This window comes from Pantoea sp. GL120224-02, from assembly GCF_900215395.1.
Taxonomy (GTDB): Bacteria; Pseudomonadota; Gammaproteobacteria; order Enterobacterales; family Enterobacteriaceae; genus Pantoea; species Pantoea communis.
In genome coordinates this window covers 173,015-229,207 of the sequence record NZ_OBEC01000009.1, presented here as the reverse complement: position 1 = coordinate 229,207, position 56,193 = coordinate 173,015, and the positions used below count along the sequence as shown (strand labels likewise).

Here is a 56,193-nt window from a genome sequence, read left to right as displayed (position 1 = left end):
ATCACGCGCATACTCCAGCGGCACCTGCACACCAGGCAGATTGATGTCGACTACCAAATGCGGCGTCAACTGGTTATCGAGCAGCCAGTCATAAAACGCACGCAGCAGATAGGGACGACGAGCCGTTAGTTGCGACATTTCCATACATTAGCCCCGGGCTTGCAGGCGCATTTCACGTTCCGCTTCCGTTAATGAAGCGAGGAAAGAGTCACGTTCAAATACGCGCGTCATGTAGCCTTTCAGCTCTTTAGAACCGGCACCCACCAGCTCAACGCCCATCTGCGGCAAACGCCACAGCAGCGGTGCCAGATAGCAGTCGACCAGGCTGAACTCTTCGCTCATGAAGAACGGCGTGCGCGAGAACAATGGCGCAATCGCCAGCAGCTCTTCACGCAGTTGTTTGCGCGCGGCATCAGCTTCAGCGTTGTTACCAGTTTCGATGGCGCGCATCAGGGTGTACCAGTCCTGCTCGATGCGATGCATCATCAGGCGGCTTTCACCACGGGCAACCGGGTAAACAGGCATCAGCGGTGGATGCGGGAAACGCTCATCCAGGTATTCCATGATGATGCGTGATTCATACAACGTCAGTTCACGGTCGACCAGCGTTGGTACAGTGCGATACGGGTTGAGGTCAATCAGATCCTGCGGCAGGTTATCCGTTTCAACCTGCTCGATCTCCACGCTGACGCCTTTTTCAGCCAGTACAATACGTACTTGATGGCTAAAAATGTCAGTCGGACCAGAAAACAGCGTCATTACCGAACGTTTGTTGGCAGCGACAGCCATGAAAACCTCCAAGTTTGTTCACAAAAAGATACTGCGAATAGCCAACCACGCGGCGACTCACCTGCTCATCAGATTCGCACACAGCCAACGTCAGTGGCGCTTTCCCGTCGTCCCGACAGAAATAACACGCACAACGCTCCGGCTTGCGGGCGCAAAGTGTCAGTGAGTTTACCAGATTTTAAGCAGCTTGTGGGGCAGGGATAATGATTTGCGGGCAAAATGCGGGTAAAGCTCGCGTTTTTAGCGTGAAAAATCGTGAATGGCGACAATAAAAAACCCGCCGAAGCGGGTTTTTTGAGCAAATTGTGTCTGCCGAAGCAGCAACAATTAACGCTTAGAGAACTGCGGACGACGACGTGCTTTACGCAGGCCGACTTTCTTACGTTCAACTTCACGTGCGTCACGGGTAACGAAGCCCGCTTTACGCAGTTCAGGACGCAGAGACTCGTCGTATTCCATCAGAGCGCGTGTGATACCGTGACGGATCGCACCAGCCTGACCAGAAATACCACCACCTTTAACGGTGATGTACAGGTCAAATTTACCAACCATATCAACCAGCTCCAGCGGCTGACGCACGACCATGCGTGCAGTCTCGCGACCGAAGTATTGCTCCAGTGAGCGCTGGTTAATGACGATGTTACCGCTACCCGGCTTGATGAAGACGCGAGCGGCAGAGCTTTTGCGGCGACCAGTGCCGTAGTTTTGAGTTTCAGCCATTGCCTATAATCCCGATTAAATGTCAAGAACTTGCGGTTGCTGCGCCGCGTGAGTGTGCTCGTTGCCTGCGTAAACTTTCAGTTTACGGTACATAGCACGACCCAGTGGGCCTTTCGGCAGCATGCCTTTAACCGCGATTTCAATCACACGCTCAGGACGGCGCTCGATCATCTCTGCAAAGGTCGCTTGCTTGATACCACCGATGTGGCCAGTGTGGTGATAGTAAATCTTGTCAGTACGCTTGTTGCCGGTTACAGCAACTTTCTCAGCGTTCAGAACGATGATGTAATCACCGGTATCAACGTGCGGAGTGTATTCCGCTTTGTGCTTACCACGCAGACGGCGCGCCAGTTCAGTCGCCAGGCGACCCAAGGTTTTGCCCGTTGCGTCAACAACATACCAGTCACGCTGTACGGTTTCTGGTTTAGCTGTAAAAGTTTTCATTGAAAAGCTTACCCAAATAAAAAGTTACACGTTGGTGAAATCCCAAACGCTAAGTAAACGATTGAGGCTCACACGACCATTTTGCCCAGCAAGCCACCCCTTCAAGTGAGTTACCGGATCACATCGAGTTCTTGGGAAAGAAAACCGATGCTGTAACGTGGGGTCGCAAGATTATAGAGAAGTCGAACTCAAAGATCGAACCTTTTTGCATCGAAATCCTGCGATTTTTGCCCACGCCATCAGGGCAGATGCGGCAGACGCAAATACTCTTCGCTTTGCATCTCCTGCAAACGCGACAAGCAGCGTTGATACTCAAACTTCAGGCGCGTGCCCTGATAAATTTCAAACAGTGAGGTTTCGGCCGCCACCACCAGTTTCACGTGGCGTTCGTAGAATTCATCGACCAGCGCCAGGAAGCGGCGTGCCTGATCTTCGGTCTTGTAAATCATCACCGGCACATCATACAGCAATACGCTGTGGAAGCGGCGTGATAGCTCGATGTAGTCATGCTGACTACGCCCTTCGCCACACAGCGCGAGGAAATCAATCGCCAGCACGCCTTCATTAACGCCCAGCGTTGGCATCTGACGGTGGTTAATTTCCAGTACCGGCGCCTCTTCACGCGGCTTGCCGGACAAGGCGCGGAACATGCGCTCCATTTCAGCATGCGTGGCATCGTTAAGCGGGAAATTCCACAGATGCGCGGATGTCAGTGTACGCAAGCGATAGTCGATACCCGCATCCACGTTCATCACATCACAATGACGTTTGATCTGCTCAATTGCGGGCAGAAAACGCGGGCGCTGCAGGCCATTGCGATAGAGATCGTCAGGCGGAATATTGGACGTCGCCACCAGCGCAATGCCGCGATCGAACAGTGCTTCCATCAGCGTGCCCAACAGCATGGCATCGGTAATATCAGACACAAAGAATTCGTCGAAGCAGAGAATATCGGTTTCTGCTTTAAAGCGGTCGGCCACAATCAGCAGCGGATCGCTATGGCCTTGTAACTGGGTCAGTTCTTCATGGACGCGCAGCATAAAACGATGAAAATGCAGGCGGAGTTTGCGATCGCCAGGAATAGACTGAAAAAATAAATCCATCACCCAGGTTTTACCGCGACCCACGCCGCCCCACATATACAGCCCGCGCACCGGCGCTTCGTTGCTGCTTTTCTCTTTGGACATCAGCTTCGACAGGCGGCCAAATAGCCCTTTAGGGGCGGGTTCAGGCGCGGGCTTACGGGCAATCAATCCTTGCTGGATCGCATCCAGGCGGGTAATGGCTTCGCGTTGTACATCATCTGGACGAAACTCGCCCTGTGATAGCGCCTGCTCATAGCGGGCAAGCGGAGATGAGGTTTGCATGGTTCTCTCAGAATCCCTGAAAAAGTCCGATTCACGGGTCGGTTGGCGAAAATTAGGCCGCACTACACTAAGCGATGCAGCCCGAGAGTTCCACTTCCATAAGATTATTGGGTATAGTGGCTGCTATTGAAGTGGAAACAGAAGCAATGCCCTACGAAGCAACGGAAATTACACGGGAGTCATTATGACCTGGGAATACGGGCTGATTGGTTTAGTGATTGGCATTATTGTCGGCGCAGTTGTCATGCGTTTTGGCAACAAGAAGCTGCGTGAGCAGCGTAGCATGCAGTACGAACTGGAAAAATCGAAGGCTGAGCTGGCAGATTATCGCGAAGAGCTCACCAACCACTTTGCGCGCAGCGCAGAATTGCTAGACAACATGGCACATGATTATCGCCAGCTGTATCAGCATATGGCAAAGGGTTCGAATGACCTGCTGCCAAATCTGCCGGGCGAAAAAAATCCGTTTGCTTATCAGCTGACGGAAGCCGAAGCGGATAACGATCAGGCACCGGTGCAGATGCCGCGTGATTACTCTGATGGCGCATCCGGTTTGCTGCGCGGCAGCGACCGTACACCGCGTAAATAATCCTTTTGGGGCACAGCTTAGCTGTGCCCTTTTTGTTTTTCGAACACTTACGCCAAACTACTGTCACACTTTCTATCCCCTTTCTTCTTTCGCAGCGAGAGCGTTGTAGCAATGAAAAAACAAGCACGGCTGTTAAGCGCATTAGCCTTGAGTATTGGGATGAGTCTGGCGGCAACGCCTGGCGCGATGGCGACGCTGCCCGCTCAGGTTCAGGGACAAGCACTGCCGAGTCTGGCACCCATGCTGGAAAAAGTTCTGCCCGCGGTCGTTAGCGTGCATGTTGAAGGCACCGACAGCGGCCAGCAGGCACAGGATATTCCTGAACCGCTGAAGCGCTTCTTTGGCCAGGCACCGGGACAATCCCAGCCACAGCCGTTTGAAGGCCTTGGTTCAGGCGTGATCATTGATGCGGCTAAAGGCTACATCCTCACCAACAACCACGTGGTGAACGGTGCCGATAAAATCAGCGTCCAGCTCAGCGATGGCAATGAATATGATGCCAAGCTGATTGGCCATGATGAGCAAACCGATATCGCGCTGATCCAGGTTGAAGGCGCTAAAAATCTGACGCAGGTGAAAATTGCCGACTCCGACTCCCTGAAAGTGGGCGATTTTGCTGTGGCTATCGGTAACCCCTTCGGTCTTGGCCAAACGGCCACCTCCGGCATTATTTCGGCGTTGGGCCGCAGCGGGTTGAACCTTGAAGGCCTGGAAAACTTCATCCAGACCGATGCGGCGATTAACCGGGGGAACTCCGGCGGTGCGCTGGTGAACCTGAATGGCGAGTTGATTGGTATCAACACCGCGATTCTTGCCTCCAGCGGCGGCAACATTGGTATCGGCTTCGCGATTCCCAGCAATATGGCGATGAACCTCGCGCAGCAGCTGATTCAGTCTGGTGAAGTGAAGCGTGGTCAGTTGGGCATTAAAGGCACCGAAATGACGCCTGACATCGCCAAAGCCTTTAACGTTGACGCTCAGCGTGGTGCCTTTGTTTCTGAAGTGCTGCCTAACTCGGCGGCGCAGAAAGCGGGCATTAAAGCGGGTGACATCATCACCTCCATCAATGACAAAGCGATCACCAGCTTTGCCGAGTTGCGCGTAAAAGTGGGCACCACCCCACCGGGTCAGCAGGTGAAAATTGGTCTGCTGCGTGAAGGCAAACCGGTGACGGTGACCGTGACGCTGGAACAGAGCGCGCAAACCACCGCCAGCGCCCAGCTGATGTCACCGGCGTTACAAGGTGCCACCTTGAGCGATGGTGCCTCTAAAGCCGGCGACAAAGGCGTGAAAGTGGATGCCATCGAAAAAGGCACGCCAGCTGAGCAGGCAGGTTTGCAGAAAGATGATGTGATTGTCGGTGTGAACCGCGATCGCGTGACCTCGCTGGCTGAAATGCGTAAAGCGCTGGAAAGTAAACCCGCGATCCTGGCACTGAACGTGGTGCGTGGCGACGAGAGCATTTACTTACTTATGCGATAATCCTCGCAACAGGCGGACAAGCAGGTGTTTGTCCGCCTTTCTCATGTTATTCTGCCCAGCGATCCCACCTTTCCTGAAATAACACCATGTTTCTTAAACTTTTGCGTTCTGTGGTGATGGGCCTGATCGTAGCGGGTTTGCTGCTGGTAGCGATCCCTGCGCTGCGTATGAGCAGCAACGTCACCTTTGATCATGACAACAGTGATGATGAATCCCCCGTGAGCTTCAATCAGGGGGTGCGCCGCGCTGTGCCTGCGGTGGTCAACGTCTACAACCGCAGTGCCCATGGCAACAATAATCGCGGTATCACCACGCTGGGTTCTGGCGTGATCATGAACGTGAAAGGCTACATTCTCACGAACAAGCATGTCATTAATAACGCCGACCAGATCATTGTGGCGTTGCAGGATGGTCGTTTCTTTGAAGCCACCTTAGTGGGTTCAGATGCGATGACCGATTTAGCGGTGCTGAAAATCAGCGCCACTAACCTGCCGGTGATTCCGATTAACGCTAACCGTATCGCACATATCGGCGATGTGGTGATGGCGATTGGTAACCCCTACAACCTCGGGCAGACCGTCACTCAGGGCATTATCAGTGCCACCGGGCGCGTGGGCTTGAGCTCATCGGGTCGTCAAAATTTCCTGCAGACCGATGCATCCATCAATCAGGGCAACTCAGGCGGTGCGCTGATTAACTCGCTCGGCGAACTAATGGGCATTAACACCCTGACATTTGATAAAAGCAATGATGGCGAAACGCCAGAAGGGATTGGCTTTGCGATTCCAACCGCGTTAGCAACCAAGATCATGGATAAATTGATTCGTGACGGTCGGGTCATTCGTGGCTACATTGGCATCACCGGCCGTGAGCTGCCGCCGCTACACGGTCAGGGCAGCAGTCTGGATCGTGCACAGGGTATTATCGTCAGTGAGGTTACGCCAGGCGGGCCAGCCGATCGGGCAGGCATTCAAGCCAATGATGTGCTTTTACAGGTGAACGGCAAACCGGCGCTGTCGGCGCAGGAAACCATGGATCAGGTCGCCGAGATTCGTCCAGGATCGGTGATTCAGGTGCAGGTTCTGCGTAACGAACAAAAGATGATGCTGCCAGTCACTATTCAGGAGTTCCCCGAAGCGCCAGCCGCACCCACCACGCAGCAGTAACCCTTGAATGAACAACGGCGCAATACATGCGCCGTTGTTGTCTGAGACATCCTGCCCGAGCATAAATGATCAGCTGCGGTCCACCGGGAAGGCAATCACGTCGCTTAATGCATTGGCTTTCAACGCCAGCATAATCAAACGATCCACACCCAACGCCACACCTGAACAAGCAGGCATGCCATGTGCCAGCGCATCCAGCAGGTTGGTATCAATCGGGTGCTGCGGTAAACCACGCGCTGCACGGCGACGATTATCCTGCTCAAAGCGCTGACGCTGTTCGCGGCTATCGGTCAATTCGCGGAAGCCGTTAGCCAACTCCACGCCTTTGTAATACACCTCGAAACGCTCCGCGACGCGATGATCCTCAGTGCTGATTTCGGCCAATGCCGCCTGACTGGCCGGGAAGTGATACACGAAGCACGGTTTCTCGTTACCAATCTTCGGCTCAACACCCAGCATAAACAGCAGCTGCAACAAGGTATCGCGGTCTTCTTCACGATTCGCCAGTTCACCCTCACCCAACTTCGTCGCGGCTTCACGCAGCTGCGTTTTATCTGCTGACAAAGGATCAAGTTCCAGATGGCGAATAAATGCCTGCTGATACGATAAAGATTCGGCGCTATCGCACTCCAGCACCTGCTGCATCAGATCGTCGACTTCATTCATCAGGCGATACATATCGTAGTGAGGACGATACCACTCCAGCATGGTGAACTCAGGATTATGGTGGCGCCCTGCTTCTTCGTTACGGAAGCAACGTCCCATCTGATAGATTGGGCCACTGCCCGCCGCCAGCAGACGCTTCATATGATATTCCGGGCTGGTCATCAGCCACAGATCGCGCCCTTCCGCTGCACCTGGACCCACAAAGCGCGTCTGGAACGGCACCAGATGGATATCCGTGATGGTCGCCTGGCTCATCGCCGGGGTATCGACCTCCAGCACGCCGCGATCGGCAAAGAAACGACGAATCTCCGCCAAAATAGCGGCGCGTTTCAACAAATTGGCAATGGGTGCGCTCGGCTGCCAGCTTGCCGTTTCGCTCATGTTGGTGACTCCTTATACAGATAAGGGGGAGAAGTCTACCCGTATTGGCTACGGCAAACAACGGCGTGACGGGATCGAAGGCGTTAGCGGTGCTTTTTCAGACAAAGAAAGAGGGAATCAGGGAATCCGGTACGAAATCGGGTTTCGCACCGGTTTGGATCACTGTGCGCTACGCTGAATCGCTTTGCCACCGGCCTGAACGTCCTCGCCAACACCACGGGTGGTGTTGCAGGCGGTCAACACAGAGGAAAGCACCAGAACAGAAAGAATCGCGACAATACTTTTCTTTAACATAGCCATATCCTTGTTGGTTGCAGTAAAAGTACAGCCATTCAAGCATAGACCTTATACACAATCTTGCTGGCTAAGCCGCTGAGAAAAGGCGGCGCCCTCGCAATTTATTTATCAGCTGCGCGTGAAATGGCACCGCCCAAATGGGAGACGTCTTCACCAAAGCCGTGGAAAGTGTTGCAGGCACTTAAAGCAGAAGAGACCAGCAACGCAAAAACAGCCAATTTCGCCATCTTTTTCATTATTCTGAACTCATAGAGAAAAAAGGCGCATCGAGTGATGCGCCTGATTTGGCAATTATTTTACGCGAGAAACGTATTCGCCAGAGCGGGTGTCAACTTTAACCACTTCGCCAATCTGGACGAACAGTGGAACTTTGATCACTGCGCCAGTAGACAGGGTCGCTGGCTTGCCGCCGGTACCGGCAGTATCACCTTTCAGACCTGGATCTGTTTCGATGACTTCTGCTTCGATGAAGTTCGGTGGCTGAACAGCGATCGCTTTATCGTTCCACAGGGTAACGATACAATCCGCATTGTCCTGCAACCATTTGGTCACGTCATCCAGCACTTTAGATTCGATCTGATACTGCTCGAAAGACTCAGGGTGCATGAAGTAGTAGAAGTCGCCGTCGTTGTAAGAGTACTGCAGCGTCATATCACGAACGTCTGCGCCTTCGGCAGAGTCGGTAGATTTGAAGGTCTTCTCAACGCGAGAACCGGTCAGCAGACGACGCATTTTAACGCGTGCAAATGCCTGGCCTTTACCCGGTTTAACGAACTCACTGGCTTCGATGGCATATGGCTCGCCTTCGAACATGATTTTAAGACCGGGACGGAAATCGTTGCTAAGATAAGTCGCCATAAAGGCCCTCTGTAAATATTGAACTGGTAATAGCCAAAAAAATGGCAAACATTGTAACCCTAAATCCCCCCATCAGAGAAGATTGGTTGCAGCAACTTGCTGATGTTGTCACCGATCCTACTGAATTACTGCGACTTTTATCTCTCGAACAGCATGCGGATTTGGCCGCAGGCAACGATGCGCGCAAGCTTTTTGCGCTGCGCGTGCCGCGTGCCTTCATTCAACGCATGACGCCGGGCAATGCGCACGACCCCCTTTTGCTGCAGGTATTAACCAGCCGTCAGGAATTTGTCGATGCGCCAGGTTACAGCACTGACCCGCTGGATGAGCAAAGTAGCGTGGTGCCCGGTTTACTGCATAAGTACAGAAACCGTGCATTGCTGCTGGTGAAGGGCGGCTGTGCGGTTAACTGCCGCTACTGCTTCCGTCGCCATTTCCCCTATCAGGATAATCAGGGCAATAAGCGTAACTGGCAGGCGGCGATCGATTACATCGCTGAGCATCCAGAGCTGGATGAGATTATCTTCTCGGGTGGCGATCCGCTGATGGCTAAAGACCATGAGCTGGCGTGGCTGGTGGGCGCACTGGAGAAAATCCCCCATCTGAGGCGTCTGCGCATTCATAGCCGCCTCCCGGTGGTAATCCCGGCACGCATTACCGAAGGGTTATGCCAGATTCTGGCCGAGACGCGCCTGCAAGTGCTGATGGTGAGCCACATCAACCACGCGCAAGAGATTGACGATGAGCTGCGCTACGGCATGCAGATGCTGAAACGCGCGGGTGTCACCTTGCTTAATCAGAGCGTGCTGCTGCGCGGTATCAATGATGATGCACAAGCGCTGGCCAACCTGAGCAACGCGCTGTTTGATGCCGGTATTCTGCCCTATTACCTGCACGTGCTGGATAAAGTACAGGGCGCGGCGCATTTCTTTGTGCCGGATGAAGAAGCCCGTGCGCTAGTACGCCAGTTGTTAACCATGGTATCGGGTTATATGGTGCCGAAGCTGGCGCGCGAGATTGGTGGTGAGCCAAGTAAAACGCCGCTGGATTTGCAGTTACGCCAGGAATAAAAAAAGCCGCATCAGCGGCTTTTTTTACATCTCTTTCATGCCATTACGGGCACTTATACACCTGACCAGACATTTTGCTGTCAAGCGGTGCGAAAGCTGAAAGCAGGTTCTGCGTTGGGCTGGTTGCACCGTAAATCACGTTGCCACCCATCTCTGCCGCGCGGTTACGCAGGTCATTGGCTGCGCCACGCAAAGAACTGCCTTCACCGCCTGAACCGCTCAACCAGTTGCTCTGTGAGCCGGTGACATTGCCCAGCAGCTGACATTGGCTTCCAGGCTGTTGGTCAACGAAAGTGACACGCTGTCCGCCGGAACTCAGTTGATTGGAGCTGCTGCAGCCCGCCAGCAGTAAAGTCCCTACCGCCAGTCCGAGCAAGAGGTTAATCCGCATTGTAATCCCCATTTATTATCATCAGTGTCGGGCGGCAGCGTAGCAGAAAAGCGCACTTTTTTTCTGAACATTCATTGCCCTAAACCCGCAAAGCCGAAGTATTGCGCTCTTACTTATACCTTGTTCGCCACCAAAAGAAAAACCCCCGACCGTTTCCGATCGAGGGTTTTTCACATGACTTAAGCAGTCAGGGGCAAATTACATCATGCCGCCCATTCCGCCCATGCCACCCATGCCGCCAGCGCCACCTAAATCAGGAGCATCGCCTTTAGGCAGGTCAGTTACCATCGCTTCGGTGGTGATCATCAGGCCCGCAACAGAAGACGCGTACTGCAGCGCAGAACGGGTCACTTTGGTTGGGTCCAGGATACCGAAGTCGATCATGTTGCCGTATTCTTCAGTCTGAGCGTTGTAGCCGTAGTTGCCGTCGCCTGCTTTCACGTTGTTAGCAACAACAGATGGCTCTTCACCGGCGTTAGAAACGATCTGACGCAGTGGAGCTTCCATTGCGCGCAGCGCAACTTTGATACCCACGTTCTGATCTTCGTTCTGACCTTTCAGGCCAGAAGCAGCGATCTTGGCTGCAACGCGAACCAGTGCAACACCACCACCAGCAACCACGCCTTCTTCTACCGCAGCACGGGTAGCGTGCAGGGCATCTTCAACGCGTGCTTTCTTCTCTTTCATTTCAACTTCAGTGGCTGCACCCACTTTCAGAACGGCCACGCCGCCTGCCAGTTTCGCTACGCGCTCCTGCAGTTTTTCTTTGTCGTAATCAGAAGTTGCTTCTTCGATCTGCTGACGGATCTGAGTCACACGGCCAGAGATTGCACCCTGATCGCCCACACCATCGATGATGGTAGAAGTATCTTTGTTGATCACAACACGCTTAGCCTGACCCAGATCTTCCAGGGTCGCTTTTTCCAGCTCCATACCGATCTCTTCAGAGATGACGGTACCGCCAGTCAGGATTGCGATATCCTGCAGCATTGCTTTACGACGGTCGCCGAAGCCTGGTGCTTTAACCGCAGCCACTTTCACGATACCGCGCATGGTGTTAACCACCAGAGTTGCCAGTGCTTCGCCTTCAACATCTTCAGCGATGATCAGCAGTGGTTTACCGGCTTTCGCAACCGCTTCCAGTACTGGCAGCAGTTCACGGATGTTAGAGATCTTCTTGTCAGCCAACAGGATAAACGGTGCATCCAGTTCGATTGCGCCAGTTTCTGGCTTGTTGATGAAGTAAGGAGACAGGTAGCCACGGTCGAACTGCATACCTTCAACCACGTCCAGCTCGTCTTGCAGGCCGGTGCCTTCTTCAACGGTGATAACACCTTCTTTGCCCACTTTATCCATCGCTTTCGCGATCAGGGTACCGACTGACTCATCAGAGTTAGCAGAGATGGTACCTACCTGAGCAATGGCTTTAGTATCCTGGCAAGGAACAGACAGCGCTTTCAGCTCTTCAACGGCAGCAGCAACGGCTTTATCGATACCGCGCTTCAGGTCCATTGGGTTCATGCCAGCCGCAACGGCTTTCAGGCCTTCGTTCACGATAGACTGAGCCAGAACGGTTGCAGTGGTGGTGCCGTCGCCCGCAGCGTCGTTCGCTTTAGAGGCCACTTCTTTCACCATCTGTGCACCCATGTTCTCGAACTTGTCTTCCAGCTCGATTTCACGTGCTACAGAAACGCCATCTTTGGTGATGGTCGGTGCACCAAAAGATTTATCCAGAACCACGTTACGGCCTTTCGGGCCCAGGGTAACTTTTACTGCATCTGCCAGTACGTTCACGCCACGCAGCATTTTTACGCGCGCGTCATTACCGAATTTTACGTCTTTAGCTGCCATTTCAAATATCCCTTAAATTCGTTTCGTTCAGTGAATTACGCGTAATTACGCTTCGACAATCGCCAGGATGTCGCTTTCAGAGATGATCAGAACTTCTTCGTTATCGATCTTCTCAGTTTTGGCACCGTAGCCTTCGCTGAAGATAACCAGATCGCCAACTTTCACGTCCAGCGGCTTAACATTACCGTTTTCCAGGATGCGGCCATTACCCACAGCCAGAACTTCACCACGGGTTGATTTGCCAGCTGCAGAGCCGGTCAGAACGATACCGCCAGCAGATTTAGCTTCAACTTCTTTACGCTTGACGATAACGCGATCGTGCAACGGACGAATTTTCATTTGGTAGCTCTCCTTTGAGAAGTCCAATCATTCAGTTTTTTGGGTTGAACCGGACTGCATGGCTTCCGGCCTCGTGGAGAGAGAGATAGGGTCACTAAAAAAGGCTTTCAAGGGGCAAAAAATAAAAAATTTTCGTTTTTGTAACCATTGACGAAAAAGACAGCAAAAAGGGCGACTCTCGCCGCCCTTCTCTTCTTATCGATCTTTATCGTGTCCGATTTGATCCTGATCTTTACGCTCGTATTCGCCATCCATGGTATAGCCACTGTCCGGCCCGGCGCCGGGTCCGCGCCACACACGCAGATGCGGCATTAATTTCAGCGTCAGATGTTTCTGCACCGGAGGCAACAGCAGCAACAAACCGAGGAAGTCAGTAAAGAAGCCCGGCAACAGCAGTAAGAAGCCCGAAATAATCAGTGAAACGCTTTTGGTCATCTCCGCCGCTGGGCTTTCATTGCGCGCCAGCTTCTCCTGCATCAGACGGAAGTTCTTCATACCCTGGTTTTTCACCAGCGACACACCGATGCACGAGGTGAAGATCACCAGTAGCATGGTAAGCAGCACGCCGAGGGCATGTGCAACCTGAATGAAAATTGAGATCTCAATCCAGGCCAGAACAAAAAAAATCACGAACGGTATCCAGCGCACCGATATCTCCTGTGAGTAGGGCTGCCTCGCTTCTTGCCAGGCAGCAGAAAGGGATGGTCTGTCTGACCGTATTGATAGAGATGGGCATCTCAACCCGCGATTTCAACCGATCCTGCCAAATTTTTCCCACTGACTTAAAATTGCGAACTACATCACATATCGTTATTACCGCTGGGCCAGTAAATGCCCGTAAAGTGATCTGTGCACAAACAATTCTGTAACAACAGAATATGATCGTGCCCGCCAGCCCGAAGATGGATAAAATGTCGGTGCTGGTAATCCACGACAATATAATTGCTTCACCTGCACAGTGATTGCCGCCCGACCATCCCGGTCGCCCGGCAGTGACACCGCAGAAATAATAAGAAGGTAATCATGGCGAACAACATTCGTATCGAAGAAGACCTGTTAGGCATGCGCGAAGTTCCGGCAGACGCTTACTACGGTGTTCATACTCTGCGTGCGATTGAGAACTTCTACATTAGTAACAACAAAATCAGTGACATACCGGAATTTGTCCGCGGTATGGTGATGGTCAAAAAAGCAGCCGCGCTCGCCAACAAAGAGCTGCAAACAATCCCTCGCAACATCGCAAACACCATTATTCAGGCCTGTGATGAAGTGCTGAATAACGGTAAATGCATGGATCAGTTCCCGGTTGACGTCTATCAGGGCGGCGCGGGCACCTCGGTCAACATGAACACCAACGAAGTGCTGGCAAACATCGGTCTGGAACTGATGGGCCACCAAAAAGGTGAATACCAGTACCTCAACCCTAACGATCACGTGAATAAGTGTCAGTCGACCAACGATGCTTATCCCACCGGATTCCGTATTGCGGTTTACGCTTCAATTCTGAAACTGCTGGACGGCATCAGCCAGCTCAGTGAAGGCTTCCAGCGTAAAGCGGTCGAGTTCGAAAATATCCTCAAGATGGGCCGTACCCAGCTGCAGGATGCCGTACCGATGACGCTGGGCCAGGAATTCCACGCGTTTAACGTGCTGCTGAATGAAGAAACCCGCAGCATCCTGCGCACCGCAGAACTGCTGCTGGAAGTAAACCTGGGCGCGACGGCCATCGGGACTCGCCTCAACACCCCGGATGGCTATCAGCAGCTGGCCGTTCAGCGTCTGGCGGAAGTCAGTAATCTGCCTGTCGTCCCGGCAGAAGACCTGATTGAAGCAACCTCTGACTGCGGTGCTTACGTGATGGTGCACTCTGCGCTGAAACGTCTGGCGGTGAAACTGTCGAAGATCTGTAACGACCTGCGCCTGCTCTCTTCCGGCCCACGTGCGGGTCTGAACGAAATCAACTTGCCAGAATTGCAGGCCGGTTCATCAATCATGCCAGCCAAAGTGAACCCGGTGGTGCCAGAAGTGGTGAACCAGGTGTGCTTCAAGGTTATCGGCAACGACATTACCGTGACCATGGCATCAGAAGCGGGTCAGCTGCAGCTGAACGTGATGGAACCGGTGATTGGCCAGGCGCTGTTTGAGTCGATCAGCATTCTGACCAACGCCTGCTTCAACCTGCTGGAAAAATGCGTCAACGGCATCACGGCTAACAAAGCGGTATGTGAAGCTTACGTGTTCAACTCCATCGGTATCGTCACTTATCTCAACCCGTATATCGGCCACCACAATGGCGATATCGTCGGCAAGATTTGTGCGGAAACCGGCAAGAGCGTACGTGAAGTGGTATTGGAGCGCGGTCTGCTGACCGAAGCGGAACTGGATGACATCTTCTCCATCCAGAACCTGATGCATCCGACCTACAAAGCCAAACGCTACACCGACGAAAACGAACAGTAATCCGTTCCGGATCAAGTTGCCAAAAGCACGCCTGTATACAATACGGCGTGCTTTTTTCTTATTGGCGGCTACAACTTTAAGAGTCGAGATTTCCCCCACGGCTCAGGAGCGGAATGAATGGTGTTAGTGGAATTATTGATTGTCCTGCTGGCGATCTGGCTGGGTGCACGTCTAGGCGGCATCGGAATTGGATTTGCCGGCGGATTGGGCGTACTGGTGTTGACGCTGTTCTGCGGCATGAAGCCGGGCGCGATTCCCTTCGATGTGATCGAAATTATCATGGCAGTGATTGCCGCAATTGCCGCGATGCAGATTGCAGGCGGACTCGATTACATGGTCGGTTTGGCCGAGCGCCTGCTGCGCCGTCATCCGCGTTACGTCACCTTCCTCGCCCCACTCGTCACCTATGTGATGACGCTGCTGGCGGGCACCGGACACACTGCGTTCTCGACGCTACCCGTCATCGCTGAAGTGGCCAAAGAGCAAGGTGTACGCCCTTCACGCCCACTGTCGATTGCGGTGGTCGCCTCGCAAATTGCCATTACCGCTTCGCCGCTCTCTGCTGCAGTGGTGTTCTTCGCGTCGATTCTGGAACCGCGCGGTGTCAGCTATCTGGCGCTGCTCGCGGTATCGATCCCGTCCACCATGGCTGCCATCTTCTGTGCCGCCGTGATCACCAGCTTTCTTGGTAGAGAGTTAAAAGAAGACGAGGTGTATCAGGCGCGCTTAGCCAAAGGTGAAGTCACACTGCGCGGAGAACGCGTCTATGACATTAAGCCTGGCGCCAAACGTGCGGTCGGGCTATTCCTGATCGGCATAGCGGCAGTTGTGCTCTACGCCACGGCGATCAGCGACAGCGTTGGATTAATAATTAACCCAGTGCTGCCTCGTAACGAAGCGATTGTGGTGTTTATGCTCACCGTCGCCACACTGATTTGCCTAACCTGCAAAGTCGATACCGGCGAAATCCTCAGCGCCAGTACGTTCAAATCCGGCATGAGCGCCTGTATCTGCGTGATGGGTGTGGCGTGGCTGGGCGATACTTTTGTCAAAGCGCATTTGAGTGAGATTCAAACCGCTGCGGGTGACATGCTGCAGAGCTACCCGTGGATGCTGGCGTTAATATTGTTCTTCGCTGCTACCCTGCTCTATTCACAGGCAGCGACCACCAAGGCGTTGATGCCTGCCGCCCTCATGCTTGGCGTATCCCCTCTCGCCGCCGTTGCCTCCTTTGCCGCCGTTTCAGCCCTGTTCGTGTTGCCGACCTATCCCACCTTATTGGCAGCCGTAGAAATGGATGACACCGGTTCGACCCGAATCGGCAAGTTTGTGTTTAATCACTCCTTTATCATTCCCGGCGTGTTGGCGATTGCCTTCTCCGTGGCGTTTGGCTTCCTGTTTGGTAGCCTGATTCTGTAGCGCCGTTACATCCTGAAAACCTCGTGGCGAGGCGGCCGTGCTATCATCGCGGCTCATTCGCCACCGGAGCTGATTACATCCTCATGGCTGCACGACTTTCTCGCCTGATGGGCCTTTGCCTCGCATTGCTGTTTTGCTTTTCAGCACAGGCCAATATCTTCTCACCGAACAATAACAGCCGCTTTGTGCCGGTGGATCAGGCATTTGGCTTCGATTTCAGCCAGCAGGGCAACCAACTCACACTGAGCTGGAAGGTGAAGGACGGCTATTACCTTTATCGTCAGCAGATTCATGTGACGCCGCAAAAAGCACAGATGGCACCGCTCGCTCTGCCGCCAGGACAGCCGCATGAAGATGAGTTCTTCGGCAAGAGCGAAATCTATCCGCAGGATTTACAGGTGCCGATCACTCTGCATCAGGCTGAGTCCGGTGCCACGCTCACGGTGACCTATCAGGGCTGTGCGGCCGCTGGTTTCTGCTACCCGCCCGAAACCCGCTCAGTGCCGCTCACTCCGGTTGCTGCCAATCACGACGCAACCGCCGTTAACGCGCAGCCTGCGCAACAGCGTACGCCACTGCCGTTTTCACCGCTGTGGGCGCTGCTGATTGGCATCGGCGTTGCCTTCACGCCGTGCGTATTGCCGATGTATCCGCTGATCTCCAGCATCATTCTCGGTGGCCAGCGTCGCTACTCTGCTGGACGCCTGTTCGCACTGGCGATGGTCTATGTGCAAGGGATGGCGCTGACCTACACCGTGCTCGGCATGGTGGTGGCCGCCGCAGGTTTACGTTTCCAGGCGGCGCTGCAGCATCCTTACGTGTTGATTGGCCTGTCAGCGCTGTTCATCGTGCTGGCGTTGTCAATGTTTGGCCTGTTCTCACTGCAACTGCCTTCCAGTCTGCAAACGCGCCTGACACTGTGGAGTAATCGTCAGCAAGGCGGTTCATTGCCGGGCGTGTTTATGATGGGCGCACTGGCGGGATTGATCTGCTCGCCCTGCACCACCGCGCCGCTGAGTGCCATTCTGCTGTATATCGCGCAAAGCGGTAATCTGTGGGCCGGTGCGGGCACGCTGTGGCTCTATGCGTTCGGCATGGGCCTGCCGCTGGTTGCCGTAACGATGTTCGGCAACAAGCTGCTGCCGAAAAGTGGCCCGTGGATGCAGAGCGTCAAAGAGGGCTTCGGCTTTGTGATTCTGGCGCTGCCGGTGTTCTTACTGGAGCGTGTAGTGGGTGATGTCTGGGGCTTGCGTCTGTGGAGCCTGCTCGGCGTCGCGTTCTTTGCCTGGGCGTTCAGTCTCAGCCTGCGCGCTAATGGCAAATGGCGCATTCTACAAATCATCATGCTCGCTGCTGCACTGGTGGCCGCTCGCCCGCTGCAGGATTGGGCTTTTGGCAGTAGCGCCAGCGTGCAGTCTGTGGCGCATCTGCCGTTCAAAACCATTGCCAGCAGCGCACAATTGGATAGCGCGCTACAGCAGGCACAAGGCCGCATTACCATGGTCGATCTCTACGCCGACTGGTGCGTCGCCTGCAAAGAGTTCGAGAAGTACACCTTCAGCGATGAAGGCGTGCGTGCCGATTTGAGTCAGGTGCAGTTACTGCAAGCCAACGTCACCGCGAATAACGCGCAGGATAACGCCCTGTTGCAGCATTTACAGGTATTAGGCTTGCCCACCATTCTGTTCTTTGATGCGCAAGGCAAAGAAATCCCTGACTCACGCGTCACCGGTTTCCTTAACGCTGCCGACTTCCGCGCGCATTTGCACAAACTGTCGCGTTAAACGACACTGGTTGCAGGACACTGCCCGTTCGTGCGCGAGCGGGCCCGCACTCCAGAGGAGAGTCACTTGCAACGTGAACAGATTCTTGAGCATGCGCTGAATGTGCTTGAGCAAAGCGGCCTTGCCGCCACCACTTCCCTGCAGCAGTTGGCCGGTGAGACCGGACTTGATGCAGAACATCTTGAACGTTTCTGGCCCGACCGTGACGCATTATTGTATGACGCGCTGCGCTATCACGGTCAGCAGATTGACAGCTGGCGCCGCCAGATACAGCTCAATGAACATCTCACAGCCCAACAAAAATTGCTGGCGCGTTACGACGTGTTAAGTGAGCACGTGAACAAAGGCCGCTTTCCCGGCTGCCTGTTTATCGCCGCCTGCAGCTTCTATCCGCAGCCTGACCAACCCGTACATCAGTTAGCAGAGCAGCAGAAACGCAGCTCATGGCAGTTCACTCATGAAATTCTGGTGGATTTGGCGCTGGATAATCCGACGATGGTGGCCGATCAAATGGAGCTGATTCTCGAGGGTTGTCTGAGCAAGCTGCTAGTGAAACGCAACGTGCAGGATGTGTCCACCGCGCGTCGTCTGGCAGAGGATGTGCTGAGTATTGCGCTGTGCCGACAGAACGGGGCACTGGCCTAAACTTTCGCAGGAGGCCCTTAAGCCCGTGCATCATGCAGGTCACGCAGGTCACGCAGGTCACGCAGGTCACGCAGGTCACGCAGGTCACGCAGGTCACGCAATCCTGAATACTGCTTTACCACCAGCGGGCACGATGAGATTTTGCACACCCTGCCTGAAAAGCAAGCAATCAGTCACGATTGCTACGCTTTTTTGACGAAAGCCGTTGACGGCTGAAAGCCATTAGGGTTTAATGCGCCCCGTTGCCCGGATAGCTCAGTCGGTAGAGCAGGGGATTGAAAATCCCCGTGTCCGTGGTTCGATTCCGCGTCCGGGCACCAACATTCTGAAAACCCAGCTTATGGCTGGGTTTTTGCTTTTCTGCGTTTGACGTTTTCAAAACTTAATCCCTTAGCCCCCCCTCAACTTTATTATGTCCCACTTTAAGGACTTAAATCACCTTTAATCCTCATAAAGTACTATATAAGGGACTCTACAATACATCCATTTATCATGACAATGATCCGATAGAGTCCTATAATTTGGACATTAAACGCATGACCGACGATAAAGTGTCTACATTGGGACTTTAAAGATATGACTACTCCTTCCGCATCTGCACTGGCTGAAGAAATTGGCCAGCGACTCAAGCAAGCCCGTCTAAATCGTGACTTAACGCAGACGGAGGTTGCTGAGCGCGCAGGTGTTGCACGTAAGTCTGTGCTCAATGCTGAAAAAGGAAAAGTGCCGTTCGATGTCTTTATCGCCATCATGGTAGCGTTGGATCTCACCGAAAAGCTGGAGCTGTTTCTGCCGCGTCAGGAGATATCCCCGATTCAACTTGCAAAGCTGCAGGGTAAACAAAGGCGTAGAGCTTCAGGACAACGAAAAGATAAACCGCTCAGGGAGGAGAAATCAGAATGGTAATGGAAGTTATCAATGTTACCTTTGCACAACAAGAAGTGGGTGCTTTCTGCAAAGCCGCTGTCTTAGATATTTAAACAGCATCAATGAACATAATCGCATCTAGATAAGCTGCAGGATGCCTCACGGCATCCTCAAACGACCTGCAACCGAAAATCTTCACCATTCATCCAAATGAAATAGAGAAACTTATTAATGTCAAAGCAGAAAAGTTCGCCCATCGCCCGTAGGTAGTTCAACGTTCAAGCTCAGCTTTCCGCCTAATGCCTCAACATACTTTTTTAGGCTTGAGAGTTTTATATCATCGCCTCGGGCTTCAATAGCTGCTATGGCTGGCTGTGAAACGCCCATTTTCTCGGCTAACTGTACTTGTGAGAGCTCAAGCTCTTCGCGTAAGTGTCGTAATTGAACCTCAATAATTTTATCCGCGACTTTAGCCTTAATTCTCTTCTGTGATTCTGGAGATCGTTGTGCAATGAGTTCTTCCAGTTTAGGCATGTATTATTCCTCTCAAATGCTTGCTGTATTCTTGATCTGCTAATTTGATCATTGATCGGTAAAACCGCTTCTGATTGATCCCCGTTTTGTCCCCTGCACACAAGACGATCCCCTTCCTTCTGGGATCGAATGCGAAGAACGCCCGAACAGGCCTACCATTACTTTGCACGCGCATTTCTTTCATATTTGCATATTGAGAGCCGATGATGGTGTCTACATCAGGCCGCCCTAAATGAGGGCCGAAGATTTTCAACACTTCCAGGCTTGCGAGTACATCTTCAATCATTTCATCATCCTGCGCTTTTAGCCACGCTGCAAAATGCTCCGTTGTATCAACGCTCCAGTTGTTCAAAAGTCCCTCACATGAACTGTAGTTTATACGCCTTGGATATAAACTAGAAGTTATATTTGAAACTTACCTTTTTTCAATACCTGAACGCTTAAGTGAGTTTGAAATAATGTTGAACTGAGATACATCGCGAATAAAACTGCAAACAGCCTGCAAAGTGCAGTTAGTCATAGGTCCCGCCCCTAAAGCTCAGAACCCATGAGCAGCATTCATAAGCTCATGCCAATTGGCCCTACAGTCATCAATGGCCTTCCCCGCTATGCTTGCCGCATCACTTATTCCTCAAGGCAGGAGAGACAATGAAAGAGATTATGGTGGTTATTGGCGCGGGTGCGACTGGACAAGCCATCGCGCGTCGCGTGAGTCAGGGCAAAACTGTGCTGCTGGCGGACCTCAATTCGAGAAAATGTGCGGCTGCCGCACAAACCTTACGTGATGCCGGCTTTACGGTAGAAACCAGCCAAGTCGATGTCAGTTCGCGCCAATCGATTCAACATCTGGTGCAGCAGGCCACTGCGCTGGGTGTTATCAAAGGAGTGATTCACTCGGCTGGAGTCTCGCCTTCTCAAGCCAGCCCCGCCACCATTTTACAAGTCGATCTTTACGGTACTGCCGTGGTGCTGGAAGAGTTCGGTCCGCACATGGCGTCAGGCGGTTGCGGAATCGTGATTGCCTCTCAATCCGGCCATCGACTGCCTGCGCTCACGGTTGAACAAAATGAAGCGTTAGCCATCACGCCAACAGAGGATTTGCTCAGCCTGCCATTTTTGCAGAACACCGCTTTCAGTGATCCTCTGTTGGCCTATCAATATGCCAAACGCGGTAACGCTCTGCGGGTTATGGCCGAAGCGACGAAGTGGGGCCAGCGTGGCGCGCGTGTCAACAGCATCAGCCCCGGCATTATCTTTACACCCTTAGCGAATGATGAGCTAAATGGCCCACGCGGCGCGGGCTATCGCAATATGCTGGCAAAATCACCCGTCGGTCGCGGCGGCACCGCCGACGAAGTTGCAGCGCTGGCAGCCCTCATAATAGGACCAGAAGGCGGCTACATCAGCGGCAGTGATTTTCTGATGGATGGCGGCGTGACGGCATCTTATTGGTACGGTGATTTGAAGCCTTGATTGATTTCCCCGCCGTACATGTCCTTCGGCGGGTTAAATATAAAATATGCAATACACCTGACCATACTTTAAATATATCTAGCCATAACCATATCCAATAAAATTATTAATCAGTAAGTTAAATACGGTGTGAATATTATTCCGTGATCCTGATTTTGTTAGCTGTAACAACGCATTCGTAACACATCACTAATCCTTTACACTCTCCTGAATTCAGAAAATCATTCATCACATGATCATCTACAAATAAAGTTAAATTTATTAACCGGCGAAATTTGCTGGTCATCCTTTATCGATCACAAGTTAATAACCCTGACAGGAGAAATAAAATGACCGCAGGAAATCGTATTTATTTACGCCGTCCCTCCGATGCTGAACCCTTACTGGAAGCGTTCCGCCGTTTACCCGCGGCGGTAGTCGCCGACTGCATGAGTCGCTTGCCTGCGCTATCGGCAGAGATCAGCCTGAAAACGGCGCCTAAAACCCCCATCATGTGCGGCCTGGCGGTGACGGTAAAAGCGCGCTCTGGCGATAACCTGATGTTGCATAAAGCGCTGGATATGGCCGGGCCGAACGATGTGATCATCCTGTCGAATGAGGGCGATCGTAGCCAATCGCTGATGGGCGAAGTGATGGCCACTTATGCCAGACAGCGCGGTATGGAAGGCATCGTGCTGGACGGCCCGGTGCGTGATATTGAGGGCTTATCACGTATGGATTTCCCGATTTATGCCGCCGGACATACGCCAGGTGGCCCTTTCAAAGATGGCCCAGGCGAAATCAACGTGCCGATTGCCTGCGGTAAAATTCACGTTTCACCTGGCGATATCGTATTAGGCGATGCCGACGGCGTGATCGTCATTCCCCGGCAGGATGCCGCGCGCATTCTCGAAGCGGCACAAGCTTACTTGATTGTTGATGAGCATAACTTTGAGCTGGCGAAAACCGGTTCACTGGAACGCGGTTGGCTGGCAGAAGCACTGCAAAACAAGCAGGTAGAAATTATCGATGATGTTTATCGATAAGCGCACGAGCGCTGTGTTATCCAGGTCGCCCGCTATGGCGACCTGGTATTGCAAACTGCGCAGCGGCTAACACACCGCATCACGGTGTACTGCTCACCATCGCCAATTTGCGCTGACGGTTTTCACGCCATACCGCAAAGATTCCTGCCAGTGCCACAATCGATGCACCGAAGAGGGTTGTCGTGCCTGGCAGACTATTAAGGAACAGATAGCCAATCAGCATCGACCACACCAGCGTAGTGTAATCAAACGGTGCCAGCAGCGAGGCATCAGCATAGCGCAGGCTAAGTGTCACCAGAATCTGTGCCAGACCGCCAAATAAACCACAGCCCACCAACAGCAGCCACTGCAAGCCAGTGGGCTTTATCCAGCCGAAAAATACCGTTGCCAGGCCAATCAACGTCGTCATCAGCGAAAAATAGAACACGATCGCGCCCGGTTTTTCGATGCCATTCAAAAAACGGATTTGCACATTCGAGGTGGCCGTACAGAGTGCGGCAATCAATGCAAAAGCAACACCAAGGCTGGCCGTGGTACTGCTGGCGCCACCTGCCGGCACGCCGCCGCTAGCCGCAAGACTGGAGGAGAGCATAATCAGTATGCCCGACAATCCCACCACCACGGCCACCCAGCGCGACACGCGCACCCGTTCCTTCAATAGCATCGCCGCCATGATTACTGTGAAAAGCGGTGCGGCGTAACTCAGTGCCGTGGCATCAGCCAGCGAGATATACACCAGCGCCAGATAGTTAAAATACATGCCGCCTGTGCCGGAGAAACCGCGAATGAAATGGCCAAACAAATTGCGCGTTTTGAGATTCTCCAGCACGTTCCCCTGCACTCTCAGCCAGATTAACAGGGGAAATAGCGCGATAAAGCTGCGGAAAAAAATCACTTCGCCGGTGGGGATAGCACCGTTCAGACCTTTAACACAGGCCAGCATCAGCGTAGCGCTGAGTGCGGCGAATATCTTTAATAACACGCCTAATCGGGGATTCATGCTCTCACTCTTCTCTCTCTACCACGTGCAATCGGCGGGGTTGCCGAGAGGACAACGCGGCTTACACTAGGGAGAAAAATGTGCGCTGGATAACACTTTTTCGCTCTGCCTGAATAGAAATAACTTATCGCCATCGGTCATATCATTTCCCTATTGCATAACACGCTTTCCCTCTTTTTCGCCGCAAAACAAAGCCGATATAGTCCAGAAAAGCGAGATTTTGCGCTCCCAAGCAGTATCCACCATTGAGGGAAAGCACATGACCATGAAAAGAGTGACCACCATTGGCTTGGCAATGCTGCCGTTGCTGGCTGTTTCGGCGGCGCAGGCAGATATGATGGCGAACATTAAATCGAGCGGTGAATTGAAATGCGCCGTTTACTCCGACGTACCGCCCTTCTCTTCGCCGGATCCACAAACGCGCCAGCTGGCTGGCATGGATATCGACCTGTGTCACGCTCTGGCCAAGCAGATGAACGTCAAACTGACTCTGGTGCCGACCTCTGTTGAAGCGCGTATCGCGGTGATCGCCACCGGCCGTGCCGATGTGTTGATTGCTAACCTGGCCTACACCAAAACGCGTGGTAATCAGATCCAGTTCAGCGATCCTTACTACGTGGCGAAAGAGATGCTGCTGGTGAAAGCGCCGCTGGCAGATAAACCACTGCACTATTTCAAAGGCAAACGTATCAGCGCCACCAAGGGCACCACGTCAGAGCAATCGATCCACATCAAAGGCGGTAAAGCCGTCACCTTCCAGGATTCTGCCTCCGCCTTCCTGGCGCTGGAGCAGAACAAATCGGTGGGCTTTGTCACTAACACCATGACCGGGATGAAAACCATCGCCCAGGCGAAAAAAGACGGCATCAATCTGGCGATGGTGAAAGAGCCGATGGCGCTGGAACCGATTGGTGTCGGCATGAAAAAGGATGAACCGGCCCTGCTGGCCAGCGTTAACAGCGGCCTGAAAGCGATGGACGACGATGGCACCATCGACAAAATCTGGAACACCTGGATTGGGCCAAATACCGAATACAAAATGGTGCGCGAAGAGCGCGTACAGCCGCTCTCCAGCCTGAAATTTGAACCACTGGAATAATCATGCCCGTGATGTCGCACTCTGATATCCAGCCCGCCAGCGCACCCGCGCTGGCTTGTTCCTCTTCGATCACCCTTTCCACCATTGGCGCCCGTGCGTGGCTGGTGGAAGCTCCGGGTGGATTTGATCTTTCCGCCCAGCGACGCATCTGGTCATTAGCGCGTTTGCTGCAGTCGGATGCGGCGGTTGAAGCCTTGATCCCCGGCGTCACTAATCTGCTGGTGCTGTTCCGACACATCCCCGAGGACGAAGCCGCCGTTCGTGCTTCGCTGCATGCCGCCTGGGATCAGGCACAGGCGATTAGCCCTCAGGGCAAACTGATTGAAATCCCGGTCTATTACGGCGGCGAGCACGCCACCGATCTGGATGCGGTTTGTCGTCACACCGGGTTCAGCGCACGCGAAGTGGTGCGCCGTCACCATCAAAGCGAATACACCGTGTTTGCTCTTGGCAGCGCGCCGGGATTTGGTTACTTGCATGGGCTCGATCCGCAATTAGCCACGCCACGCAAGAAAGTCCCCTCGCTCAGCATGTTGAAAGGCACCGTTACCATTGGCGGCGCCCAGGCCGGTGTTTCAGCGCTGACCGGCCCCAACGGCTGGAACGCCATCGGTTTTGCCGAGCTGGAAGTGTTTGATCCAATGGCAGAATCCCCCGCGCTAATGGCACCGGGCGATCGTATCCGTTTTCTGCCGCAGAGGATTGAACTGTGATCGAAATTGAACAGAGCGGCGCCCTGAACACGGTTCAGGATCTGGGGCGTTTCAACTTCCGCCATATGGGCGTCTCGGTGAGTGGTGTGATGGATCCGCTGGCACTGCGCGCCGGAAATCTGCTGCTCGGCAATGAAGAAAATGCCGCCGCCATTGAAGTTCAGCTGTTCCCATTCCGTGTGCGTTTTTTGCAGGACAGCAGCATTGCGGTAACAGGTGCGGATTGTCGCGCCACTTTAGACGGTGCGCCGTTGCCGCCCTGGTGGGGCTGCGGCGTGCGTGCCGGACAGGTGCTGGAAATGCGTTACCCGCGCAGTGGCGCACGCGGTTATCTCTGTATAGCAGGCGGCATTGATGTGCCAATGGTGCTGGGTTCGCGCAGCACGGCACTTCGTGGTGGCTTTGGTGGCCTGGAAGGCCGCCCGCTGCAGCGTGGCGATCGGTTGGCGCTGGGTGAAACACAGGCATCCCCGTTGCCCAGCAGCGGTATTGGCATTGAGCCGCCCGACAGCGCCCTGCGTGCACATTTCCCGCGTAACAGCGCAGGTGAGATTCAGCTGCGCGCCATTCCATCCGGCGAATATCCCTTGTTTGCTGCCGATGCCGGTCGCTTCTGGCAGCAATCATGGCAGGTCTCCAATCAAAGCAATCGCACCGGATATCGACTGGCGGGCGATCCGATTTTCCCGTCAAAAACCATTGAGATGCGTTCTTACGGGCTGATTCCCGGCATTGTGCAGGTGCCGCCCGGCGGCGAGCCGATCATTCAGCTCAGCGATGCCAACACGGCGGGCGGTTATCCCAAGATCGCCGGGGTGATTGAGCAGGATCTGTGGCGTTTAGGACAGGTATTACCCGGCCAATCGATCCAGCTGATCCAGAGCGATACGCGTGAGGCCATCGCCATCGAGCAACAGGTCGCAGGCTGGCTGAGCCGCTTACGTGTGAGCTGCCCACCGCTGCGTAAAGCGTTAACCGCATAATTTTCCGAAGGAACCCAAACCATGAAGATTGATGTGAACTCCGATATGGGCGAAGGCTTCGGCGTTTATCAACTGTGCGATGACGCCGCGCTGATGAAAGTGGTCTCCTCAGCTAATATCGCCTGCGGATTCCACGCCGGCGATCCGGCGATCATGACCCGAATGGTGCGACTGGCGAAAGAGAATGGTGTCGGCATTGGTGCGCATCCTGGCTTGCCCGATCGTCAGGGTTTTGGTCGTCGCGAGCTGCCGTTCTGTGCCGAAGAGATCTGCCAGCAGGTCGCTTATCAACTCGGCGCGCTGACAGCGATTGCTCAGGCAGAAGGCACGAAGGTGTCGCACTTCAGCTTCCACGCTGCGATGGGCAATATCGTCAATCGCGACGAGGCATTAGCGCAGCAGGTCATGACGCTCGTCGCCCGTATCAATGCGGATCTGATTGTGTTCGCACAACCCGATACCATCATTGAGCGAGCGGCACAGGCAGCGGGCCTGAAAACCCTGACGCTGTTCCTCGCCGACCGCGCTTACGATGCACAGGGCCGTTTAGTGCCGCGTGGCATTGCCGGCTCGGTGATCAAAGAGGAAGCGGCGCTGCGTGCCCGCGTGCGGCAGTTCCTGCAGCATGGCACCGTCACCACCTTCGAAGGGGAAGTGATAGCCGTGCGTGCCCGGTCGATCCTGGTGCACAGCGATACGCCAGGCTCACTGGCCCTCGCCACCATCGTACGCAGTGAAATCGAAGCCAGCGGCCATCAGGTGGCGCCGGCGGCAGAGGTGCTTGCTCAATAAGTTTTTTGAATCGCCCAAATAAAAATGGCTGCCCCATCGGCAGCCATTTTTTTCGCCTTTCGTTTAACGGCAGCCAGCGCAGAATGCCGCAATACGATCGCAGCCCGTCTCTAAGCGCTCCATGCTGGTGGCGTAGGACAAGCGGAAATACGGGCTCATGCCATAAGCCGCACCCTGCACCGTCACCACGTGCTGCTCTTCAATCAGCGCCAGCACAAAATCGGCATCGTTGCTGATGAAGCGTCCACCGTCACTGGTCTTGCCGATCAGCCCTTCAATGTTCACAAACAGATAAAATGCGCCTTCTGGCTTATGGCAGCGCAGGCCATGAATCGAGGTCAGACGCTCCAGCACGTAATCACGACGTTCACGGTAAATGCGCGCGCGCTCCTGCAACAGATCTTGTGGACCTTCCAGCACCGCCACTGCTGCCGCCTGCGTCAGGGTACAGACGCCGCCGCTGTTCTGGGTGTTCACATTGCTCATGGCTTTAATTAATGGCGCAGGACCACCGCAAAAGCCCAGACGCCAGCCTGTCATCGAATAGGCTTTCGACACGCCGTTCACCGTCAGCACACGGTCATACAGGCGCGGTTCAACCTGCGCCAGGGTATAGAAACGTACATCGTCGTAGATCAGATGCTCATAGATATCATCCGTCATGATCCACACCTGTGGATGGCGCAGCAGCACGTCACCCAGCGCCTGCAACTCGGCTTTGCTAGCCACCGAACCGGTTGGGTTGCTCGGATAGTTCAGCAGCAGCCATTTGGTCTTGTCAGTGATCGCCGCATCCAGATCCGCTGGCAGTGGTTTAAAGCCATTCTCCTGCGCACACGGCAGCGGCACCGGAACACCACCGGCAAATTTCACGATATCGGCATAGCTGATCCATGACGGCGTGGGGATCACCACTTCGTCGCCCGGATTGATGGTCGCCAGGATGGCGTTAAAGATGATCTGCTTAGCGCCACCGGCCGTCAGAATCTGGCTGACGTCATACTCCAGTTGGTTATCCCGTTTGAATTTCAGCTGGATAGCTTTGCGCAGCGCAGGCGTACCGTCGGTCGGTGGATAGCGCGTGTCGCCCGCGCGTGCAGCGGCGTAGGCGGCTTCAATCGCATGTTCCGGCGTGGGGAAATCCGGTTCGCCGGTAGAAAGTGCTACCACATCAACGCCCTGCGCCGCGAGATCGCGCGCTTTTTGGGTCATGGCAACGGAGGCGGAAACGGTCACATTCTTTAAACGATCGGCTATCTCGGGCATGTTCAATCCTGGGTTCGGGGGATGTCAGTTTTCCCTGAGCATAGGATTAGGGCCGAAGCCACGGATAATAGTGCTTTGTTGTGGTGATATAACACAAAGCGATGACTGGACCGACTGCACACTTCTGCCATAAAGGCGGCAGATTGACTCAGAATTGCGCGACAGGTCACGCCCGCACGCCTGACGGGATGTTAATAAAGTGTTACTTTCTTTCCCAGATTACATCCCGAACCCACGATTTTCCTTGCCCGTCACTGGCAATGCTGATGGGTCAACTGCACTCATTAGGTGCAGCGCTGCATTTTTCAACACCCGCCATGCCGGCGGCTCACTAGCTCAGCACCAGCCTCAGGAGGCCCGGTAGCCGTACCCTCCTGTCTGAGTTCAATAACGAAAGCTTATCCTGGCATCAACTTTGCTTGATGAGCATATGCGTTCTGTTTGAGGGAAGTGTCCATGAATCTTCGTCGCCTGAAGTACTTTGTTAAAATTGTTGACGTCGGAAGCCTGACGCAAGCTGCCGATATCCTGCATATAGCCCAACCCGCGTTGAGCCAGCAGCTGGCTACGCTGGAAGGTGAAGTCAATCAACAGCTGTTGATTCGCACCAAACGCGGTGTCACGCCTACTGAAGCCGGGAAAACACTCTATTCCCATGCACAGTCCATTTTGCGCCAGTGCGAACAGGCGCAAAGTGCGATTGATCTGGTCGGCGCTGCGCTGAGTGGCAGCGTTTCCGTCGGGCTGGCACCGGGCACAGCGGCGCAAAACCTGGCGCTACCGCTGATGATGGAAGTGCAGCAGCAGCATCCTGGCATCGTGCTCTATTTTAACGAGAACTTCGGCACCACCCTGAGCGAGCTGATCATGAACGGGCGTATGGATATGGCGGTGATTTACGATCATCGCACCATCCATGGCCTGCGCTTCATGCCGCTGATGAAAGAAGATCTGTGCTTCGTTTGCCCGTTCAGCCTGGCAAAACCGGTGAAAGAGATCCCGCTGTCACAGGTCGCGCAATATGATCTGTTCCTGCCACGTATCTATAACATCATGCGCAAAGTGCTGGATGACGCCTTCGTGCAGAACAATCTGCAGTACCGCGTGAAGTGCGAAATTGAGTCGCAAACCACCCTGAATGCGGCGTTGAGTGCCGGTCTGGGCACCACCATCATGCCGGAATCCGCCGCACGCGCGATGCTGAAAAATGGGGATACCTGGATGGCGAAGATCATCGAGCCGGATGTGCAGGCTTCGCTGTCGTTCTGCATGTCAGATCATCTGCCGCTGTCCCAGCCTGCTGAAGCAGTGAAATCCATTTTGCTGTCGCTAATGTCGCGCCGCAACGTGGAGAATCATCCACTGACCCTGGTGGGATAAGACCCGCTTATCACCGCAAAGCGAAACCCTCTTACTGCCCGTCTGACGAACGCGCTAGATTGATTCGGTCTGTTGCCCGCTTCGGCGGGCGTGTTTCGCTTTGACGGGAACCCCATGGAAAAAACTGCGATACCGCTGCCGACGCTGCGTGCGTTGGCGCGCAAGATGCAACGATCCGGCCTTAACAGCCTGGCGTTAGAGGGCAAACAGTGGTCGGTGCGTCTGACGTTTGACCCGCCCTCCTTCTCATCCCCAACGGAGATCCCAACGCAAGCGTGCCCGCCCGTGACGCATCGCATTGGCGCGCCCCTGCCCGGCACACTGCTGCGTCGCCACCCACACAGCCAGCAAGATTTTGTCCAGCCTGGACAGCAGGTAGAACCTCAGGATCTGCTGGCGATGGTGCAGGTCGGCCTCCTGTACGTGCCGGTGCTCAGTCCCTGCAAAGGGCGGGTGCAGCCATTCCCCTCTGCAACGCGATCTGCGGTTGAATATGATGAAGAAATTCTTATTCTTCAATCGGATAATTAATCATTAATCCGGTTATAAGGGGCTCTTATCGCCTCACAGTTTTTATGTCTTATGCCCTTGCGGCATAACTGCATAAAGTCAAAAAAGACCCATTACGCCGGACACACACCTGGCGAGACGAGGAAACACAAATGCCATTCTCAGATTACAAAACCGCGCTGGTGACCGGCGCATCGGCTGGTATGGGCGAAGCGATTGTTGAGCGCCTGTGCAAAGAAGGGATCACCGTGCACGCGGTGGCACGTCGTAAAGAGAAACTGGCCGCGCTGGCCGATCGCACTGGCTGCATCCCGCATGCCGTGGATGTCAGTGACGTCAATGCGCTGACCGCGCTGTGCAAAGACCTGGAAATCGATATCCTGGTCAACAATGCAGGTCTCTCTCATCCTGGTTCGATTCTTGATGCCGACGAAAACGTGGTAGAAACCCAGGTCGATGTCAATCTGCGTGCCGTGCTGCACCTGTGCCGCTTGCTGGTGCCGGGCATGATGGCGCGTGACCGTGGCCACGTGTTCAACATCACCTCGATTGCCGCCATCTACAACTTCAACGGCAACTCGGTGTATCACGCCACCAAAGCCGGGGTGCATGCCCTGTCACGCCAGCTGCGCGTTGACTGCTATGGCAAACGTGTGCGCATCACCGAAATCTGCCCAGGCCGCGTAGCCACTGATATTTTCGGCAACGTTTCAGGCGATCACGATGAGGCGCGTCGCCGCTTTATCGATGGGTTCGAACTGCCGCAGGCCAAAGATATTGCCGACTGCGTGGCCTTTGCGCTGTCTGCGCCAGTCGCCGTCAACATCGGCAACATCGAAATTACCCCGACGCTGCAGGTGCCGGGCGGTCTTTCCACTATGCGACCGGGCGACCGCACCGCGTAAAACCGTACAATGAGGTAACTGTATGGCACTTGATTTCAGCAGTGTGATAACCGGCCATTACGGCCAGATGATCGTTGACGGAACGGTGGTCACCCTTGAACTGGCATTGGGTGCCTGGCTGCTGGCGATGGTTCTCGCCCTGCTATTGGTGGTGGTCCGCCTGACGGAGAATCGTCTTGCCGTTGGGCTGGTTAAGGCGTATGTCTCCTATCACCGCAATGTGCCCACGCTGATTCAGTTGATGATGTGGTACTTCGCGATCCCCACCCTGCTGCCGGAATCGCTGCAGATGATGATCGTTGACTACAACGCCGAGTTTTTATTTTCTCTTATCGCGCTCGGGCTGTGCCAGGCCGCTTACTTCTCTGAAGATATCCGTAGCGGCCTGCGGGCCATTCCAGACGGACAGAATGAGGCCGCCCGCGCGCTTGGCATGAGCTATGTCCGCGCCATGCACTCGGTGATTTTGCCGCAGGGTGTGCGCAATGCGCTGCCATCCGTGGTCAATCACACCGTGCTGCTGTTCAAAAACACCAGTCTGGCAATGGTGATTGGCGTGGCAGACCTCACCTATGTAACGCGTGATATCGAGAATCAAACCTTCCGTACCTTCGAATCCTACTTAGTGGCAACCGTGGGTTACCTGTTCTTCTCCCTGCTGCTGATGGGCTTGGGCGCGCTGCTGGCCCGCCGCTTCCAGCGCGTTTACGCGAGGTAATGGCGATGTTTGAGATCTTCACCATTTTGCATGACAACGGCATGCTGCTGTTAATGGGCCAGTATCCTAACGGTCCGCTGGGCGGCGTACTCTGTACGCTTTTGATCTCCGTGCTGGCAGTACTGCTGGCCTTCCCCATCGGTGTGTTGCTCGGCCTGGCGCGTCTGTCGCCGTGGCGCTGGCTGAGCTGGCCCGCCACCTGTTGGGTGTATCTGCTGCGCGGCATTCCGCTGATGATGGTGGTGTTCTGGACCTACTTCTGCGTCCCGTTGCTGATTGGCCACAACATCAGCGGCTTCGCCACCATGCTGTGTACGCTGGTGATTTACGAAAGCGCCTACATCGCTGAGATCGTGCGTGGCGGCATTCAGGCACTGCCGCACGGCCAGTATGAAGCGTCACGCGCGCTGGGTATGAGCCACCTGAAAACCCTGCGTTTAGTGATTCTGCCGCAGGCGCTGTTTAACACTTTGCCGAGCCTGGTGAGCCAGTTGGTTTCGATCATCAAAGACTCCACGCTCGGCTACGTGATTAACGTGCCGGAGCTGACCTTTGCCGCTAATCAGGTCAGCAATCAACTGCTGACCAAACCGTTCCAGGTGTTCGCCATTGTGGCGCTGAGCTACTACATCATCTGCTTCAGCCTCACCTGGCTGGCTAACAAACTTGAAGCGCATATTGCGCAGAAACGTCGCCAACCGCCGCAGGCGAATCCCAGCGTAGCGCCCGCGGTGATGCTGACTAAAACCTCTTCGCAATAAGGAACCACTATGAGCCCGATGATCATGTTTAACCAGGTCAACAAATGGTACGGCGCGTATCAGGCGCTGACTGACCTGAGCGCCGAAATCAATACCGGTGAAGTGGTGGTGGTGTGCGGTCCTTCCGGGTCGGGGAAATCCACCTTGATCCGCACCGTTAATCGCCTGGAACCGATTGATAATGGCCAGATCGTGTTTGATGGCACCGACATTCACGGCAGCAGTACACGCCTCAACCATCTACGCACCCGCATTGGATTTGTGTTTCAGAGCTTCAACCTGTTCCCCCACGTCTCGGTGGCAGAGAACATCATGATGTCACCCATGAAAGTATTGGGCGTGAAGCGTGCCGAAGCGCGTAAACAAGCGGGTGAGTTGCTGGAGCGCGTTGGCTTATCACACAAAGCAGACGCCTATCCGGCGCAGTTGTCTGGCGGCCAGCAGCAGCGCGTGGCGATTGCACGTGCGCTGGCAATGAAGCCGCCGGTGATGCTGTTTGATGAACCGACCTCGGCACTCGATCCTGAAATGGTCGGTGAAGTGTTATCGGTGATGCGCAGCCTGGCGCAGGAAGGGATGACGATGATGTGCGTGACGCACGAGATGAATTTCGCGCGTGAAGTGGCGGACACCATCTGGTTTATGGATCAGGGGCAAATTCTGGAAAAATCGACGCCAGAGAAGTTCTTCACCCAACCGCAGCACCCACGTGCCCAGCGCTTCCTGAGCGATTTGCGTTCGCATTGATGCATCCCGGTCGGCAGAGCCGCCGACCGGTTTGTTGACTTCATCTCAATCAGCAATCCACCCACACCGCACCGGCATCCGCTGACTTCACGCACTGCTCTACCCAACGCACGCCCATCAATCCGGCATGCACATCGGGATACCAGAAGTCAGCCAGAAACGCCTCATCACCGCGATCGGTGGCATCCATCGCCAGCGCAAAACGGCGATAGAGATTTGACCAGGCTTCAAACAGCCCTTCCGGATGGCCGCCGCCGATACGGTCATCAGTCAGCGCACTTTTGTGCAGATAGCCCATACCACGCTCCAGAATCTGCAGCGGCTCACCCTGCACTTCATAGCGCAATTGGTTCGGCTGCTCATCCCACCACTCCAGACTGGCCTTCTCACCAATCACCCGCACTTTCTGGCCGTGCATCGAGCCACAGTTCACTGCCGAGGCCCACATGGTGCCGACGGCACCGTTGTCGTACTCCATCATCACAAAGGCGTTATCTTCCAGCGGCGCACGGGTTTTCACGAAGCTCTGGCGGCTGCACAACAGACGTTTCACCTGCAGTTTCGGCACTATGGTTTCGGCGATAAACAGCGGGTGCGTCGCCAGATCGCCCAGCACATAGCTGGGGCCAACAAAGCGTGGATCAACGCGCCACCTGGTACTTTCGTTTTGCAGTTCGACCGCTTCGTTATGGAAGCCGTGCGCGAACTGCATATTAATAATGCGGATCTCACCCAGCAGCCCTTCCGCGATCATCTCGCGCGCGTGTTGGATCAGCTGATGGCCGGCATAACCGTAAGTCACACCGATGATCTTTTTCTTCTCGGCGCAGAGTTTTTCCAGCTCGTCCGCTTCTTCCGTGGTGAAGCAAAGAGGCTTCTCACACACCACATGCAGACCGGCATTGAGTGCCGCACGGCAAATGGTGAAGTGGGTATTGTTCGGCGTGGCAATCGAAACGGCTTCGATGCCGTCTGCACGCGCCGCTTCCGCCGCAAACATCGTTTCATAATCCGGATAGCAGCGATTCGCGTCGACGCCCAGTGATACGCCAAACGCACGACCGCGTTCGGCGTTAAGATCAAATGCCCCCGCCTGCAACACAAAGTTGCCATCACGCAGTGCCGATGAACGATGGATGTAGCCAATCTGACTGGTACCGCCGCCGCCCACCATGCCCCAGCGCAGTGAACGATCCAGAGCTTTAATGCCGTTAATCATGATGATCTCCTCAGAATCCGACCGATTGCAGGTAGTGAAGGCTGGCAGTGACGTCGCGCAGGCTAGTGTCGGCGTTGCGCGGATCGCGCTCCTGCTCGATGGTGATCCAGCCCTGATAGTTGCGCTCAGCGAGAAACGCGCGCACTGCCGGATAATCAATCGCGCCTTTGCCAATCGGGCACATCACCCCTTCGGCGCAGGCGGCAAAGAAGTCCACGCCACGCGCAATCACATCGCGCCAGACTGCGTCATTCACATCTTTAAAATGCAGGTAATCGATGCGATCCCAGTAACGGCTCAGATAAGGGATCGGATCCATACCGGAGTAGTAGAGATGCCCGGTGTCGAGACACAAACCGGCTACCTCGTGTGGAATGTCCTGCACCAGTTGCTCCAGCTCGTCGGCGAACTCAATACAGCCGCCCGCATGCGGATGGATCACCGCGCGCACGCCATACTCATCCCAGGCAATCTGGCTCAGGGTGGTGATGTGCTGCATCATGCGCTGCCACTCTTCACTGGAGAGGCGCGGCGCTTTATCTAACTGCCCGGCAAATCTGGCACGCTCAGGGTTACCGAAATCGATAATCACCAGGTAAGGTGCGGGCAGATTATCCGCGTGGGTTTTCTCGGCAGTAGGAACCTGCGACAGGTTGCGACAGATGTTGTGTGTCAGTTCAACCATCGCCGGGAAATTGGCTTCGCTGACCAGATCGTCAAAGATCGTGCCCGCCACCAGTGAAAGCTGATGGGCTTCCAGCTGGTGACGCAGTTCAGCGGCATCGGTCGGCAGATAGGTCCACGGACCCAGCTCAATGCTTTTGTATCCGGCCTGAGCGGCTTCCGACAGGACTTTCTGCCAGGGCGGCAGGAAAGGGTTTTTAGGATCGTCGACACCCCAGCTGCAGGGCGCATTAGCAATGTGAATCGTCATGATCGTTCCTTGCGGTGTTGGATAGCGCAAGTATCAAATAAAAATTTCACCCACGGCAATCATGAAACATTCATTTTTTGATAGCGATCATGTTATTTTTTATCATTAAAATGATAGATAATCTATCAAATTCATAGCTGGCGCCACTTTCAGGCCAACCACTCAAGTACTGCCAACGCATTCCCGGTCAGCCAGCCGGAGAGCGAATCAGGCTGACGCTTCTCATCGCGTCGCCAGATTTCGGTGCTTAGAGGCTAAAGATTCTCACGCGTGATGATCTCAAACGGCAGCGTGACCTGAGAGAAATGCTCCCCTGATTCGACAGTTTGTTGAGTCGTGCGGACAAATTGCCGCACCATTTCCTCAATTTCATGGCGAATCATCACGGTGATTGTGCCGTCAATCAGTGCCAGTTCGCCCTCTTTCACCGGGCCGTGACAGATTAACGCCACCTTGCGCTGCGGCTGCTGGCGTAACGCATGAATCACGCCTTCAATACCGCCACAGGGCGCGTAGATTAAGGCGAGATCGGCATGCTCTTCCAGCAACTGACGCGTGGCGTGATAGCCGCCATCAATCGACTCATGGGTTTTCAGCGGCTCTAATACGCGTCGGGTGCTGTCCTGCTCGCGCAGATAGGAGCGGAAGCTGATTTCGCAGCTCTCCTGACAGGTAAAACGATGGTCGCCCACCAGCACGCCCACCGATCCCGGCTGATGCAGCAAATGCGAGGCCACCCAACCGGCAGTGCGTCCGGCTTTCTGATTATCCAACCCGAAATACCCCGCATGTCCGCAGGGCGAGAAGTTGGAGAACAGGGCGTAAACCCGCACGCCCTGGCGTGATATCTGCTCGATGGCATGGCGGATCAGTGGGTGATCCAGCGCGACTAAGCCAATCACATCCACCTCTTGCGCCAGCTTGTGCAGTGAGGCCACCACAGCTGCCACATCATCAATGTCATGCCAGTAAAACCGTGGCTCACTGCCCGCAGGATGCAACGGTTGCGTCTGTTGTCTGAGGGCATCTGTCAGCGAGTGATAGAACGAATACGATTTTGATAGCAGCACAAAACCCATGCGCAGCGTCACGTGCGCGGACTGCGACTCAGCGCTGACAGGCATAACCGGCGCCATGCGATAACCCAGTCGGTTGGCAGCTTCTAACACCTTCTGCTCGGTGGCCGCTCGAACCGGAGCCCGCCGATTCAGTACCCGATCCACCGTGGCGACGCCAACGCCAGCCGCATTGGCGATAGCGTTCATGGTGATTTTGCTCATCAACAGATTCCAGTTTGATAGTAAGTTATCAAAATAATGCCCGAAATGGACCGGGAGTGCGAAGACATTGCGGAGTAAATCGTCATCAAATCTCAATATTTGATAGAGAATCTCTCAGTAATTTGATCGTTATCGCAAAAATGAAATGATTCATTTCATTAAATTACCTACCGGAATAAATGTTTGATATTTTCCTGTTCGAGGACAGAGGTGAGGGCTGATGGATTTGCATCAGTAAATCCATAGAGGCGGCGGTCGCGCCTTTCTATAGTGAAAGCGATCTGCCTTATCGGCTCCCGGCACATGAACGACTCAATAATAACGGAGATGATATGTTCCCTCAGACCCTACCTGCACCTCGCCGTCCCCTTGAAAACCAGATCCCCGCGCTGCGCTGGGGCATTGTTGGACCCGGCTGGATCGCCGACCACTTTGCCAATGCGTTGCGTCATCATACTCAGCAACAGCTGGTGGCCGTATCGTCACGCAGTCTGGAGAAAGCACAAGCTTTTGCCAGCAAATGGGATATCCCGCACGCCGTTGAAGGCCTTGACGCACTGCTGAGCCGCCAGGACATTGATGTGGTGTATATCGCCACACCGCACAATCATCACTTTCCTGATGGGCTGCGCACGCTGCAAGCGGGCAAGCATGTGCTGATTGAAAAGCCGCTGGCGCTCAATGCACAGCAGGCGTTGCAGTTACAGCAGGAAGCGCACAAACAACAACGCTTGTGCGTAGAAGCGATGTGGTGTGATTTTGCGCCGAAATACGATGTGATCCGTCAATTGCTGGCCGATGGCGCGTTAGGAGATGTTCATACATTGATCGCCGATCATGGTGAATATTTCACCCAGGATCACCGCATTTTCAATCTCGATCTGGCGGGCGGGCCGATGCTGGATCTTGGCAGCTATTTGATCGGCTTCAGCGTGCTGGTCGGCGGCGCACCCGACAGCATTGTGGCGCAAGGCCAGCCTGCACCTGGCGGTGTGAATGGGCAAACATCAATGCTGCTGACCCACGGCAACGGCATGCACTCAGTGCTCAACACCACGCTGTTCAGCAACACACCGGGCACTGCCGTGATCGCCGGTCGTGATGCCACGCTTTATCTCGACGGCCAGTTCTATGCGCCGGGCAATTTCCGTCTCACTTCCAGCGATGGCCGCCATACGCTGCGCTGGGAAGAACCGACTAATCGCTATATTCAGCTCTGTCATGAAATCGAACATACCGCCTGGTGTATCCACCAGGGGCTGCTTGATTCGCCTGTCCGTCCGCTGGCCACCTCACTGGCCACGCTGCACGCCATGGATGAAGTCAGGAAGCAGATCGGTGTGGTGTTTAATGAAGAGCGCACCGCTTAACGATCAGGAGAACAATATGAAAATCGCTTTTGATGTAGATGTCATCAGAGAAATGGGCATCACACGCATGGTGCATCAGGTGGCCGAATGGGGTTACAAGTACATCGAACAATCGCCCCATCCACAGATCAATCCGTTTTATAAACACCCGAAAGCCAGCCGGGAAATCATGCGCGAGTACAAAAATGCGCTAAATGCCACTGGCGTGGAAATCTCATCGTTTATCACGGTTTATCGCTGGTCAGGCCCGGACGAGTTGCGTCGTCAGGCGGCGGTGAAGAACTGGAAACGCATGATCGAGATCGCCGTCGAGATGGGGGTGCAGGTGATCAATACCGAACTCTCCGGCAACCCGAACGAGCCGGAGATTTGTGAAGAGATGTTCTATCGCTCGATGGATGAGTTACTGCCAATTATCGAACGTGAAGGTATCCGCGTCGAAATTCAGGCACATCCGTGGGATTTCTGCGAACAAAGCAACGAAACGGCAGATATCGTCAAATCGTTCCGCAGCGACAACGTTAAATACATCTACAGCGCGCCTCATACCTTCTATTACGACAAAGGCGTGGGTGATGTGAAAAACATGCTGCACTACGCGGGCGACGATCTGTCGCATATGCTGATTGCCGATACCATGAACCACACCAAGCACTGCCGCTATATCGTCAACCCCCCGGGTGTCGATGCCACCATCCACCAGCACGTGGCGGTGGGTGAAGGGGAAGTGAACTTCGATGCGCTGTTTGAAGCGCTGCGCGAGATGGATTTCGCCCACCGCACCTATAAAGTCGGGGGAGAGTCGATTATCTCGGCGGCGCTGTTTGGCTATCCGGAAAAGATGAAGTATCAGGCGGTGGAAACGCGTGAATTAATTGAGCGTGAGCTGCTGAAATAGACCCGGCCCACGGCACTTTCCCCCCTCTCTCTCATCGTGAGAGGGGGAAGAAATCGTGCCAGTGCTCAACACATGAGCTGAATGGAAGATTCTCTCCACCAACAAGCACTCCCGCCTACGAGAGTGCGTTGGATTAGATTGCCACCCTCTCCACTTCTGTAAATTCACCTCGCGTCAGCGATAACTGTGCCGCCTCGGCAATCGCCTGCGCGCGCAGACCGTCGATCAATCCCGGCAGCCCTTCGATTTTCTCTCCGCCGATGTGGCGTACAAACGCATCCAGATGGGTGTAGTAGGTCTCTTTCACCCGACTAAACCAGTCTGCATACAAGCCGGGCTGAGTGATGCCTTTACCCTGATAAAGGGTGGCACCCCGCGCTGACTGGCTCTCTGAAGCCAGCATCCCTTCACTGCCCATCACGCTGATGCGTTCGTCGTAGCCGTAAGCCGTGCGGCGCGTGTTATCCAATTGCGCCAGCGCGCCCTGCTGCATGCGCATGATCAGCACCGAAGTATCGACATCAAAATCACGGATCTCCGGCATCGCCAGTGCGGCACCGAGTGCGCCAACGGTGCTGACTTCATCTTCTGTCAGCCAGCGCAGCAGATCAAAAAAGTGGATCGCCTGATCGCGCATTTGGCCGCCAGAAGCTTGCAGATAACTGATCGGCGGTAATTCTGACGCGCGGCACACCATCTGAATCAGCTCGGTACGACCAATCAGCCCCTGTTTCAGCTGGGATTTAAGTTGCTGATGACTCTGGTCGAAACGACGGTTAAAGCCGACGGTAACGGGAACCTGCACCGGAGTGATTTTTTCCACGACTTCCCGCGCGCGCTGCAACGACAGGTCGATCGGTTTCTCGCAGTACACCGCTTTGCCCGCCAGCACCGCCTGCTCCAGCAGTTCGGCATGGGTTGGCGTAGCGCTGGCGATCAGCACCGCGTCGATCCCATCACTGCTCAGCGCCTGCTGCACGCTGGCCGCTTTTGCGCCATAGCGCTGTGCCACCGCTTCGGCACGCGACGCATCGATATCACACACCAGCGCCAGCTCAACGCCGGGATGCGCTGCCAGGTTGGCAGCGTGCACCTGGCCGATAAATCCACTGCCAATCAAGGCAAAACGTTGCGGAGTCCGCATTTTAACGCTCCTTTTGTTCACACTTCGGAATAGCCGATGTTGTCAAAATAGCGCTTTCTGGCAGGCTAGCTGTACGCGGTTTTTGATGGAATTACCTCAGATGAAAGCACTGACGCTGGCGGAGCTGGCGAAGCAAGTAGGCGTGGGCGTGGCCACGGTTGATCGGGTACTCAACGATCGCGGTGGTGTGTCCCCGGCGATGACAAAAAAAATTCTGCAGGCGGCGCGGGATGCGGGTTTAAAGCGTATTTTGCCAGAGGAGCATCGCCACAGCTGGCAGATTGAAGTGCTGCTCAGCGGCAATGGCTCGTTCTTCTTCCAGCAGCTGGCACAGGACTTTGCCCGACTGGCTGATGAGCTGGGCTATCGTCGCCTGCGCCTGCATCGCACGCTGATCCCGGAAAACGCCCCCGAGAAGCTGGCGGCACACATTGCGGCCAGCAGTAAAAAGATGGATGCGCTGATCGTTTTCGCCCATGAAAATCCGTTGATTTATGATGCCTTAGCGGCGTGTCAGGCACGCGGCGTACCGGTGATCACCATGGTCACAGATCTGCCCAATGCGGCACGCCTGTGTCACGTCGGCATCGATCAATACAAAGCCGGACGCACCGCCGGGTTGATGCTGGGCAGTATGATCAAAGCACCGGGCGATGTGGTGCTGGTGAGTGGCCGCGCCGACTATTCGGCGCATCGTCAGCGCATTGAAGGTTTTCAAACCGTGCTGGCGGAGCGTTTTCCGCAGCTCAGGTTACGGGAAGTTTTGGCCGGGCAGGATGAACGCGATCGCATTAGCCGCCTGCTGGAGAAAACCCTGGCCGGATCGCAAAATATCGTCGGACTCTACAACACCGGCCTCGGCAATACGCAGATTCACGATGCGCTGGCACGCCATCGACTCGGCGGCAAAGTGGTGTACGTGACGCATGAACTTTATGCCACCACGCGCCAGCTTTTTGAGAAGCGCGTGCTGACGCTAACACTCGACCAAAACACCCTGCGCCATGCCCAGCTGGCGCTGACCTTATTGCTAAAACATCTCGAAGAGAGCGAACAGCCCGATACCTACCAGTCCGGCAAAGTCGACTTTATGCTGTTTACGCAAGAGAACTTCGCATAATCACACTTTGCATCTCACCGCCAGCGCGGTTAAATCGCCTTCATCTGTCGCTGCTACACTCAGTAGCAGCAAAAAACGCAATCACAACAAGGCGAAATCATTATGTCGGAAAATCAGTATCAGCCCGCGAAAGTCTGGACCTGGGACCCGGAAGCCAAAGGTAACGGCGCAAAAACCAACCGTCCGTTCGCCGGGCCGACGCATGAGAAGACCCTGCCGGTGGGCAAACATCCGCTGCAGCTCTATTCACTGGGGACGCCAAACGGCCAGAAGGTCACCATCCTGCTGGAAGAGTTGCTGGCCGTCGGGGCAAAAGAAGCCGAATACGATGCCTGGCTGATTCGCATCGGTGATGGCGATCAGTTCTCCAGCGGTTTCGTTGACGTGAACCCGAACTCCAAAATTCCGGCACTGAGTGACCACTCAGTCACGCCACCGCTGCGCGTGTTCGAATCAGGCAACATTCTGCTGTATCTGGCCGAGAAATTTGGTCACTTCATCCCGGCGGATATTGCAGGCCGCACCGAAACCCTGAACTGGTTGTTCTGGCTGCAGGGCTCTGCGCCTTACCTTGGCGGCGGCTATGGTCACTTCTATTTCTACGCACCAGAAAAAATCGAGTACGCCGTCAACCGCTTCACGCTGGAAGCCAAGCGTCAGCTGGATGTGCTGGATCGTCAGCTCGCCAATAACCGTTTCCTCGCCGGTGAGGAATACACCATCGCCGATATCGCCACCTGGCCGTGGTACGGCAACCTGGTGCTGAACAACATCTATGGCGGCGGCGAGTTCCTTGATGTGCAGTCGTACAAAAACGTGGTGCGCTGGGCTAAAGAGATCGCTGAGCGTCCAGCGGTGATTCGGGGTCGCAAAGTGAATAAGGCATTTGGTGCCGAACCACAGGATCAACTGCTGGAACGCCACGATGCCTCTGATTTCGATACCAACACCGAAGACAAACGTCAGGCGCGAGGAGAGCAGTAATGGCCGCTTATGTGGTGATGATTAAAGACGAAACGCTGGATAAAGATGAGCTGACGACCTACGCGCAGAAAGCCGGTGAGGCACGCGGCGATCATCAGATCACGCCGCTGGCATTTTATGGCGATCTTGAAGTGCTGGAAGGCCGTGAGGCGGAAGGCGTAGTGGTGCTGGAATTTGCGGATATTGATGCAGCAAAAGCCTGGTACCACAGCCCGGCGTATCAGGAAGCGAAAGCCCATCGGGTCAAAGGCGCGAACTATCGCGTGTTACTGGTCAAGGGTGTGGCTTAATCTGCCAACAGGGGCGCACTTCAATCGGTGCGCCCTGCCAGCCAGAGAGGTCGAGATTTGCTCGTCTCGCCGATCAATCCAGTCTGAATAGCGCAATCGCCTGCTGCAACCGATTCGCCTGCTGTTGCTGCTGATGCGCCACTTGCAAGGTTTCCGCCACGTGCTGAACGTTGTGATGCACGCTGTGATCGATGCTGTTGATGCTCTGCTGAATCTGCTCGATGCTCAAATTCTGCTGTTCACTCATCTCAGACAACTCGGTGACCAGCTGTGACAATCCGCTGATGCTGCTGTGAATATCACGCATGGTCTGTGCAGCATGTTCAATCTGCACGGTGCCATGTTCGGTGCTCAGGCTGCTGGCATCCATCAGTTGGCGAATTTCGCGCGCAGCATTCTCGCTGCGCATCGCCAGATTGCGCACTTCGCTTGCCACCACGGCAAAACCACGCCCCTGACTGCCGGCGCGCGCCGCTTCTACTGAAGCATTCAGAGAAAGAATATTGGTCTGGAAAGCGATGCCGTCGATCAATGCTAAAATCACTTTCACCCGCTGTGACTCTTCGCTGATTTTCGCCATTGAGCTCATCGCCGACTGGATATTTTCCTCTCCGTGCGTGGCCACCGCACGTGCATCCCGCGCGAGTTCGCTTGCACTCTGTGCTTTGTCACGCGTTAAGCTGGCAGCAATGCTGATTTCCGTCATCGCACTGGCCGCGACTTCCAGTGCCTGCGCCTGTTCATCGGTGCGGGTCGACAGTTCAGCGTTGCGTTGCAATATACTTTCAGACTCCGTCAACAAGGCGCTCACGCCGAGACTCACCTGATGAAGCGTGCCATGCATGGTGCCCAACGTGGTACTGAAGGTGCGGGCGAACGGGCTTTCACTCTGCTGGCTATCCGCATTCAGCGTCAGATACCCGGCCTGCTGATTGATCCGTGAGGCTAGCTCCGCGACTTCACTCGCGGAACGTGCATCGGCGGCCATCTGACTCGCAATCACCAGCAAGATGGCGGTCTGCGCCACCACAAACAGGGCATGAAACACCACCATGTCCCAGCCCGGATGATGGAACACCACCACGCCGAAAAGATCGTTTTCCTGCAGATAATTAAACAGAATGTGATGCGTGGCCGCTGCCGCCGCGCCCATGATCAGTGGACGGATGTCGCGCCACGCCAGCAGCACCGACATCAACACAAATACCGAGAAGTGATATTCGGTTTCACCACCGCCGAGTTGAATCAGTAAACCTGCCCAGCCGATCAACAGGGCTGAGAGCACCAACCTTGAAGTCAGCGTGCCGCTCAGGACGGTGCCAAAGAAGGTCGACAGCAGTGCCAACGCAAGGCCAGCAATCAGCGCTACGGTTAAACTGTCATTCATCCACCCAACGCCGAGTGCAATCGGCCACAATCCCCAGTTGAGGATCACCGCAAGGCTATCTGCGCGCTGTGCAATACGTCGCAGCGAAACCATCTCCACCGGCGCGGCATCCGGGCCTGACAAGGGCGTTGCGATCATGGCAATTTTCCACACCAGAGGTTGATTAAGATGCCCAAACGTCAGGGCAAAGTGCTCAGACTGAGTGGTGAAATTATCGGCGCGTTAATGGGAAAGTTTAGGACCGTGAATAATTGAAAGAGAAGGATGTGAGCAGGTTCACTTGAATGCGATGATTTCCCGGGCAGCACAGGCGCAACGTCGTGCGCCTGTGCCATGACGCTCAACTTACTTTGCAGCAAACTGCGCGTAGTTTTCCGGAGTGATGGTCTGATACGGCACCCAGTTGTACTCCTGCACTTTCTGTTTATCCAGCAGTGCCTTCGTCACCTGTACTGCACCGGTTGCCTGACCTTTAGCGTCCTGGAAAATGGTCAGTGTCATCTTGCCGTTCTTCACAAACTGCTGTCCATCAGGCGTGCCATCGATTCCCGCGACCAGAATTTTTTCATTTTTCGCCTGACTGAGCGCCATGATGGCACCAATCGCCATTTCATCATTGTTAGCGGCAATCGCATCGATCGGACGCTGGTTCAGCAACCAACTCGATACCACATCCACGGCTTCATTGCGCTGCCACTTGGCGGTCTGCTTCTCAATCACCTTCATGTCTTTATATTTGGCGATCACCGCTTCGACCGCACGGGTGCGCTCGCGCGCCTCTTCATTGGACAGTGCGCCCATCAGAATCGCCACATTACCTTTGTAATTCATCTTCTTCGCTAACGCTTCCATCTGCATTTCCCCGCCCAATGCAGAGTCAGAACCCACATAAGCCATGTCGCCCGGCAGTTTCACTTCTGGCTTACGATTGACGAAAATCAGCGGGATATTGGCGTTTTTCGCGGCGGTGATCATCGGCAACACGCCCTGCGTATCGACGGGATTAAGGATGATGGCGTCCACGCCCTGGTTAATAAAATCATCAACCTGCTGTACTTGCAGTGCCACATCTCCTTTGGCATCCACGAACTGGCCGTTGAGCTGATTGGCTTTTAGCTCTGCCTGCATCTGCGTACGCAGAATCGAGACAAAGTTAAGGTCGAAGTTGGCCAGCGCAACGCCGACGGTGAAGGTTTTCGCACTGACGCTCAAACTCAGCAGCAGCGAGCACAGACAAAGCACGATGTTTCGGATGTTCATGAGGTGATTCCTGTAGGTTGAGGTTTTATTGTTATGACGCCGGGCAACAGGCAAATACCCGGCGGTAAAACGCTTAAATCGTGAAGTGATCGCGGAACTGCTCTAGCGCGGCGGTGCTGTCACCGCTGGCCCAGCCCTCCATCGCCACCGTACCGCTGTAACCCACTTCCTGCAGTGCACGCGCGATGGCGCGATAGTTGATCTCGCCGGTGCCCGGCTGCTGGCGACCCGGTACATCCGCCACCTGAACTTCACCAATGACGGAACCGCTGCGGCGAATCAGCTCAATCAAATTCCCCTCGCCAATCTGCGCATGGTAAAGGTCGAGATTCATCTTTAGCGCCGGGCTGTTGACCGCTTCCACCAGCGCCAGGGTATCGGCGGCCAGCGCGAACGGGGTGCCGGGGTGATCGACCGGCAGGTTGAGGTTTTCCAGGGTGAACACGCGCCCGGCGCGTTCGCCCAGTTGCGCCACTTTGCGCAAGGTATCGACCGCTTTCAGCCACATCGCACCGGTTACCACTTCCACGGGTTTGACCGGCAAGCCTTTGTCATCCAGCCCGGTGCCGTGCAAATTTAATCCAGGGCAGTTAAGCCGTTCAGCCACCGCCAGCGAGGCTTCGGCACTCTGCAAGAGCTGCTGGATCTCGTCATCATCGGTGAGATTGCCAGTGAGGTAGCCGGTCATGGAGGTGAATCGCGCACCGGTCGCCACCAACGCATCAATGTCTTTATTGGCCCATCCCCAGATTTCAACGCCAAACCCCAGCGCGTGAATGCGTTTCACACGCTCAACAAATGGCAGATCGAGGAACACCATTTCGGCACAAACCGAGAGTTGATAAGCAGCCATTAGCGCGCTCCTACTTTGACAGGCAGGTTGTGGGTGACCGATTCAATACAGGCCAGCGCAATCTCCAGCGCATTGCGCGCGTCTTCGCCGGTGGCACGCGGTGTTTCGCCGGTGCGGATACAGCGGGCAAATTCGATCATCTCCGCCACATAGGCATCGCGCAGCAGATCCGAATCCATGCGCGAGGTCTCCATGCTGATGCCGCTGGCGCTGTAGCGCACACAGTTAGAAGAGGTGATATGGCCCGCCTGCAACATCCCCTTACTGCCAAACACTTCGCCGCGCACGTCGTAGCCGTACACCGCCTGGAAGTTGGCCTCTGCGATGGCAATCGCTCCGTTATCAAAGCGAATGGTCACCACCGAAGTATCCAGTAAGCCTTTATCTTTGAAGTCCGGCCGCACCAGCGCATCGGCGATGGCATACACTTCCACCGGCTTCGCCCCGTGGTTGAAATGCAGCAGGGTGTCGAAATCATGGATCAGCGTTTCGAGATAAATGGTCCACTGCGGGATGCGCGACGGATCGTGCAGCGCCGGATCGCGCGTTACAGAACGGCTCAATTGCGTAATACCGTTCTCGCCTGCCTTCACTGCCGCAATCGCCGCCGCAAAACCCGTATCGAAACGGCGATTAAAGCCCACCTGCAACACTACGCCTGCGCTTTTGGCGGCGGCAATCGCGCGGTCAGCTTCCTCCAGCGTGACCGCCATTGGCTTCTCACAAAATACGTGCTTACCGGCATTCGCAGCGGCAATCACCCACTCGGCATGGGTGCGAGCGGGCGCCGCAATGGCAATCGCATCAATTTCAGGATCGAGTAGCAGCGCATGCAAATCGCTATAGGCTTTCGCGACACCCAGCTTGCTGGCGAGCTTTTCCGCTGCACCGGGCTGCGGATCGGCGACAGCTGCCAGCGTGGCGCCGGGGACGCGATATGCCAGATTCTCGGCGTGGAAGCTGCCCATTCGCCCTGCGCCAATCAGACCAACACGTACCGGTTGAAGATGAAATGTCATAAATCATTCCTTACTGTTTTGGATATGTCCGTTCGGGACAGGTGAGATAGGCATTTCATTGCAATCCAGATGCCAACTAAAAAGGGGCAATTTATGTGAGGAACCACACAGCGTTGCGTTTTGAATTGGTCATAAACTTTACATGTCAACTTCACATGTCAATAAAATGGACATTCCAGATTGACCAGGAGCCTCTGATGCGCGCCAGCGAACGTTTGCCGTTTAAAGATGAAAGCGACCCGATTTTCAGCCTGCCGGAAGGGGCTGAAGCGGGCGAATGGGATACCTTGCTCTGGCAGGGCTGGCACAGCTTTGTCCGGGGGGAACAACCGGGCTGGATGCGGCGCAGTATTTTGCAGTCATGGCAGCGATCGCAGCAGCGCGCCATCGATCCACACACCTTCATCTACACTTCGCCTCCTGCGGATGAGCTGAAGGCCATCCTGGCGCACAATGCCGAGCTGATTGCGGTGGCGCGTAACGTAATGGAAAACCTGCTGGCCTATAACCCGGATGGCCATATCAACCTCACCGACGCGCAAGGTGTCACGCTGCATTTTTGCGGCGCTGATTTGACGCCGATTGGTAGCATCCTGAGCGAAGAGGTGCTCGGCACCAACTGCACAGCTCGTTGCCTGATTGAGCAACGGCTGGTGTATGTGTTGAGCGGGGAAAACTGGAAGATCGATCTGCGTAAGCGCCACTACCAGTGCGCAGCCGCGCCGATTCGAGATGCCAGCGGCCAACTGCTCGGCGTGCTCACACTCACCGCCACACCGGATAACTTTAATGCGCACACGCTGGGCACGGTACAGGCCGCTGCAGAAGCGGTGGGACAACAATTAATGTTGCGCAGTTTGCTGGCAGAACAACAGTCGATCCTGGAAACCCTGAATGAGGGCGTGATCGTCTGCGATCGCCACGGACGGATCAAAACGTTAAACCGCTATGCGCGGCAGATCTTTAGTGGTCTCGATCCTCAAGCCGGGCCGATTGATGTGTTACTGCAACCCCAGGGAGGATCGCTGCTGACCATGCCATTCTGTAATGACCGTGAGTTGCAGTTTATCCCGGACGGCGTGCAGCCCCTCTCCTGTCTGATTTCATTGATGCCGGCACCCGATGGTGGACGTGTGCTGTCTCTGCGCGAGAACCAGCGCATCCGGGCGATTACGCGGCAGGTAATGGGCGTCAGCGCCAGTTATACCTTTGAGATGATCCGCGGCCACGCTCCGCGCGTGCAGCAAGCCATTCAGAAGGCACGCGCCAGCAGCCGCACAGATAGCACCGTGCTGTTAAGCGGTGAAAGCGGCACCGGCAAGGAGTTGTTCGCGCAGGCGATCCATAACGCCAGCCCACGACATCAGGAACCCTTTATCGCCCTCAACTGCGGCGCCCTGCCGCGTGACCTGGTGCAGAGCGAACTGTTTGGTTATGTCGATGGCGCATTCACCGGTTCCCGGCGCGGCGGCTCCGCGGGAAAATTCGAGCTGGCGGATGGCGGCACGCTGTTTCTGGATGAAATTGGCGAAATGCCGCTGGAGGCGCAAACCAGCCTGCTCCGCGTATTACAAGAGAGTGAAGTGGTGCGTATTGGCGCCGCGCATCCGCTTAAGGTCAATGTGCGCATCATTGCCGCCACCCACTGTAATCTGCTGGATGCGGTGGAAAAAGGCGCCTTTCGCCGCGACCTGTATTACCGTCTTAACGTGATTTCATTAGCCATTCCGCCGTTGCGAGAACGTCAGGAAGATATTCCAGGTCTGGTGAATACGTTTATTCAGGCGCTCTGTACCCGCTTGAAACGTATCGCGCCGCAGGTGTCGTCTGAAGCCATGCACTGCTTGCAGACGTGGCACTGGCCGGGCAACGTGCGTGAACTGGAGAACCTGGTCGAACGCATGGTGAATTTGTGTGAAGGGCTGGAGATTGGCAAGCCGGATTTGCCGGAAGAGATGACGCAGCGCGTCTCGCCGCCACAATCCAGCGTTTTAACATCATTGCAGGAAAATGAGCGTCAGCATGTATTGCAGGTGGTGAGTGAGCAGAAAGGCAACCTGCGCCAGTCAGCACAGCAACTGGGGATTTCACGTACCGCGCTGTATAACAAACTGAATGTCTGGCAGGTGGATGTCACGGCATTGCGAGGGAGATAGGTTAAAAAGGGTTCATGTGCTTCCTTTAGCCCACCCGCTCTCGTCCCAACACTCCCTGAACCCCGGACGGGATTCAGGGAAGACGGATGAGGGGGGAGCATATTGACCGCTATCTACAATGACGCTCTACCGTAAATCATTCACTCTTGCCCGGTGATTGCATCAGCTGCGGATAACAACACGAATCGCTATTTACAACGACGCTCCACCGCAGATAACCAATTCCTGCCCGGTTATTGCATCAGCAGCGGGGGACAGCACAAAACCCGCCAGCGCCGCCACTTCCTCCGGCTTGATGTAGCGCCCAATGGGCGGCAGCTTGGGTGGTGAACTGGCACGGCCAGGTTGCAGCAACATGGGCGTTTCAGTGGCACCGGGCGCGATCACATTCACGGTGATCCCCTGCGGCGCTAATTCAGCCGCCCAACTGCGCGCCATCCCAACCATTGCCGCTTTGGTGCTGACATACTGGCTGCGATGAGCGGCGCCGCGTGAGGTGCGACTGCCGATCAGCAAAATACGATCGCCCTGCGTCATCTGCGGCTGCAACGCGTTCGCCATGATCTGCGCCACCTGCACATGCAGATACCACAGGCGCGCGCTCTGCTCCTCATCGAGATCGCCGAGCGGCGCTGCCGCCATCATGCCTGCGGCATGCACCAGCGCATCCACCTTTGGCAAAGCGGCCAGCGCCTGCTTCAGCAAACTGGCATCGAACAGATCCACGCTCACCGAGGTAAAGCCCGGATGATCTTTCTTGACCAGTGTGCGACTGAACCCCGTCACCTGCCAGCCCTGCGCCAGCAGATGATCGGCAATCGCCGCGCCAATACCTGAACTGACACCCGTGACCAGCGCGTGTCGACTCATTTTTCGCCCCTCACCCACGCTTCGTTAACGCGGACGTACTTAATCGCCTGACGGAAATAGGTGTAGGCGATATGCAGTGCGCCGTCCTCACTTTGCTTGATGCTGGGATAGGAGAACTCGCGGTTGAGCTTCTGCTGCGAATTGTTGGTCATGCAGTAGCCGTCGCCTTCATCGAGATGACGCTGCCACGGCCAGCTTTGGCCGCCATCCGGGGAGATGGCCAGCGTCATCGGTGCACGCGGTGCGCCCCAGAACGCGGTACGTCCGCTATGCACCACCGGTTCAGCGGCCACCGCCACATCGTCATCCTCATCCTCATCTTCGATTTCGTCATACAGCGACAGGCGACGCTCGCTGGCATCTTTGGCACTCATGGCGTTGAACACCAGCGCCAGATGGCCGTTGTTCAGCGTGGTCACCTGAATTGAGGAGTTGTTGTTCGGCAGTTCCGTCGCCGCCGGCGCAGTCCAGCTTTCACCACCGTCTACAGAACGACTTTGGTAGATAAAGTCTGCCCAACGACTGCGATACAGCGCCAGTAAACTGCCATCCTGCAATAAAGTAATGTTCATGTGCACGCAGCCGAGGCTATCCGGCACCGCCACATCGCGCCAGCTTTTGCCTTTATCGCTGGAGATTTTTACCGCGCTAATGTCGTCATTACCGACCCATTTTACGCCCGGCTGAGTGCGGCAATAGAACACCGGCAACAGCCAGTTGCCATTCGGTAACACCGTAATCGGCTGGCGAATAAAGGTGCCGGGTTGATCGAGCAGCGTGTCGATGGCGCTCCAGCTGCGGCCAAAATCACGTGACTGGCGATAGCGCACAATCGCCGTGTCCTGATTACCGGACTTCTGCGCTGTCCATAACAGCCACAATACCTGGTCAGGATCGAGGAACAGCACCGGGTTCTGCTCAGAGCGCGTCGAATCATCAGAAAGTTTCTGCGCCTCACTCCACTGGCTGCCGCCTTGTTCCAGGCGCGAGCACCACACGGAGATATCGGCAATCCCTTCCTGCGTACCACCAAACCAGACACACAGCAGATCGCCGTTGGGCAGCGGCAGCAGATTAGCGGCATGATTCTGCGGACAGACCGAAGGCAGCATCGCCGTGAGCTGCTGCGCATCCTGCGCGTGCGGATGAAGGTTACCGTTACGTTCGACGGTAATCGTTGAATCGGTCATTTCAGGCTCCACTGTTTTGCATTGAAGATTTTGGTGCTTTTTTGTCGTGCGTTTGTACCGAAGGGATCAGGCGATCAATCACCATGATCACTGCAGGCGTAATCAACGCCACGTACATATTGTTGATGCCGAACGGATCGCCGAGCAGATACCAGACGGTGGTGACCACGCAAGCCCCAATCAGACCGGCATTCGCCCCTCGGGTACTTTTATAGAACGGCAGGTAGAAGGCAATAATCGCCACCACCGAGATCGACAGACGAATCGCGCGGGTGAAGAAGGAGAGCTTCAGCACCTCGGGGACGAACAGCACCAGAATTAACGGCAGGAAACCAATCAGCAGCGACAACCAGCGCGTCATGCGGAATTCACGCTCTGGCGTCGGGTTGCGATACGGCACATAGAAATCTTTAACCACCAGCGAGGCAATCGCCAGCGCCACAGTACTGACACTGACGAAGATGGAGGCCACCAGCGAGGTGGTCACAATCCCCGCCAGCCATGGGCTCATATCCTGCAGAAACACCGGCAGTGCATACAGGCTTTTGATATCCGGATGCAGGTACTTCGCCGCCACGCCAATCAACGCAATGGCAATCGCAATCGGCATGCAAAAGAAGAAGGCAACCCAGGTTGCACGCTTAGCGGATGCGGCACTTTTGGTGGAAGCGATGGCCTGAATCACAAACTGGGTGCAGAAAATCGAACCGATGGTGCCAATCATCCAGGCAAATATGGTGCTGGCCCCGATATTACCGTCCCACGTCCAGTAGAAATGCGGCATCTCTTTGATCATCGGGCTAACGCCGCCGGTCATATGCAGTGCGACGCCGAGAATGATCAGGATACCGATATATTTCAGTCCGCTGTGCAGCAGCGTGACCCAGGCAATGCCCTTCATGCCACCGAACATAAAGTAGAAGGTACTGACGATTGCGGTGATCACGGCCGCCGTGGTGAGATCGAGGTTCAACACGGTCGAGATCGCCGCTGCGCCGCTCACATAGTTCCCCACGTTCACCAGCAGCAGCGCATAGATCATGATGAGGGAAATGATGTTCTTGGTTGAGTTGCCGTAACGTTCAGCAATCGCACCCGAAATGGTGATTTTTCCGGTGTTATAAATACGCTTAACCAGCAGGAATCCAAACAGCGGGAAGCCAATCGCGGCACCAATCACCGACCAGGATGCGGCAAACCCACCTTCAAACGCCGCCTGGGCGGTACCAATGGTCGATTTTGCGCCAATGTACTCAGACATTAACATCACACCCACAACAAAAGCCGGCATCACGTTGGATCCCGCCATAAAGTCGCCGCTGTTTTTACTGCGCAGGCGCCAGGTCAGCCAGGTGGTAAACAGAATATACGCGATGACGATCCCGACAATAATCATCATCCCTTCTGCAGAAAACTGTTTCATTTTAGCCTCATTGATAACGTAGGGTCGTGGCCTGCGCTGGGCTTCACGCTTGCCGTTAATGAGGTTGCCTGTTTTGTTATTTTAGTGTCTGTGCACAAAGGCAACCCTGTTTATGCTCATTGATTTATTTCACTCACATGAGAATGAATTCACGCATAAGCAGGGCAATTTATAGGCTAAATAGCCAATGATTTGTTTGATCATGCTCACAAACAGTCAATGATGATTATAAATAATCAAATATTATTTAATAGTTACAAGGCGGACTGCAAAAAATCCACAAAGGCGCTAATGCGGGCGGGTAACTGACGCTGTGGCCGCCATACGGCAAAAATATCCCCGTCCGCGCTGCTCCATGCGGGCAGCACATGCAGCAGATCGCCACGCTCAATCATGTGCTGGGCATCCCACCAGGATCGCAACAAAATGCCGTGCCCATCCATCGCTAACTGCATCGCCACTTCACCATCGTTGGTGATCAGGCTGCCCTGCACTTTTTGCGTCACCTGCTGCTGGCCATCACTCAATCGCCACAATGCGAAATCGCTTTCGTACTGGCGTAGCAAAATACAGTTGTGCTGCGCCAGCGCCACAATACTGTCAGGCAGGCCGTGACGTTGCGCATAAATCGGGGCGCAGCATAGCACGCGTGGATTGGTGCGTAACTTGCGCGCGATGAGTCGCGCATCGGGCGGTTCGCCTATGCGGATATCAATGTCGATGTGTGAATCGATGAAATTCAGTGGCTGGCTGCTGAGCTGTAGTGATAACGAGACTTCAGGATGCAGCGCCGCAAAGCGCGACACGCAAGGGGCAACATGGCGGCGTCCAAATCCAAACGAGGCGTTGATGTTCAGGCTGCCACGCAGCACCGCCGCCTGGCTGCTGACCGACTCCTCCAGCTCCGCCAGTTGATCGAGCAAAGGGCGAGCCCCTTCCAGATAGCGTTTTCCTTCAGCGGTGAGCTCCAGCCGCCGCGTGGTGCGTTTAAGCAGTTGCACCCCCAGACGCTGTTCAAGGTGGCTGAGACGTTTGCTGACGGCGGGCAGCGACAACCCCAGCTCACGCGCCGCAGCGGTTAAACTCTCCAGCGCGGCGACGCGCACAAAGAAGGCCAGATCATCAGTCGAAGTGCGCGATTCTCTACTTTTATTCAACATTGGCTTGCCGCTCAGGCTAATTATTTCCCGGTGATGCATGGTTATACTGCGTTCAGAACATCAACAGCAACCTGTGAGAACCCTATGAGCGGCAAAACCTACAAAATCGCCGTCATCCCTGGCGATGGCATTGGCAAAGAAGTGATGCCAGAAGGCATCCGTGTAATGGATGCAGCGGCAAAGAAATTCGATATTTCTCTGGAGTGGCAATGGTTTGACTTCGCCAGCGCTGAATACTGGCAAGAGCACGGCAAGATGTTGCCGGATGACTGGTTCGCCACCCTCAGCCAGTTTGATGCCATCTATTTTGGCGCGGTGGGCTGGCCGGATGTGGTACCGGATCACGTGTCGCTGTGGGGATCGCTGCTGCAGTTCCGCCGCGAATTTGATCAATACGTCAACCTGCGTCCGGTTCGCCTGATGCCGGGCGTCAAAGCGCCGCTGGCCAATCGTCAGCCCGGCGATATCGATTTCTACGTGGTGCGTGAAAATACCGAGGGCGAGTACTCGTCCGTCGGCGGCACCATGTTCCCTGGCACCGACCGCGAAGTGGTGATTCAGGAAACTGTGATGACGCGCGTCGGCGTCGATCGCATCCTGAAGTTTGCCTACGAGTTAGCGCAGAAGCGTCCGAAAAAGCACCTGACCTCTGCCACCAAATCCAACGGCATTGCCATCACCATGCCGTATTGGGACAGCCGCGTTGAAGCCATGGCACAGAGCTATCCGGAAGTGAAAGTCGATAAGTATCATATCGATATTCTGACCGCGAACTTCGTGCTGCATCCGGACTGGTTTGATGTGGTGGTGGCCAGCAACCTGTTTGGCGACATTCTGTCGGATCTCGGCCCGGCCTGTACCGGCACCATCGGTATTGCGCCCTCCGCGAACATCAACCCGGAAGGGAAATTCCCGAGTCTGTTTGAGCCGGTGCATGGCTCAGCGCCGGATATCGCGGGCAAAGGCGTGGCAAACCCGATTGGACAGATCTGGTGTGGTGCGATGATGCTGGAGCACCTCGGTTACGCCGAAGCGGGTGCCGCCGTGCTGGATGCCATTGAGCGCACCCTGGCCGCCGGTTCTAACCTGACGCGCGACCTCGGCGGCAGCGCCTCAACGGAAGAGTTGGGTGCGGCGATCGCAGCAGCGCTTTAAATAGGCTTAACGGATGCGCCCGCTATCAACTCGGGCGCCCCAATGGCCACGGCCTGTAATGTTCGCAGTTGCAGGTGCTCACAGAGTCGTGCTCTGGCGCACCCCTACTTCACCGCCCCTTCCGTCACTCCGCTGATAAACTTGCGCTGGAACACCAGAAACACCGCCACCAGCGGCATGATCACAATCATCGCGCCCGCCATTAGCACTGGAATATCAATGGTGTTTTTGTTCTGGAAAAACATCATGCCGATTGGCAAAGTGCGCAGTTCATCCTTGTTGACCAGAATCAGCGGAATCAGGAACTCATTCCACGTCCAGATAAACAGCAGCAGCGCCAGCGTTGATAGCGTGGGCCAGATGGCGGGCACCAGAATGCCCCACAGGATTTTGCGCCGGGATGCGCCGTCCATCACTGACGCTTCCACCAGTTCGCGTGGCACCTGCTGCAGTGCAGTGGCAATCATCAACGTGGTAAACGGCAGTGATAAGGCAATTTGTGGCAGGATCAGCGCCAGATACGTGTTCGTCAGCCCCATCCAGCGCAGTTCGTGGTAGAGCGGGATAATGAAAGCCTCGCTCGGTAGCACCATGCCCAGACCCAGCATCGCCGCTATCACCTTCTTACCAGGGATTTTCAGCCAGGCAAAACCAAATCCCGCCAGAATCCCTAGCAAAATGCTGCTGATTACCACCGGAATCACTACCAGCACCGAGTTCATAAAGTAGACGTTGAAGTGCCCCTGCTGCCAGGCCGTCACGTAATTTTTAAAGTTCAGCGATGAAGGCAGCGTGAACACGCCCTGAAACAGCTCCATCTGCGTTTTGAACGAAGTCATCAGCGCCATTAAAAACGGCAGGATGGTCATCAGCGCGACAATCCAAATCAGTGCGCGTGAGACAACAGGCGTACCGCGCATCAGTGACGCTCCCGAATAGCAAAATGAATACAGGCGTTGATCATCAGCACAATCAACATACTGAACACGG

The 56,193-nt window shown here is 54.9% G+C and carries 59 protein-coding genes and 1 tRNA gene (2 of these 60 only partly in view); 29 read left to right on the top strand and 31 right to left on the bottom strand.

Annotated elements, in window-relative coordinates; translation table 11 throughout:
- The 5 genes from sspB to zapE all read right to left on the bottom strand — a co-directional run.
- Positions 1-144, bottom strand: partial view of a ClpXP protease specificity-enhancing factor gene (gene sspB, locus CRO33_RS17630; protein ID WP_034826642.1) — the start only. It extends 339 nt beyond the left edge of the window; only the first 144 of its 483 coding nucleotides appear in the window; its start codon is at positions 142-144; its stop codon lies beyond the left edge, outside the window.
- 3 nt (positions 145-147) lie between these two features.
- Positions 148-789, bottom strand: a complete 642-nt coding sequence (sspA, locus tag CRO33_RS17625; RefSeq protein ID WP_034826645.1) for a stringent starvation protein SspA — start codon at positions 787-789, stop codon at positions 148-150.
- Positions 790-1,116: 327 nt separating this feature from the next.
- On the bottom strand, positions 1,117-1,509 hold the full coding sequence (gene rpsI / locus CRO33_RS17620; RefSeq protein WP_034826648.1) for a 30S ribosomal protein S9: 393 nt from the start codon (positions 1,507-1,509) through the stop codon (positions 1,117-1,119).
- 15 nt (positions 1,510-1,524) lie between these two features.
- A complete protein-coding gene (rplM, locus tag CRO33_RS17615) occupies positions 1,525-1,953 on the bottom strand; it encodes a 50S ribosomal protein L13 (RefSeq protein ID WP_034826650.1) in 429 nt (142 codons plus the stop codon).
- A gap of 239 nt (positions 1,954-2,192) precedes the next feature.
- Entirely contained in the window at positions 2,193-3,320 is a 1,128-nt protein-coding gene (gene zapE / locus CRO33_RS17610) for a cell division protein ZapE (protein ID WP_097119021.1), read from the bottom strand.
- Between the two features lie 184 nt (positions 3,321-3,504).
- On the opposite strand from zapE, the gene zapG reads away from it, so the two are divergent.
- The 3 genes from zapG to degS all read left to right on the top strand — a co-directional run bounded on the left by zapG (position 3,505) and on the right by degS (position 6,557).
- Positions 3,505-3,909, top strand: a complete 405-nt coding sequence (zapG, locus tag CRO33_RS17605; RefSeq protein WP_034826655.1) for a Z-ring associated protein ZapG — start codon at positions 3,505-3,507, stop codon at positions 3,907-3,909.
- Positions 3,910-4,020: 111 nt separating this feature from the next.
- Positions 4,021-5,391, top strand: coding sequence for a serine endoprotease DegQ (gene degQ, locus CRO33_RS17600; RefSeq protein ID WP_058961870.1), 1,371 nt, complete (start codon positions 4,021-4,023; stop codon positions 5,389-5,391).
- Positions 5,392-5,477: 86 nt separating this feature from the next.
- On the top strand, positions 5,478-6,557 hold the full coding sequence (gene degS, locus CRO33_RS17595; protein ID WP_034826661.1) for an outer membrane-stress sensor serine endopeptidase DegS: 1,080 nt from the start codon (positions 5,478-5,480) through the stop codon (positions 6,555-6,557).
- Between the two features lie 69 nt (positions 6,558-6,626).
- On the opposite strand, the gene epmA is transcribed toward degS, so the two are convergent.
- The 4 genes from epmA to efp all read right to left on the bottom strand — a co-directional run bounded on the left by epmA (position 6,627) and on the right by efp (position 8,759).
- Entirely contained in the window at positions 6,627-7,604 is a 978-nt protein-coding gene (gene epmA / locus CRO33_RS17590) for an elongation factor P--(R)-beta-lysine ligase (RefSeq protein WP_058961869.1), read from the bottom strand.
- A 159-nt stretch (positions 7,605-7,763) separates the two neighbouring features.
- Positions 7,764-7,898 carry an entericidin A/B family lipoprotein gene (locus CRO33_RS17585; protein WP_038649531.1) on the bottom strand — a complete coding sequence of 45 codons (135 nt, stop codon included), beginning with the start codon at positions 7,896-7,898 and terminating at the stop codon, positions 7,764-7,766.
- A 104-nt stretch (positions 7,899-8,002) separates the two neighbouring features.
- Entirely contained in the window at positions 8,003-8,137 is a 135-nt protein-coding gene (locus tag CRO33_RS17580; protein ID WP_034826667.1) for an entericidin A/B family lipoprotein, read from the bottom strand.
- Between the two features lie 55 nt (positions 8,138-8,192).
- A complete protein-coding gene (efp, locus tag CRO33_RS17575; RefSeq protein WP_034826669.1) occupies positions 8,193-8,759 on the bottom strand; it encodes an elongation factor P in 567 nt (188 codons plus the stop codon).
- Positions 8,760-8,800: 41 nt separating this feature from the next.
- Here efp and epmB point away from each other — a divergent pair, with 41 nt between their 5' ends.
- Positions 8,801-9,829 (top strand): EF-P beta-lysylation protein EpmB, encoded by a 1,029-nt coding sequence (gene epmB / locus CRO33_RS17570; protein ID WP_097119020.1) that lies wholly within the window; start codon positions 8,801-8,803, stop codon positions 9,827-9,829.
- 43 nt (positions 9,830-9,872) lie between these two features.
- On the opposite strand, the gene CRO33_RS17565 is transcribed toward epmB, so the two are convergent.
- The 4 genes from CRO33_RS17565 to CRO33_RS17550 all read right to left on the bottom strand — a co-directional run bounded on the left by CRO33_RS17565 (position 9,873) and on the right by CRO33_RS17550 (position 13,058).
- Entirely contained in the window at positions 9,873-10,220 is a 348-nt protein-coding gene (locus CRO33_RS17565) for a DUF4156 domain-containing protein (protein ID WP_034826674.1), read from the bottom strand.
- A 198-nt stretch (positions 10,221-10,418) separates the two neighbouring features.
- Positions 10,419-12,071, bottom strand: coding sequence for a chaperonin GroEL (gene groL, locus CRO33_RS17560; protein ID WP_034826677.1), 1,653 nt, complete (start codon positions 12,069-12,071; stop codon positions 10,419-10,421).
- A gap of 45 nt (positions 12,072-12,116) precedes the next feature.
- Entirely contained in the window at positions 12,117-12,410 is a 294-nt protein-coding gene (locus tag CRO33_RS17555; protein ID WP_097119019.1) for a co-chaperone GroES, read from the bottom strand.
- A gap of 195 nt (positions 12,411-12,605) precedes the next feature.
- Entirely contained in the window at positions 12,606-13,058 is a 453-nt protein-coding gene (locus tag CRO33_RS17550; RefSeq protein WP_097119018.1) for an FxsA family protein, read from the bottom strand.
- A 375-nt stretch (positions 13,059-13,433) separates the two neighbouring features.
- On the opposite strand from CRO33_RS17550, the gene aspA reads away from it, so the two are divergent.
- The 6 genes from aspA (at position 13,434) to CRO33_RS17520 (ending at position 19,624) form a co-directional block, all read left to right on the top strand.
- Positions 13,434-14,870: an aspartate ammonia-lyase gene (gene aspA / locus CRO33_RS17545; protein WP_007886584.1), complete on the top strand. Its 1,437-nt coding sequence runs from the start codon at positions 13,434-13,436 to the stop codon at positions 14,868-14,870.
- Positions 14,871-14,987: 117 nt separating this feature from the next.
- On the top strand, positions 14,988-16,289 hold the full coding sequence (locus CRO33_RS17540; protein ID WP_097119017.1) for an anaerobic C4-dicarboxylate transporter: 1,302 nt from the start codon (positions 14,988-14,990) through the stop codon (positions 16,287-16,289).
- An 83-nt stretch (positions 16,290-16,372) separates the two neighbouring features.
- Positions 16,373-18,073 (top strand): protein-disulfide reductase DsbD, encoded by a 1,701-nt coding sequence (locus CRO33_RS17535; protein ID WP_097119016.1) that lies wholly within the window; start codon positions 16,373-16,375, stop codon positions 18,071-18,073.
- A gap of 66 nt (positions 18,074-18,139) precedes the next feature.
- A complete protein-coding gene (gene dicD / locus CRO33_RS17530) occupies positions 18,140-18,718 on the top strand; it encodes a division control transcriptional repressor DicD (protein ID WP_097119015.1) in 579 nt (192 codons plus the stop codon).
- A 244-nt stretch (positions 18,719-18,962) separates the two neighbouring features.
- Positions 18,963-19,038 (top strand) — tRNA-Phe (locus CRO33_RS17525).
- A 256-nt stretch (positions 19,039-19,294) separates the two neighbouring features.
- Positions 19,295-19,624: a helix-turn-helix domain-containing protein gene (locus CRO33_RS17520; RefSeq protein ID WP_045831892.1), complete on the top strand. Its 330-nt coding sequence runs from the start codon at positions 19,295-19,297 to the stop codon at positions 19,622-19,624.
- Between the two features lie 195 nt (positions 19,625-19,819).
- Here CRO33_RS17520 and CRO33_RS17515 read toward each other — a convergent pair whose 3' ends face one another.
- Both CRO33_RS17515 and CRO33_RS17510 read right to left on the bottom strand, forming a co-directional pair.
- On the bottom strand, positions 19,820-20,119 hold the full coding sequence (locus tag CRO33_RS17515) for a helix-turn-helix domain-containing protein (RefSeq protein ID WP_034826692.1): 300 nt from the start codon (positions 20,117-20,119) through the stop codon (positions 19,820-19,822).
- Positions 20,112-20,471: a type II toxin-antitoxin system RelE/ParE family toxin gene (locus CRO33_RS17510; RefSeq protein WP_097119014.1), complete on the bottom strand. Its 360-nt coding sequence runs from the start codon at positions 20,469-20,471 to the stop codon at positions 20,112-20,114. Before CRO33_RS17510 ends, CRO33_RS17515 begins: the two co-directional genes overlap by 8 nt.
- Before the next feature lie 296 nt (positions 20,472-20,767).
- Here CRO33_RS17510 and CRO33_RS17505 point away from each other — a divergent pair, with 296 nt between their 5' ends.
- Together CRO33_RS17505 and CRO33_RS17500 are read left to right on the top strand one after the other, a co-directional pair.
- Complete coding sequence (locus CRO33_RS17505) at positions 20,768-21,592, top strand: SDR family oxidoreductase (RefSeq protein ID WP_097119013.1); 825 nt, start codon at positions 20,768-20,770, stop codon at positions 21,590-21,592.
- Between the two features lie 329 nt (positions 21,593-21,921).
- The gene (locus tag CRO33_RS17500) at positions 21,922-22,617 is read left to right on the top strand and encodes an RraA family protein (protein ID WP_097119012.1); all 696 of its coding nucleotides are present in this window, start codon (positions 21,922-21,924) and stop codon (positions 22,615-22,617) included.
- A 79-nt stretch (positions 22,618-22,696) separates the two neighbouring features.
- Here the strand turns inward: CRO33_RS17500 and CRO33_RS17495 are convergent, their stop codons facing one another.
- Positions 22,697-23,617: a DMT family transporter gene (locus tag CRO33_RS17495; RefSeq protein ID WP_097119011.1), complete on the bottom strand. Its 921-nt coding sequence runs from the start codon at positions 23,615-23,617 to the stop codon at positions 22,697-22,699.
- 259 nt (positions 23,618-23,876) lie between these two features.
- Between CRO33_RS17495 and CRO33_RS17490 the strand changes: the two genes are divergently transcribed.
- From CRO33_RS17490 to CRO33_RS17475, 4 genes are read left to right on the top strand one after another with little or no spacing between them, the layout of a single operon-like run.
- Positions 23,877-24,716 (top strand): transporter substrate-binding domain-containing protein, encoded by an 840-nt coding sequence (locus tag CRO33_RS17490; protein ID WP_097119010.1) that lies wholly within the window; start codon positions 23,877-23,879, stop codon positions 24,714-24,716.
- Positions 24,717-24,718: 2 nt separating this feature from the next.
- Positions 24,719-25,429: a 5-oxoprolinase subunit PxpB gene (pxpB, locus tag CRO33_RS17485; RefSeq protein WP_097119009.1), complete on the top strand. Its 711-nt coding sequence runs from the start codon at positions 24,719-24,721 to the stop codon at positions 25,427-25,429.
- Positions 25,426-26,412, top strand: a complete 987-nt coding sequence (locus tag CRO33_RS17480) for a biotin-dependent carboxyltransferase family protein (RefSeq protein WP_097119008.1) — start codon at positions 25,426-25,428, stop codon at positions 26,410-26,412. The genes pxpB and CRO33_RS17480 overlap by 4 nt, the downstream gene beginning before the upstream one ends.
- Before the next feature lie 21 nt (positions 26,413-26,433).
- Positions 26,434-27,204, top strand: a complete 771-nt coding sequence (locus CRO33_RS17475; protein WP_097119007.1) for a 5-oxoprolinase subunit PxpA — start codon at positions 26,434-26,436, stop codon at positions 27,202-27,204.
- Positions 27,205-27,267: 63 nt separating this feature from the next.
- Here the strand turns inward: CRO33_RS17475 and CRO33_RS17470 are convergent, their stop codons facing one another.
- Positions 27,268-28,470: a pyridoxal phosphate-dependent aminotransferase gene (locus CRO33_RS17470; protein WP_097119006.1), complete on the bottom strand. Its 1,203-nt coding sequence runs from the start codon at positions 28,468-28,470 to the stop codon at positions 27,268-27,270.
- A 456-nt stretch (positions 28,471-28,926) separates the two neighbouring features.
- Between CRO33_RS17470 and nac the strand changes: the two genes are divergently transcribed.
- The 6 genes from nac to CRO33_RS17440 all read left to right on the top strand — a co-directional run bounded on the left by nac (position 28,927) and on the right by CRO33_RS17440 (position 33,491).
- On the top strand, positions 28,927-29,850 hold the full coding sequence (gene nac, locus CRO33_RS17465; RefSeq protein WP_034826712.1) for a nitrogen assimilation transcriptional regulator NAC: 924 nt from the start codon (positions 28,927-28,929) through the stop codon (positions 29,848-29,850).
- A 114-nt stretch (positions 29,851-29,964) separates the two neighbouring features.
- Positions 29,965-30,381, top strand: a complete 417-nt coding sequence (locus CRO33_RS17460; RefSeq protein WP_058961856.1) for an acetyl-CoA carboxylase biotin carboxyl carrier protein — start codon at positions 29,965-29,967, stop codon at positions 30,379-30,381.
- 131 nt (positions 30,382-30,512) lie between these two features.
- The gene (locus CRO33_RS17455) at positions 30,513-31,265 is read left to right on the top strand and encodes an SDR family oxidoreductase (protein WP_097119005.1); all 753 of its coding nucleotides are present in this window, start codon (positions 30,513-30,515) and stop codon (positions 31,263-31,265) included.
- 22 nt (positions 31,266-31,287) lie between these two features.
- The gene (locus CRO33_RS17450) at positions 31,288-31,983 is read left to right on the top strand and encodes an amino acid ABC transporter permease (protein ID WP_058961854.1); all 696 of its coding nucleotides are present in this window, start codon (positions 31,288-31,290) and stop codon (positions 31,981-31,983) included.
- A 5-nt stretch (positions 31,984-31,988) separates the two neighbouring features.
- On the top strand, positions 31,989-32,744 hold the full coding sequence (locus tag CRO33_RS17445; protein ID WP_034826721.1) for an amino acid ABC transporter permease: 756 nt from the start codon (positions 31,989-31,991) through the stop codon (positions 32,742-32,744).
- A 9-nt stretch (positions 32,745-32,753) separates the two neighbouring features.
- Positions 32,754-33,491 carry an amino acid ABC transporter ATP-binding protein gene (locus CRO33_RS17440; protein WP_045816006.1) on the top strand — a complete coding sequence of 246 codons (738 nt, stop codon included), beginning with the start codon at positions 32,754-32,756 and terminating at the stop codon, positions 33,489-33,491.
- Between the two features lie 49 nt (positions 33,492-33,540).
- On the opposite strand, the gene CRO33_RS17435 is transcribed toward CRO33_RS17440, so the two are convergent.
- The 3 genes from CRO33_RS17435 to CRO33_RS17425 form a co-directional block, all read right to left on the bottom strand.
- Complete coding sequence (locus tag CRO33_RS17435; protein ID WP_097119004.1) at positions 33,541-34,710, bottom strand: Gfo/Idh/MocA family protein; 1,170 nt, start codon at positions 34,708-34,710, stop codon at positions 33,541-33,543.
- Between the two features lie 10 nt (positions 34,711-34,720).
- The gene (locus CRO33_RS17430; RefSeq protein WP_097119003.1) at positions 34,721-35,644 is read right to left on the bottom strand and encodes a TIM barrel protein; all 924 of its coding nucleotides are present in this window, start codon (positions 35,642-35,644) and stop codon (positions 34,721-34,723) included.
- 254 nt (positions 35,645-35,898) lie between these two features.
- A complete protein-coding gene (locus CRO33_RS17425) occupies positions 35,899-36,924 on the bottom strand; it encodes a LacI family DNA-binding transcriptional regulator (RefSeq protein WP_097119002.1) in 1,026 nt (341 codons plus the stop codon).
- A gap of 332 nt (positions 36,925-37,256) precedes the next feature.
- Between CRO33_RS17425 and CRO33_RS17420 the strand changes: the two genes are divergently transcribed.
- Together CRO33_RS17420 and CRO33_RS17415 are read left to right on the top strand one after the other, a co-directional pair.
- Positions 37,257-38,294, top strand: coding sequence for a Gfo/Idh/MocA family protein (locus tag CRO33_RS17420; RefSeq protein WP_097119001.1), 1,038 nt, complete (start codon positions 37,257-37,259; stop codon positions 38,292-38,294).
- Positions 38,295-38,310: 16 nt separating this feature from the next.
- A complete protein-coding gene (locus CRO33_RS17415) occupies positions 38,311-39,192 on the top strand; it encodes a sugar phosphate isomerase/epimerase family protein (protein WP_097119028.1) in 882 nt (293 codons plus the stop codon).
- A 133-nt stretch (positions 39,193-39,325) separates the two neighbouring features.
- Here the strand turns inward: CRO33_RS17415 and CRO33_RS17410 are convergent, their stop codons facing one another.
- Complete coding sequence (locus CRO33_RS17410) at positions 39,326-40,336, bottom strand: Gfo/Idh/MocA family oxidoreductase (RefSeq protein ID WP_097119000.1); 1,011 nt, start codon at positions 40,334-40,336, stop codon at positions 39,326-39,328.
- Positions 40,337-40,436: 100 nt separating this feature from the next.
- On the opposite strand from CRO33_RS17410, the gene CRO33_RS17405 reads away from it, so the two are divergent.
- From CRO33_RS17405 to CRO33_RS17395, 3 genes are all read left to right on the top strand, one after another.
- Complete coding sequence (locus CRO33_RS17405; protein ID WP_097118999.1) at positions 40,437-41,456, top strand: LacI family DNA-binding transcriptional regulator; 1,020 nt, start codon at positions 40,437-40,439, stop codon at positions 41,454-41,456.
- A gap of 102 nt (positions 41,457-41,558) precedes the next feature.
- Positions 41,559-42,440: a glutathione-dependent disulfide-bond oxidoreductase gene (gene yghU / locus CRO33_RS17400; RefSeq protein WP_038643540.1), complete on the top strand. Its 882-nt coding sequence runs from the start codon at positions 41,559-41,561 to the stop codon at positions 42,438-42,440.
- Positions 42,440-42,730, top strand: a complete 291-nt coding sequence (locus CRO33_RS17395) for a DUF1330 domain-containing protein (RefSeq protein ID WP_097118998.1) — start codon at positions 42,440-42,442, stop codon at positions 42,728-42,730. Before yghU ends, CRO33_RS17395 begins: the two co-directional genes overlap by 1 nt.
- 73 nt (positions 42,731-42,803) lie before the next feature.
- Here CRO33_RS17395 and CRO33_RS17390 read toward each other — a convergent pair whose 3' ends face one another.
- The 4 genes from CRO33_RS17390 to CRO33_RS17375 all read right to left on the bottom strand — a co-directional run bounded on the left by CRO33_RS17390 (position 42,804) and on the right by CRO33_RS17375 (position 47,249).
- Entirely contained in the window at positions 42,804-44,255 is a 1,452-nt protein-coding gene (locus tag CRO33_RS17390; protein WP_097118997.1) for a methyl-accepting chemotaxis protein, read from the bottom strand.
- A gap of 207 nt (positions 44,256-44,462) precedes the next feature.
- Positions 44,463-45,377 carry a substrate-binding domain-containing protein gene (locus CRO33_RS17385; protein WP_034826747.1) on the bottom strand — a complete coding sequence of 305 codons (915 nt, stop codon included), beginning with the start codon at positions 45,375-45,377 and terminating at the stop codon, positions 44,463-44,465.
- A gap of 73 nt (positions 45,378-45,450) precedes the next feature.
- Positions 45,451-46,230, bottom strand: coding sequence for a TIM barrel protein (locus CRO33_RS17380; protein WP_097118996.1), 780 nt, complete (start codon positions 46,228-46,230; stop codon positions 45,451-45,453).
- The gene (locus CRO33_RS17375) at positions 46,230-47,249 is read right to left on the bottom strand and encodes a Gfo/Idh/MocA family oxidoreductase (protein ID WP_097118995.1); all 1,020 of its coding nucleotides are present in this window, start codon (positions 47,247-47,249) and stop codon (positions 46,230-46,232) included. Before CRO33_RS17375 ends, CRO33_RS17380 begins: the two co-directional genes overlap by 1 nt.
- 197 nt (positions 47,250-47,446) lie before the next feature.
- On the opposite strand from CRO33_RS17375, the gene CRO33_RS17370 reads away from it, so the two are divergent.
- On the top strand, positions 47,447-49,405 hold the full coding sequence (locus tag CRO33_RS17370; RefSeq protein WP_176505789.1) for a sigma-54-dependent Fis family transcriptional regulator: 1,959 nt from the start codon (positions 47,447-47,449) through the stop codon (positions 49,403-49,405).
- A 192-nt stretch (positions 49,406-49,597) separates the two neighbouring features.
- Here the strand turns inward: CRO33_RS17370 and CRO33_RS17365 are convergent, their stop codons facing one another.
- The 4 genes from CRO33_RS17365 to CRO33_RS17350 form a co-directional block, all read right to left on the bottom strand.
- Complete coding sequence (locus CRO33_RS17365; RefSeq protein ID WP_058961842.1) at positions 49,598-50,275, bottom strand: SDR family NAD(P)-dependent oxidoreductase; 678 nt, start codon at positions 50,273-50,275, stop codon at positions 49,598-49,600.
- A complete protein-coding gene (locus CRO33_RS17360) occupies positions 50,272-51,465 on the bottom strand; it encodes a sialidase family protein (protein ID WP_097118994.1) in 1,194 nt (397 codons plus the stop codon). Before CRO33_RS17360 ends, CRO33_RS17365 begins: the two co-directional genes overlap by 4 nt.
- A gap of 1 nt (position 51,466) precedes the next feature.
- Positions 51,467-52,888 (bottom strand): sodium:solute symporter family protein, encoded by a 1,422-nt coding sequence (locus tag CRO33_RS17355; protein WP_097118993.1) that lies wholly within the window; start codon positions 52,886-52,888, stop codon positions 51,467-51,469.
- Positions 52,889-53,142: 254 nt separating this feature from the next.
- The gene (locus CRO33_RS17350; RefSeq protein WP_097118992.1) at positions 53,143-54,048 is read right to left on the bottom strand and encodes a LysR family transcriptional regulator; all 906 of its coding nucleotides are present in this window, start codon (positions 54,046-54,048) and stop codon (positions 53,143-53,145) included.
- Between the two features lie 84 nt (positions 54,049-54,132).
- Here CRO33_RS17350 and CRO33_RS17345 point away from each other — a divergent pair, with 84 nt between their 5' ends.
- Entirely contained in the window at positions 54,133-55,203 is a 1,071-nt protein-coding gene (locus CRO33_RS17345; protein ID WP_097118991.1) for a tartrate dehydrogenase, read from the top strand.
- Positions 55,204-55,307: 104 nt separating this feature from the next.
- Here the strand turns inward: CRO33_RS17345 and CRO33_RS17340 are convergent, their stop codons facing one another.
- The gene (locus CRO33_RS17340) at positions 55,308-56,123 is read right to left on the bottom strand and encodes a carbohydrate ABC transporter permease (protein ID WP_034826777.1); all 816 of its coding nucleotides are present in this window, start codon (positions 56,121-56,123) and stop codon (positions 55,308-55,310) included.
- Positions 56,123-56,193 carry the 3' end of a carbohydrate ABC transporter permease gene (locus tag CRO33_RS17335; RefSeq protein WP_038643559.1) on the bottom strand. It continues 802 nt past the right edge of the window, so only the last 71 of its 873 coding nucleotides appear in the window; the start codon falls outside the window, past its right edge; its stop codon occupies positions 56,123-56,125. Before CRO33_RS17335 ends, CRO33_RS17340 begins: the two co-directional genes overlap by 1 nt.

Bases quoted from the DNA above. Each gene is read 5' to 3' on its own strand.
- sspA (WP_034826645.1), bottom strand. From the start codon at position 789: ATGGCTGTCGCTGCCAACAAACGTTCGGTAATGACGCTGTTTTCTGGT.
- rpsI (WP_034826648.1), bottom strand. From the start codon at position 1,509: ATGGCTGAAACTCAAAACTACGGCACTGGTCGCCGCAAAAGCTCTGCC.
- rplM (WP_034826650.1), bottom strand. From the start codon at position 1,953: ATGAAAACTTTTACAGCTAAACCAGAAACCGTACAGCGTGACTGGTAT.
- zapE (WP_097119021.1), bottom strand. From the start codon at position 3,320: ATGCAAACCTCATCTCCGCTTGCCCGCTATGAGCAGGCGCTATCACAG.
- zapG (WP_034826655.1), top strand. From the start codon at position 3,505: ATGACCTGGGAATACGGGCTGATTGGTTTAGTGATTGGCATTATTGTC.
- degQ (WP_058961870.1), top strand. From the start codon at position 4,021: ATGAAAAAACAAGCACGGCTGTTAAGCGCATTAGCCTTGAGTATTGGG.
- degS (WP_034826661.1), top strand. From the start codon at position 5,478: ATGTTTCTTAAACTTTTGCGTTCTGTGGTGATGGGCCTGATCGTAGCG.
- epmA (WP_058961869.1), bottom strand. From the start codon at position 7,604: ATGAGCGAAACGGCAAGCTGGCAGCCGAGCGCACCCATTGCCAATTTG.
- CRO33_RS17585 (WP_038649531.1), bottom strand. From the start codon at position 7,898: ATGTTAAAGAAAAGTATTGTCGCGATTCTTTCTGTTCTGGTGCTTTCC.
- CRO33_RS17580 (WP_034826667.1), bottom strand. From the start codon at position 8,137: ATGAAAAAGATGGCGAAATTGGCTGTTTTTGCGTTGCTGGTCTCTTCT.
- efp (WP_034826669.1), bottom strand. From the start codon at position 8,759: ATGGCGACTTATCTTAGCAACGATTTCCGTCCCGGTCTTAAAATCATG.
- epmB (WP_097119020.1), top strand. From the start codon at position 8,801: ATGGCAAACATTGTAACCCTAAATCCCCCCATCAGAGAAGATTGGTTG.
- CRO33_RS17565 (WP_034826674.1), bottom strand. From the start codon at position 10,220: ATGCGGATTAACCTCTTGCTCGGACTGGCGGTAGGGACTTTACTGCTG.
- groL (WP_034826677.1), bottom strand. From the start codon at position 12,071: ATGGCAGCTAAAGACGTAAAATTCGGTAATGACGCGCGCGTAAAAATG.
- CRO33_RS17555 (WP_097119019.1), bottom strand. From the start codon at position 12,410: ATGAAAATTCGTCCGTTGCACGATCGCGTTATCGTCAAGCGTAAAGAA.
- aspA (WP_007886584.1), top strand. From the start codon at position 13,434: ATGGCGAACAACATTCGTATCGAAGAAGACCTGTTAGGCATGCGCGAA.
- CRO33_RS17540 (WP_097119017.1), top strand. From the start codon at position 14,988: ATGGTGTTAGTGGAATTATTGATTGTCCTGCTGGCGATCTGGCTGGGT.
- CRO33_RS17535 (WP_097119016.1), top strand. From the start codon at position 16,373: ATGGCTGCACGACTTTCTCGCCTGATGGGCCTTTGCCTCGCATTGCTG.
- CRO33_RS17520 (WP_045831892.1), top strand. From the start codon at position 19,295: ATGACTACTCCTTCCGCATCTGCACTGGCTGAAGAAATTGGCCAGCGA.
- CRO33_RS17515 (WP_034826692.1), bottom strand. From the start codon at position 20,119: ATGCCTAAACTGGAAGAACTCATTGCACAACGATCTCCAGAATCACAG.
- CRO33_RS17505 (WP_097119013.1), top strand. From the start codon at position 20,768: ATGAAAGAGATTATGGTGGTTATTGGCGCGGGTGCGACTGGACAAGCC.
- CRO33_RS17500 (WP_097119012.1), top strand. From the start codon at position 21,922: ATGACCGCAGGAAATCGTATTTATTTACGCCGTCCCTCCGATGCTGAA.
- CRO33_RS17495 (WP_097119011.1), bottom strand. From the start codon at position 23,617: ATGAATCCCCGATTAGGCGTGTTATTAAAGATATTCGCCGCACTCAGC.
- CRO33_RS17490 (WP_097119010.1), top strand. From the start codon at position 23,877: ATGACCATGAAAAGAGTGACCACCATTGGCTTGGCAATGCTGCCGTTG.
- pxpB (WP_097119009.1), top strand. From the start codon at position 24,719: ATGCCCGTGATGTCGCACTCTGATATCCAGCCCGCCAGCGCACCCGCG.
- CRO33_RS17475 (WP_097119007.1), top strand. From the start codon at position 26,434: ATGAAGATTGATGTGAACTCCGATATGGGCGAAGGCTTCGGCGTTTAT.
- CRO33_RS17470 (WP_097119006.1), bottom strand. From the start codon at position 28,470: ATGCCCGAGATAGCCGATCGTTTAAAGAATGTGACCGTTTCCGCCTCC.
- nac (WP_034826712.1), top strand. From the start codon at position 28,927: ATGAATCTTCGTCGCCTGAAGTACTTTGTTAAAATTGTTGACGTCGGA.
- CRO33_RS17460 (WP_058961856.1), top strand. From the start codon at position 29,965: ATGGAAAAAACTGCGATACCGCTGCCGACGCTGCGTGCGTTGGCGCGC.
- CRO33_RS17455 (WP_097119005.1), top strand. From the start codon at position 30,513: ATGCCATTCTCAGATTACAAAACCGCGCTGGTGACCGGCGCATCGGCT.
- CRO33_RS17450 (WP_058961854.1), top strand. From the start codon at position 31,288: ATGGCACTTGATTTCAGCAGTGTGATAACCGGCCATTACGGCCAGATG.
- CRO33_RS17445 (WP_034826721.1), top strand. From the start codon at position 31,989: ATGTTTGAGATCTTCACCATTTTGCATGACAACGGCATGCTGCTGTTA.
- CRO33_RS17440 (WP_045816006.1), top strand. From the start codon at position 32,754: ATGAGCCCGATGATCATGTTTAACCAGGTCAACAAATGGTACGGCGCG.
- CRO33_RS17435 (WP_097119004.1), bottom strand. From the start codon at position 34,710: ATGATTAACGGCATTAAAGCTCTGGATCGTTCACTGCGCTGGGGCATG.
- CRO33_RS17430 (WP_097119003.1), bottom strand. From the start codon at position 35,644: ATGACGATTCACATTGCTAATGCGCCCTGCAGCTGGGGTGTCGACGAT.
- CRO33_RS17425 (WP_097119002.1), bottom strand. From the start codon at position 36,924: ATGAGCAAAATCACCATGAACGCTATCGCCAATGCGGCTGGCGTTGGC.
- CRO33_RS17420 (WP_097119001.1), top strand. From the start codon at position 37,257: ATGTTCCCTCAGACCCTACCTGCACCTCGCCGTCCCCTTGAAAACCAG.
- CRO33_RS17415 (WP_097119028.1), top strand. From the start codon at position 38,311: ATGAAAATCGCTTTTGATGTAGATGTCATCAGAGAAATGGGCATCACA.
- CRO33_RS17410 (WP_097119000.1), bottom strand. From the start codon at position 40,336: ATGCGGACTCCGCAACGTTTTGCCTTGATTGGCAGTGGATTTATCGGC.
- CRO33_RS17405 (WP_097118999.1), top strand. From the start codon at position 40,437: ATGAAAGCACTGACGCTGGCGGAGCTGGCGAAGCAAGTAGGCGTGGGC.
- yghU (WP_038643540.1), top strand. From the start codon at position 41,559: ATGTCGGAAAATCAGTATCAGCCCGCGAAAGTCTGGACCTGGGACCCG.
- CRO33_RS17395 (WP_097118998.1), top strand. From the start codon at position 42,440: ATGGCCGCTTATGTGGTGATGATTAAAGACGAAACGCTGGATAAAGAT.
- CRO33_RS17390 (WP_097118997.1), bottom strand. From the start codon at position 44,255: ATGATCGCAACGCCCTTGTCAGGCCCGGATGCCGCGCCGGTGGAGATG.
- CRO33_RS17385 (WP_034826747.1), bottom strand. From the start codon at position 45,377: ATGAACATCCGAAACATCGTGCTTTGTCTGTGCTCGCTGCTGCTGAGT.
- CRO33_RS17380 (WP_097118996.1), bottom strand. From the start codon at position 46,230: ATGGCTGCTTATCAACTCTCGGTTTGTGCCGAAATGGTGTTCCTCGAT.
- CRO33_RS17375 (WP_097118995.1), bottom strand. From the start codon at position 47,249: ATGACATTTCATCTTCAACCGGTACGTGTTGGTCTGATTGGCGCAGGG.
- CRO33_RS17370 (WP_176505789.1), top strand. From the start codon at position 47,447: ATGCGCGCCAGCGAACGTTTGCCGTTTAAAGATGAAAGCGACCCGATT.
- CRO33_RS17365 (WP_058961842.1), bottom strand. From the start codon at position 50,275: ATGAGTCGACACGCGCTGGTCACGGGTGTCAGTTCAGGTATTGGCGCG.
- CRO33_RS17360 (WP_097118994.1), bottom strand. From the start codon at position 51,465: ATGACCGATTCAACGATTACCGTCGAACGTAACGGTAACCTTCATCCG.
- CRO33_RS17355 (WP_097118993.1), bottom strand. From the start codon at position 52,888: ATGAAACAGTTTTCTGCAGAAGGGATGATGATTATTGTCGGGATCGTC.
- CRO33_RS17350 (WP_097118992.1), bottom strand. From the start codon at position 54,048: ATGTTGAATAAAAGTAGAGAATCGCGCACTTCGACTGATGATCTGGCC.
- CRO33_RS17345 (WP_097118991.1), top strand. From the start codon at position 54,133: ATGAGCGGCAAAACCTACAAAATCGCCGTCATCCCTGGCGATGGCATT.
- CRO33_RS17340 (WP_034826777.1), bottom strand. From the start codon at position 56,123: ATGCGCGGTACGCCTGTTGTCTCACGCGCACTGATTTGGATTGTCGCG.